Annotated in this window: 51 protein-coding genes and 6 tRNA genes (1 of these 57 only partly in view); 44 read left to right on the plus strand and 13 right to left on the minus strand. The window is 65.5% G+C overall.

The annotated features are described in order from the left end of the window. Positions 1 to 49: 49 nt before the first annotated feature. The 5 genes from MHX64_RS02550 to MHX64_RS02570 all read right to left on the minus strand — a co-directional run bounded on the left by MHX64_RS02550 (position 50) and on the right by MHX64_RS02570 (position 532). Positions 50 to 121: transfer RNA gene (locus MHX64_RS02550), tRNA-Val, on the minus strand. Positions 122 to 136: 15 nt separating this feature from the next. Continuing rightward, a tRNA-Cys gene (locus tag MHX64_RS02555) sits at positions 137 to 210 on the minus strand. A gap of 44 nt (positions 211 to 254) precedes the next feature. Next, a tRNA-Gly gene (locus MHX64_RS02560) sits at positions 255 to 330 on the minus strand. Positions 331 to 365: 35 nt separating this feature from the next. Next, positions 366 to 437 (minus strand) — tRNA-Val (locus MHX64_RS02565). Positions 438 to 456: 19 nt separating this feature from the next. Continuing rightward, positions 457 to 532 (minus strand) — tRNA-Gly (locus tag MHX64_RS02570). 235 nt (positions 533 to 767) lie between these two features. On the opposite strand from MHX64_RS02570, the gene MHX64_RS02575 reads away from it, so the two are divergent. The 21 genes from MHX64_RS02575 to MHX64_RS02675 all read left to right on the plus strand — a co-directional run bounded on the left by MHX64_RS02575 (position 768) and on the right by MHX64_RS02675 (position 24,658). Continuing rightward, positions 768 to 839, plus strand: a tRNA-Val gene (locus MHX64_RS02575). Between the two features lie 258 nt (positions 840 to 1,097). Continuing rightward, entirely contained in the window at positions 1,098 to 1,670 is a 573-nt protein-coding gene (locus MHX64_RS02580) for a copper resistance CopC family protein (protein WP_239357637.1), read from the plus strand. 9 nt (positions 1,671 to 1,679) lie between these two features. Next, on the plus strand, positions 1,680 to 2,237 hold the full coding sequence (locus tag MHX64_RS02585; protein ID WP_239357638.1) for a copper chaperone PCu(A)C: 558 nt from the start codon (positions 1,680 to 1,682) through the stop codon (positions 2,235 to 2,237). Positions 2,238 to 2,250: 13 nt separating this feature from the next. Beyond that, a complete protein-coding gene (locus MHX64_RS02590) occupies positions 2,251 to 3,468 on the plus strand; it encodes a Dyp-type peroxidase (protein ID WP_239406317.1) in 1,218 nt (405 codons plus the stop codon). Between the two features lie 109 nt (positions 3,469 to 3,577). Next, complete coding sequence (gene thrS, locus MHX64_RS02595; RefSeq protein ID WP_239355848.1) at positions 3,578 to 5,632, plus strand: threonine--tRNA ligase; 2,055 nt, start codon at positions 3,578 to 3,580, stop codon at positions 5,630 to 5,632. Beyond that, the gene (locus MHX64_RS02600) at positions 5,616 to 6,224 is read left to right on the plus strand and encodes an HIT domain-containing protein (protein ID WP_239355847.1); all 609 of its coding nucleotides are present in this window, start codon (positions 5,616 to 5,618) and stop codon (positions 6,222 to 6,224) included. Before thrS ends, MHX64_RS02600 begins: the two co-directional genes overlap by 17 nt. Further along, positions 6,217 to 6,852 carry a phosphatidylinositol phosphate synthase gene (gene pgsA / locus MHX64_RS02605; RefSeq protein WP_239306385.1) on the plus strand — a complete coding sequence of 212 codons (636 nt, stop codon included), beginning with the start codon at positions 6,217 to 6,219 and terminating at the stop codon, positions 6,850 to 6,852. Before MHX64_RS02600 ends, pgsA begins: the two co-directional genes overlap by 8 nt. Further along, on the plus strand, positions 6,853 to 7,797 hold the full coding sequence (locus MHX64_RS02610) for a phosphatidylinositol mannoside acyltransferase (RefSeq protein ID WP_239355846.1): 945 nt from the start codon (positions 6,853 to 6,855) through the stop codon (positions 7,795 to 7,797). Between the two features lie 5 nt (positions 7,798 to 7,802). Next, positions 7,803 to 8,891, plus strand: a complete 1,089-nt coding sequence (locus tag MHX64_RS02615) for a glycosyltransferase family 4 protein (protein WP_239355845.1) — start codon at positions 7,803 to 7,805, stop codon at positions 8,889 to 8,891. Further along, positions 8,888 to 9,343 (plus strand): hypothetical protein, encoded by a 456-nt coding sequence (locus MHX64_RS02620; protein ID WP_239306387.1) that lies wholly within the window; start codon positions 8,888 to 8,890, stop codon positions 9,341 to 9,343. Before MHX64_RS02615 ends, MHX64_RS02620 begins: the two co-directional genes overlap by 4 nt. Before the next feature lie 66 nt (positions 9,344 to 9,409). Then, positions 9,410 to 10,162 carry a YebC/PmpR family DNA-binding transcriptional regulator gene (locus MHX64_RS02625; RefSeq protein WP_181888537.1) on the plus strand — a complete coding sequence of 251 codons (753 nt, stop codon included), beginning with the start codon at positions 9,410 to 9,412 and terminating at the stop codon, positions 10,160 to 10,162. 101 nt (positions 10,163 to 10,263) lie between these two features. Further along, positions 10,264 to 10,797 carry a crossover junction endodeoxyribonuclease RuvC gene (gene ruvC / locus MHX64_RS02630; RefSeq protein WP_181888536.1) on the plus strand — a complete coding sequence of 178 codons (534 nt, stop codon included), beginning with the start codon at positions 10,264 to 10,266 and terminating at the stop codon, positions 10,795 to 10,797. Continuing rightward, on the plus strand, positions 10,794 to 11,408 hold the full coding sequence (gene ruvA, locus MHX64_RS02635) for a Holliday junction branch migration protein RuvA (RefSeq protein WP_181888535.1): 615 nt from the start codon (positions 10,794 to 10,796) through the stop codon (positions 11,406 to 11,408). The genes ruvC and ruvA overlap by 4 nt, the downstream gene beginning before the upstream one ends. 10 nt (positions 11,409 to 11,418) lie before the next feature. After that, positions 11,419 to 12,495: a Holliday junction branch migration DNA helicase RuvB gene (ruvB, locus tag MHX64_RS02640; protein ID WP_181888534.1), complete on the plus strand. Its 1,077-nt coding sequence runs from the start codon at positions 11,419 to 11,421 to the stop codon at positions 12,493 to 12,495. Positions 12,496 to 12,651: 156 nt separating this feature from the next. Then, complete coding sequence (gene secD, locus MHX64_RS02645) at positions 12,652 to 14,577, plus strand: protein translocase subunit SecD (protein ID WP_239355844.1); 1,926 nt, start codon at positions 12,652 to 12,654, stop codon at positions 14,575 to 14,577. A gap of 2 nt (positions 14,578 to 14,579) precedes the next feature. Beyond that, positions 14,580 to 15,770, plus strand: a complete 1,191-nt coding sequence (gene secF / locus MHX64_RS02650; protein ID WP_239355843.1) for a protein translocase subunit SecF — start codon at positions 14,580 to 14,582, stop codon at positions 15,768 to 15,770. A gap of 14 nt (positions 15,771 to 15,784) precedes the next feature. Then, positions 15,785 to 17,407, plus strand: a complete 1,623-nt coding sequence (locus MHX64_RS02655; protein WP_239355842.1) for an ABC transporter substrate-binding protein — start codon at positions 15,785 to 15,787, stop codon at positions 17,405 to 17,407. A gap of 17 nt (positions 17,408 to 17,424) precedes the next feature. Then, positions 17,425 to 18,000 carry an adenine phosphoribosyltransferase gene (locus MHX64_RS02660; protein ID WP_239355841.1) on the plus strand — a complete coding sequence of 192 codons (576 nt, stop codon included), beginning with the start codon at positions 17,425 to 17,427 and terminating at the stop codon, positions 17,998 to 18,000. Between the two features lie 47 nt (positions 18,001 to 18,047). Further along, complete coding sequence (locus MHX64_RS02665; RefSeq protein ID WP_239355840.1) at positions 18,048 to 20,324, plus strand: bifunctional (p)ppGpp synthetase/guanosine-3',5'-bis(diphosphate) 3'-pyrophosphohydrolase; 2,277 nt, start codon at positions 18,048 to 18,050, stop codon at positions 20,322 to 20,324. A 185-nt stretch (positions 20,325 to 20,509) separates the two neighbouring features. After that, the gene (locus MHX64_RS02670; protein WP_239306394.1) at positions 20,510 to 22,708 is read left to right on the plus strand and encodes a bifunctional UDP-sugar hydrolase/5'-nucleotidase; all 2,199 of its coding nucleotides are present in this window, start codon (positions 20,510 to 20,512) and stop codon (positions 22,706 to 22,708) included. A gap of 192 nt (positions 22,709 to 22,900) precedes the next feature. After that, a complete protein-coding gene (locus tag MHX64_RS02675; RefSeq protein WP_239406318.1) occupies positions 22,901 to 24,658 on the plus strand; it encodes an IS3 family transposase in 1,758 nt (585 codons plus the stop codon). Between the two features lie 131 nt (positions 24,659 to 24,789). Here MHX64_RS02675 and MHX64_RS02680 read toward each other — a convergent pair whose 3' ends face one another. Continuing rightward, the gene (locus MHX64_RS02680) at positions 24,790 to 25,089 is read right to left on the minus strand and encodes a hypothetical protein (RefSeq protein ID WP_070843972.1); all 300 of its coding nucleotides are present in this window, start codon (positions 25,087 to 25,089) and stop codon (positions 24,790 to 24,792) included. A gap of 141 nt (positions 25,090 to 25,230) precedes the next feature. Then, positions 25,231 to 26,190: a peptidylprolyl isomerase gene (locus MHX64_RS02685; protein WP_239355837.1), complete on the minus strand. Its 960-nt coding sequence runs from the start codon at positions 26,188 to 26,190 to the stop codon at positions 25,231 to 25,233. A 105-nt stretch (positions 26,191 to 26,295) separates the two neighbouring features. Here MHX64_RS02685 and MHX64_RS02690 point away from each other — a divergent pair, with 105 nt between their 5' ends. Beyond that, the gene (locus MHX64_RS02690; RefSeq protein ID WP_239355836.1) at positions 26,296 to 26,931 is read left to right on the plus strand and encodes an MBL fold metallo-hydrolase; all 636 of its coding nucleotides are present in this window, start codon (positions 26,296 to 26,298) and stop codon (positions 26,929 to 26,931) included. A 48-nt stretch (positions 26,932 to 26,979) separates the two neighbouring features. Beyond that, positions 26,980 to 28,266, plus strand: coding sequence for a histidine--tRNA ligase (hisS, locus tag MHX64_RS02695; RefSeq protein ID WP_239355835.1), 1,287 nt, complete (start codon positions 26,980 to 26,982; stop codon positions 28,264 to 28,266). A 3-nt stretch (positions 28,267 to 28,269) separates the two neighbouring features. Here the strand turns inward: hisS and MHX64_RS02700 are convergent, their stop codons facing one another. From MHX64_RS02700 to MHX64_RS02710, 3 genes are read right to left on the minus strand one after another with little or no spacing between them, the layout of a single operon-like run. After that, a complete protein-coding gene (locus MHX64_RS02700) occupies positions 28,270 to 29,664 on the minus strand; it encodes an L-serine ammonia-lyase (RefSeq protein WP_239355834.1) in 1,395 nt (464 codons plus the stop codon). Between the two features lie 54 nt (positions 29,665 to 29,718). Then, complete coding sequence (locus tag MHX64_RS02705; protein WP_239355833.1) at positions 29,719 to 30,441, minus strand: CBS domain-containing protein; 723 nt, start codon at positions 30,439 to 30,441, stop codon at positions 29,719 to 29,721. Positions 30,442 to 30,494: 53 nt separating this feature from the next. Then, on the minus strand, positions 30,495 to 31,418 hold the full coding sequence (locus tag MHX64_RS02710; RefSeq protein WP_239355832.1) for a neutral zinc metallopeptidase: 924 nt from the start codon (positions 31,416 to 31,418) through the stop codon (positions 30,495 to 30,497). Between the two features lie 157 nt (positions 31,419 to 31,575). Here MHX64_RS02710 and aspS point away from each other — a divergent pair, with 157 nt between their 5' ends. The 16 genes from aspS to MHX64_RS02790 all read left to right on the plus strand — a co-directional run bounded on the left by aspS (position 31,576) and on the right by MHX64_RS02790 (position 48,559). Continuing rightward, positions 31,576 to 33,396, plus strand: coding sequence for an aspartate--tRNA ligase (gene aspS, locus MHX64_RS02715; RefSeq protein ID WP_239355831.1), 1,821 nt, complete (start codon positions 31,576 to 31,578; stop codon positions 33,394 to 33,396). A 7-nt stretch (positions 33,397 to 33,403) separates the two neighbouring features. After that, positions 33,404 to 34,666 carry a phosphotransferase gene (locus MHX64_RS02720; RefSeq protein WP_181888520.1) on the plus strand — a complete coding sequence of 421 codons (1,263 nt, stop codon included), beginning with the start codon at positions 33,404 to 33,406 and terminating at the stop codon, positions 34,664 to 34,666. An 11-nt stretch (positions 34,667 to 34,677) separates the two neighbouring features. Next, the gene (locus MHX64_RS02725; RefSeq protein ID WP_239355830.1) at positions 34,678 to 36,039 is read left to right on the plus strand and encodes a replication-associated recombination protein A; all 1,362 of its coding nucleotides are present in this window, start codon (positions 34,678 to 34,680) and stop codon (positions 36,037 to 36,039) included. A 73-nt stretch (positions 36,040 to 36,112) separates the two neighbouring features. Then, on the plus strand, positions 36,113 to 38,776 hold the full coding sequence (alaS, locus tag MHX64_RS02730; protein WP_239355829.1) for an alanine--tRNA ligase: 2,664 nt from the start codon (positions 36,113 to 36,115) through the stop codon (positions 38,774 to 38,776). A gap of 146 nt (positions 38,777 to 38,922) precedes the next feature. Then, positions 38,923 to 39,411, plus strand: a complete 489-nt coding sequence (gene ruvX, locus MHX64_RS02735) for a Holliday junction resolvase RuvX (protein ID WP_239355828.1) — start codon at positions 38,923 to 38,925, stop codon at positions 39,409 to 39,411. A 23-nt stretch (positions 39,412 to 39,434) separates the two neighbouring features. Next, positions 39,435 to 40,562 carry an endolytic transglycosylase MltG gene (gene mltG / locus MHX64_RS02740; protein WP_239355862.1) on the plus strand — a complete coding sequence of 376 codons (1,128 nt, stop codon included), beginning with the start codon at positions 39,435 to 39,437 and terminating at the stop codon, positions 40,560 to 40,562. 3 nt (positions 40,563 to 40,565) lie between these two features. Then, a complete protein-coding gene (locus tag MHX64_RS02745; protein ID WP_239355827.1) occupies positions 40,566 to 41,384 on the plus strand; it encodes a shikimate dehydrogenase in 819 nt (272 codons plus the stop codon). Positions 41,385 to 41,394: 10 nt separating this feature from the next. After that, entirely contained in the window at positions 41,395 to 41,820 is a 426-nt protein-coding gene (locus tag MHX64_RS02750; protein WP_239355826.1) for a prepilin peptidase, read from the plus strand. Positions 41,821 to 41,857: 37 nt separating this feature from the next. Further along, on the plus strand, positions 41,858 to 43,081 hold the full coding sequence (gene aroC, locus MHX64_RS02755) for a chorismate synthase (protein ID WP_239355825.1): 1,224 nt from the start codon (positions 41,858 to 41,860) through the stop codon (positions 43,079 to 43,081). Positions 43,082 to 43,272: 191 nt separating this feature from the next. Then, positions 43,273 to 43,752: a shikimate kinase gene (locus MHX64_RS02760; RefSeq protein WP_239355861.1), complete on the plus strand. Its 480-nt coding sequence runs from the start codon at positions 43,273 to 43,275 to the stop codon at positions 43,750 to 43,752. Between the two features lie 24 nt (positions 43,753 to 43,776). Then, a complete protein-coding gene (gene aroB, locus MHX64_RS02765) occupies positions 43,777 to 44,829 on the plus strand; it encodes a 3-dehydroquinate synthase (protein WP_239355824.1) in 1,053 nt (350 codons plus the stop codon). A gap of 2 nt (positions 44,830 to 44,831) precedes the next feature. Beyond that, positions 44,832 to 45,266: a type II 3-dehydroquinate dehydratase gene (gene aroQ, locus MHX64_RS02770; protein WP_239355823.1), complete on the plus strand. Its 435-nt coding sequence runs from the start codon at positions 44,832 to 44,834 to the stop codon at positions 45,264 to 45,266. Beyond that, positions 45,266 to 46,357: an aminopeptidase P family protein gene (locus MHX64_RS02775; protein ID WP_239355822.1), complete on the plus strand. Its 1,092-nt coding sequence runs from the start codon at positions 45,266 to 45,268 to the stop codon at positions 46,355 to 46,357. Before aroQ ends, MHX64_RS02775 begins: the two co-directional genes overlap by 1 nt. A 51-nt stretch (positions 46,358 to 46,408) precedes the next feature. After that, on the plus strand, positions 46,409 to 46,972 hold the full coding sequence (gene efp, locus MHX64_RS02780; protein WP_181888509.1) for an elongation factor P: 564 nt from the start codon (positions 46,409 to 46,411) through the stop codon (positions 46,970 to 46,972). Further along, a complete protein-coding gene (nusB, locus tag MHX64_RS02785; RefSeq protein WP_239306410.1) occupies positions 46,972 to 47,604 on the plus strand; it encodes a transcription antitermination factor NusB in 633 nt (210 codons plus the stop codon). Before efp ends, nusB begins: the two co-directional genes overlap by 1 nt. A gap of 112 nt (positions 47,605 to 47,716) precedes the next feature. Continuing rightward, a complete protein-coding gene (locus MHX64_RS02790) occupies positions 47,717 to 48,559 on the plus strand; it encodes a PPK2 family polyphosphate kinase (RefSeq protein ID WP_239355821.1) in 843 nt (280 codons plus the stop codon). Here the strand turns inward: MHX64_RS02790 and MHX64_RS02795 are convergent. The 3 genes from MHX64_RS02795 to MHX64_RS02805 are packed head-to-tail and all read right to left on the minus strand — an operon-like array spanning position 48,556 to position 50,869. Beyond that, on the minus strand, positions 48,556 to 49,059 hold the full coding sequence (locus tag MHX64_RS02795) for a YbjN domain-containing protein (protein ID WP_239355820.1): 504 nt from the start codon (positions 49,057 to 49,059) through the stop codon (positions 48,556 to 48,558). The two genes, MHX64_RS02790 and MHX64_RS02795, sit on opposite strands and share 4 nt — an antisense overlap. Beyond that, complete coding sequence (locus MHX64_RS02800; protein ID WP_239355819.1) at positions 49,059 to 49,541, minus strand: YbjN domain-containing protein; 483 nt, start codon at positions 49,539 to 49,541, stop codon at positions 49,059 to 49,061. Before MHX64_RS02800 ends, MHX64_RS02795 begins: the two co-directional genes overlap by 1 nt. Further along, on the minus strand, positions 49,538 to 50,869 hold the full coding sequence (locus MHX64_RS02805; RefSeq protein ID WP_239355818.1) for a TIGR01777 family oxidoreductase: 1,332 nt from the start codon (positions 50,867 to 50,869) through the stop codon (positions 49,538 to 49,540). The genes MHX64_RS02800 and MHX64_RS02805 overlap by 4 nt, the downstream gene beginning before the upstream one ends. 130 nt (positions 50,870 to 50,999) lie before the next feature. Here MHX64_RS02805 and pyrR point away from each other — a divergent pair, with 130 nt between their 5' ends. The 5 genes in view from pyrR to carB are tightly spaced (at most 23 nt apart) and all read left to right on the plus strand, a layout consistent with a single transcriptional unit that may run on beyond the window. Beyond that, positions 51,000 to 51,560 carry a bifunctional pyr operon transcriptional regulator/uracil phosphoribosyltransferase PyrR gene (gene pyrR / locus MHX64_RS02810; RefSeq protein ID WP_181888503.1) on the plus strand — a complete coding sequence of 187 codons (561 nt, stop codon included), beginning with the start codon at positions 51,000 to 51,002 and terminating at the stop codon, positions 51,558 to 51,560. After that, positions 51,561 to 52,511, plus strand: a complete 951-nt coding sequence (locus MHX64_RS02815) for an aspartate carbamoyltransferase catalytic subunit (protein WP_181888502.1) — start codon at positions 51,561 to 51,563, stop codon at positions 52,509 to 52,511. It abuts the gene before it with no gap. Beyond that, entirely contained in the window at positions 52,508 to 53,791 is a 1,284-nt protein-coding gene (locus tag MHX64_RS02820; RefSeq protein WP_239355817.1) for a dihydroorotase, read from the plus strand. Before MHX64_RS02815 ends, MHX64_RS02820 begins: the two co-directional genes overlap by 4 nt. 3 nt (positions 53,792 to 53,794) lie before the next feature. Next, the gene (locus MHX64_RS02825; RefSeq protein ID WP_181888500.1) at positions 53,795 to 54,265 is read left to right on the plus strand and encodes a carbamoyl-phosphate synthase domain-containing protein; all 471 of its coding nucleotides are present in this window, start codon (positions 53,795 to 53,797) and stop codon (positions 54,263 to 54,265) included. A gap of 23 nt (positions 54,266 to 54,288) precedes the next feature. Then, positions 54,289 to 57,339 carry the 5' portion of a carbamoyl-phosphate synthase large subunit gene (gene carB, locus MHX64_RS02830; RefSeq protein WP_239355816.1) on the plus strand. It continues 306 nt past the right edge of the window, so 3,051 of the gene's 3,357 nt are visible here — the first part of the coding sequence; its start codon is at positions 54,289 to 54,291; the stop codon falls past the right edge of the window.

Consider the following 57,339-nt stretch of genomic DNA (forward strand, 5'->3'; position numbering starts at 1 on the left):
TGCGCTACATCCGCATTGCTATTCAGTTGACGAGGGCGTAAACCCTCTGTGCGCGATACTGGGATCGAACCAGTGACCCCTACCGTGTCGAGGTAGTGCTCTACCGCTGAGCTAATCGCGCAAGGCTATTGCAGCTTGGAGGTGGATACGGGAATCGAACCCGTGTACACGGTTTTGCAGACCGTTGCCTAACCACTCGACCAATCCACCGTGGAGTTACCTCCGAAGTATTCGGCTTTAAACCCCGAAGTACTTGGAGCGGATGACGAGACTCGAACTCGCGACCCTCACCTTGGCAAGGTGATGCGCTACCAACTGCGCTACATCCGCATTGCTATTCAGTTGACGAGGGCGTAAACCCTCTGTGCGCGATACTGGGATCGAACCAGTGACCCCTACCGTGTCGAGGTAGTGCTCTACCGCTGAGCTAATCGCGCCCATGTTCCTCTGGGGAACTGGAGCGGATGACGAGACTCGAACTCGCGACCCTCACCTTGGCAAGGTGATGCGCTACCAACTGCGCTACATCCGCATGCGTTCCGCGCTGTCCGCGTTGAACGCGAGAACAAACCTTATCCGCATATTGCCCGCCGTTACAAATCGCCATGTCACAGCCATTTTGAGGGGGTCATGCGCGAATTACGTTGGTGCAATTCGGCCCGCGGTGCAATCACTTGTCGACGCCCCGCTGTCGGCAATCCCTGTTACCGCCAATGACCAGCCGATTCGGTACTTTCGGGTGCGGCGTGTAATCTCATTCCTCGTTCGGTCCTATGGCTCAGTGGAAGAGCGTTCCGTTCACACCGGAAAGGTCGCTGGTTCGATCCCAGCTAGGACCACAGAGAAAGCCCCAGGTTGGAAACAGCCTGGGGCGCTTTGCGTTTGCCCACTAAACGACGATATCGGCATTTGCGGGTCCGGCCCGTGGAAAAGCCCAGGTCGCGTCTCGGCCTCGACGGTAATCGCCGATATCGTCGTTTGGGTTGGGTTGCCCGGTTCATAGTTTTGGGGCGGGTGTGACGGGAACTAACGTGGATCTGGATACGACTAGTGCTCTTAGCGCCAGTCGGCGCGTTGGTTCTATTTGAGGAGGCACCATGCTCATCCCGGCAGCATTCACACGAGGTGGCGCGGTCGCTGCCGCAGCGGCCACTGCGACGTTGGTTGCGGCAGCTCCGGCTTTCGCACACGATTCCGTGATTGGCTCGGACCCTGAGGACAAAAGTGTGGTCAGCGAGTTCCCCGATGCTGTGACGCTCGAGTTTTCCGGGGAGATCCAGGACGGCTTCAACACTGTGGCGCTTTCCCGCGAGGTCAACGGGCAGTCCGAGGTTGTCTACTCGGGCGAGCCAGAGATCGACGGCCGTTTTGTCACCCTCGACTTTCCGGCAGACCTGGATGCGCAGGCGGGCGACTACAAGGTTGGCTACCAGATCGTGTCCTCCGACGGTCACTCGACGAAGGGGATGACCTCGTTCAGCTTCAACCCGTCTGGCGAGGCGACAGCGGACGCGAGCAAGGATCCGGTCGTTGACGCGGCAGACGGCATGAGCACCACCATGAAGGTGCTGCTCGCGCTGGCGGGCGTACTGGTCGTCGCGGGTGCCGGCTTCGGTGCGCTGGCCAAGAGCCGCCGAATCTCCGAAGCCGACCGGGATGCGCAGAAGTAGGCGATGCCCGTGAACAAGCGAATTGCCTCCCTCATCGCGGCGGCCGCACTGGTGCTTGCCGGCTGCAGCGACGAAGCTGCTTCGGAGGATCCCACCGGCAAATCTGCGGGCACTGCCCCGGCCGCGGACCTTGCGGGTGACGCGGTCACGTTGGAAAGCGGAGCTGTCCGGGCTAAAGCCGCGAAGGATGCCGCAGATGGCAGCGACATGACCTCCATCTTCGGCACCCTGCACAACAACACTGACAAAGACATCACTGTGGTGGGATTCACCACCTCGCTCGGCGAGGCGGACTACCAGATCCACGAGGTTGTCGACGGGATGATGCGTCAAAAGGACGGCGGCTTCGACATCCCCGCGGGCGGTACCCACGAGCTGGCACCGGGCGGCGACCACTTCATGGTGATGAGCTACGCTCCGGCCATCGAGGCAGGCGACACCATCAACCTGACATTGCTGCTCGAGGGCGGCGACACCCTCACTGTTCCGGATATCGCCGTGCGCACCATGCTGCCGGGAGGCGAAAGCTACGGCGACTTGGGCGATCACGCCGAGCACCAGCACTAAAGGAGGAAGGGCGATGCCGGGTGTGAGCCGGCGGGGGTTTCTGGCGGGGTCGGCGGGGGTGGCCGGGGTGGCGTCGACAGGCATGCTGCTTGCAGCTTGCGACGACGAGCCGAGCAACTCCGATCCGAACACCGAACCGCTGACGGAGGCATCCGTCGCCTTCGACGGCGCGCGCCAGGCCGGCATTCAGACGCCGACGCAGGCGTCGCTCAACCTGGCCGGGTTTAACCTCAGGGATGGGGTGGGCGCTGGGGGCGTCGTCAGGCTGATGCGCCTGTGGACGGAAGACGCCCGCGAGCTGACCGCCGGCCGCAACCCGCTGTCCAGCCTGGAGCCGGAGATGGTGCAGTGGCCCGCCAACCTCACCGTCACCTGCGGGTTCGGCGAGCGCATCTTTGATATTGCGGCGCCGGGCAGCAAGCCGAGGTGGCTGCACGATATCCCCGCGATGCCGCGCGAGGAGCTGCAGCCGGAGTGGGGGCAGACGGATCTGGTGCTGCAGATCTGCTCCGACGACCCGGTGATGAGTGCGTGGGCGCTGCGCCACATGACGCGCGCCGGCATGGATTACGTGAAGACCGCCTGGCTGCAGCAAGGGTTCGTGCACGCGTTCGGCTCCATCCCCAAAGGCCAGACGCCGCGCAACCTCTTCGGCCAGGTAGACGGCACGGTCAACCCGCGCACGGACGAGGAGTTCGCCGAGCAGGTCTTCGCGGACGACGGCTCGTCGTCGCTGGTGGTGCGCCGCATCGCAATGGACCTCGACGATTGGGAGCGGCTGGACCGCACCTCACGCGAGGTGGTGGTGGGGCGAAAGCTTTCCGACGGCGCCCCGCTGACCGGCGAGGACGAGTTTGATGCGCCGGACATGGAGGCGCTGGACGAGTACGGGCTGCCCGTGATCGACAAGAACTCCCACATGGCGCGCGCCATGCCGCCCGCGGACCACCCGGAGCAGAAGTTTTTGCGCAGGCCGTACAACTACTCGCTGCCGCCGGCGCCCGGCGAGCTGTCTGACGCGGGCCTGGTCTTCTTGGCCTACCAAAAGGACCCGGATGTCCAGTTCACTCCTGTGCTGCAACGGCTTTTGGAGGTGGACCGCCTCAACGAATGGACCACGCACATCGGGTCAGCGGTGTACTGGATCCCGCCGGGCACACGTAAGCCCGGTGGTGAGGCAAGTGGCGACGCGTACTGGGGCGAAACAGTACTTTCTGGCGCCCGGGGGTAGAATCCCTGGCGTCCGGCGCGCCATCTGCGCCGTCGGGAGAGAACGTAGAAGATGGGCGGCGTCCAGGTATGACGCAGCCCAGTGACGCGCAAAGGAGCGCACGACAGATATGTCTACCGAAGCAGCAGTCGAGTTCGCACCGTTCGAGGTTCCCGCCGGCACCGCCGTCGGTGCGGCCATGCGGGAGCTGAACCTGCCGAACAAAGGGGAGGACGCCGTCGTGTGCGTCCAGGACGAAGCGGGCGAGCTGAAAGACCTCTCGCACGTCCCCGAGGCCACCGCGACGTTCACACCGGTGCCGGCAAACACTGAGCTCGGCCGCTCCGTGATCCGCCACTCCTGCGCCCACGTGCTCGCCCAGGCCGTGCAGGCCGAGTTTCCCGGCACCAAGCTGGGCATCGGTCCGGCCATCAACGACGGCTTCTACTACGACTTCGACGTTGCTGAGCCGTTTACCCCTGAGGATCTGAAGACGCTGGAAAAGCGCATGAAGAAGATCATCAAACAGGGCCAGAAGTTCGTCCGTGGCGTCTACGCCTCGCAGGAAGAGGCGGCCGAAGATCTGAAGGACGAGCCGTACAAGCTCGAGCTGATCAACGACAAGGGCAACGTCGACCCGGACTCCGATGAGGCCACCGAGGTCGGCGCCGGCGAGCTGACGCACTACGACAACGTCAACCCGCGCACGAACGAGGTGGAGTGGCACGACCTGTGCCGCGGCCCGCACGTGCCCACCACCAAGTACATCCCGGCGTTCGCGCTGACCCGCTCGTCCGCCGCCTACTGGCGCGGCGACCAGAACAACGCCGGCCTGCAGCGCGTCTACGGCACCGCCTGGGAGTCCAAGGAAAAGCTCGAAGAGTACATGACCATGCTCGAGGAGGCGGAAAAGCGCGACCACCGCCGCCTGGGCAACGAGTTGGACCTGTTCTCTTTCCCGGACGAGGTCGGCTCCGGCCTGCCGGTGTTCCACCCGGACGGCGGCATCGTGCGCATGACCATGGAGCAGCACTCGCGCGAGCGCCACGTCGCCGCCGGCTACTCCTTTGTCAACACCCCCCACGTGACCAAGGGCGACCTGTTTAAGAAGTCGGGCCACCTGGACTGGTACGCCGACGGCATGTTCCCGCCGATGAAGCTCGACGGCGAGGTCGACGAAGACGGCAACGTGACCAAGCAGCCGGTGGACTACTACACCAAGCCGATGAACTGCCCGATGCACAACCTCATCTTCGACTCGCGCGGGCGTTCTTACCGCGAGCTGCCGCTGCGCCTGTTCGAGTTCGGCACCGTCTACCGCTACGAGAAGTCCGGTGTGGTCCACGGCCTGACCCGCGCCCGCGGCTTCACGCAGGACGACGCCCACATTTACTGCACCGAGGAGCAGCTCGAAGAAGAGCTGACCAGCGTGCTGGAGTTCATCATCTCCCTGCTGCAGGACTACGGACTGGACGACTTCTACCTGGAGCTTTCCACCAAGGACCCGAACAAGTACATCGGCGACGACGAGATCTGGGAGCGCTCCACCAGCATCCTGGAATCCGTGGCGAAGAAGTCCGGCCTGGAGCTCGTTCCGGACCCGGCGGGCGCCGCGTTCTACGGCCCGAAGATTTCCGTGCAGGCGCGCGACGCCATCGGCCGCACCTGGCAGATGTCCACGGTGCAGCTGGACTTCAACCTGCCCGAGCGCTTCGACCTGACGTACACCGCCTCGGACGGCTCGAAGAAGCGCCCGGTGATGATCCACCGCGCACTCTTCGGCTCCATCGAGCGATTCTTCGGCGTGCTGCTCGAGCACTACGCCGGCGCTTTCCCGGCCTGGCTGGCGCCGCACCAGGTGGTGGGCATTCCGGTGGCCGACGCGTTTGCGGACCACCTCGACGGTGTCATCGGTGCTCTGCGCGAGCGCGGCATCCGCGCCGAGGTGGACCACTCGGACGACCGCATGCAGAAGAAGATCCGCACCCACACCACCTCCAAGGTGCCGTTCATGCTCCTCGCCGGCGAGCGCGACGTGGAGGCGAACGCGGTGAGCTTCCGCTTCCTCGACGGCAGCCAGATCAACGGCGTGCCGGTCGATCGCGCGGTCGAGCTGATCACGGACTGGATCACCGCCAAGCGCAACGACCAACCGAGCGAGGACACCGTTGCAGCCGGCAACTAACGGGGAGACCTACGTCGATACCGGCGTGGGCGACCCGGACCGTCTTGCCCGTCTGTGGGCGCCGTACCGCTCCAGCTACATCACCCAGATGCCGGCGGGGGAGGAGACGGGGGAGGCCGAAGGATCGTCGAGAAGCACAGGCGATCCCTTCCTCGACATCCCGGAGATGAGCGACGAGGACGGATTGATCGTCGCGCGCGGGGAGACGGTGTACGCGGTGTGCAACCTGTACCCGTACAACGCCGGCCACCTGATGGTGGTGCCGTACCGCAAGGTCGCCGAGCTTGAAGCGCTCACCGACGCGGAGACAGCCGAGCTGATGGCGTTTGCGAAGCATGCGGTGAAAACACTCAAGCGAGTGTCTAAGCCGGAGGCGATCAACGTCGGGCTCAACCTGGGCAAGGCCTCGGGCGGGTCGGTGGGCGACCACCTGCACCTGCACGTGGTGCCGCGCTGGGCGGGCGACGCGAACTTCATGACCGTCATCGGCGGCACCAAGGTGCTGCCGCAACTGCTGCGGGAAACACGGGCGCTGCTTGCCGAAGGCTGGCGCGAAGTCCACGAGATGGAAGCAGGTGAACGCGATGCTTAGCGTGCATGGACGCAAACCCGCCGCTGTGGTGGTTGAGCCGGTGGCGAAGGGGCTGCTGAAGATCGGACTGACGCCGAACGCAACAACTGTTGCGGGCACCGTGCTGACCATGCTGACAGCGATGGTGCTCATCCCCACCGGCCACCTGGTGTGGGCGGCGGTGCTTAGCCTGCTCTTCGCCGCCTTCGACATGGTCGACGGCACGATGGCCAGACTGCGCGGCGGGGGCACCGCATTCGGCGCGACGCTAGACGCGAGCTGCGACAGGCTTACCGACGGCGCGCTGTTCGGCGCGATCGCGATGTGGCTGATCTACGTCGCGGACGCCGCGCCCGTCAACGTGGCGGTGTGCCTGGCGGTCATCGTGCTCTCGCAGACGATCAGCTACATCAAGGCGCGCGGCGAGGCCGGCGGGTTGAAGATCGTCGGCGGCCTGATCGAACGCCCTGAACGGTTGATCCTGGGCCTCGGCGGCATCGCGCTAGAAGGCTTCGGCGTGCCAAACGCCGTGGTGGTTTCGCTGTGGATCCTGCTGATCGGGTCCGTGATCACTGTGGTCCAGCGCCTGATGTTCGCCGGGCGCGACAGGGGAGCGGACGCGAAGATTGCGCCGCCGGCGGGAGCGTAAATGGCTTCCGTGCGGGAGCGAATTGTCGCCGCGGGCTACATCGCCGGCTGGATAATCGTCGGCGCGCTTCCGCAGCGACTGACCGCGCGGGCCGCGCAGTGGGCCGCTGACCGGGCCTCTGGCGACGGCGCGGGCATGGAGATGTTGCGGCGCAACCTCACCCGCGTGGTGGGGCCGGAGAATGTCACCCGGGAGTTGGTGCGCGACGCCATGCGCTCGTACGCGCGCTACTGGCTGGAGGCCTTCCGGCTGCCGCAAATGGCGGGGGAGCCTGAGTTGAACGCGACGCTTTCTGCCGGGGTGTCCGGCCGCGAGCACCTCGACGCCGCCGTGGCGCGAGGCAAAGGCGTTGTGCTCACGCTGCCGCACACCGGCAACTGGGACATGGCGGGAACGTGGCTGGCTGCAAACTATGGAGGGTTCACCACCGTCGCCGAACGGCTCGAGCCCGAAGCGCTGTTTGACGCCTTCGTTAAGTTCCGGGAGTCGCTCGGCTTCGAGGTGGTGCCGCTGACAGGGGGCGAGCAGCCCCCGTTCGAGCGGCTGAAGGAAGTGCTGTTAGACGGCGGGATCGTGTGCCTGCTTGGGGAGCGGGACTTCTCGCGCCACGGGGTGCCGGTGACGTTCTTCGGCGAGGAAACGACTTTTCCGGCGGGCCCGGCCAAGCTGGCGCGGGACACCGGCGCGACACTGCTTGTGGCCCACTCCTGGTTCACGGGCACGTGGCGCAATCCCGGCTGGGGCTTCAGCATCTCCGCCCCGGTGGAGGCAGCAACGCTCGAGGACACGGCGCAGCGGGTGGCAGACCAGTTTGCAGAAAACATCGCCGCCCATCCGACGGACTGGCATATGCTGCAGCCGTTGTGGCCCGCAGACAGGCCGAAGCCGAGCCGTCGCAAGGAACTGGAGCGGCGGTTGCGCGAGCATCGCAAACGGAGGAGGTAGCCGAGGTGCGGATTGGTCTGGTGTGCCCGTATTCCTTCAACGTGCCGGGCGGCGTTCAAGCCCACGTGCTTGACCTTGCCGCCCAGCTGCGCACAATGGGCCACCACACCGAGGTACTCGGACCGGCCTCCGACAGCGTCGACCTTCCGGAGTGGGTGACCCGCGGCGGCATCGCCGTGCCGGTGCGCTACAACGGCTCGGTCGCGCGGCTGTCCTTCGGCCCGCAGGTGCGCCGCACCACGCGCCAGTTCGTCGAGCGCGGAAACTTCGACATCCTGCACGTGCATGAGCCTAACTCGCCGAGCTACTCCATGGCCGCGCTGCGCATGGCCACCGGCCCGATCGTGGCCACGTACCACGCCTCGGCGGATTCCTCGTACGCACTCAAACTTGCGTTGCCCGCGCTGCGCGGCAGTCTGGAAAAGATCCGAGCCGGTATTGCGGTCAGCGAGGAGGCGTGGCGCTGGCAGTCGCAGCAGGTGGGCACCGACCCCGTGATCATCCCCAACGGCGTGGACACCGCCCGGTTTAAAAAGGTGCGGCGCGCTTCGGGAAACCAGGCGAGGCCAGAAGTGGTCTTCCTGGGGCGATTGGACGAGCCCCGCAAGGGCCTGGAGGTGTTTTTGCAGGCTGTGGACCAGCTTCCGCAAAAGCCCCGGGTCACGGTTATTGGAGCTGGCGCGCCCCGCGAGGTCGAGGGCGTCGAATTTACGGGCCTGGTCTCCGAGGCGGAGAAGGCTAAGATCCTCGGTCGCGCCGACATCTTCGTCGCGCCGAACCTCGGCGGTGAATCCTTCGGGATCGTGCTCGTGGAGGCGATGGCCGCCGGCTGCGCCGTCGTGGCCAGCGACATTCCGGCGTTCGCCGCGGTCTGCGGCGAGGGTTCGGGGGTGTTGTTTCCTCCCAGCGATGTGTCGGCGCTCGCGCAGCAGTTGCAGTTGCTTATCGACGACGCCCCGCTCCGCGCCGACCTCGCCACCCGCGGCGTGAGGCGGGCCGAAGACTTCGACTGGTCCGTTGTGGCACGTCAGGTGCTGGCGGTGTACGAGGCTGTGTCGATCGGGGAGAAGGTCGGGGTGGAAGGATGGCTATGACTTTGGTGTGGATCGCCGTGGCGGTGGTGGTGACGCTGCTGGCTGCGTGGGCCTACAACACGGCGCAGCGGCTCAACCGGCTGCACATCCGGCTCGACCGTTCGCGCGACGCCTTGCAGGCGGCGCTGGACCGGCGCTGCGCTGTCATCGCTGCCATTTACCCCGAGCTTCGTTCCGCCGTGGAAGATGCGGAGCACGTCAGGATGACACCGCAGGACATACACACACGTCTTACGCAGGAGGAGCAACTCTCGGCCCAGGTGGCCGAGCGGATCGCAGGCAAGGAGGCGCCGGGCGCGCTCAGTGACGCGGACATCCGGGTTGAGCTGGCGACGCGGTTCTACGACGACGCTGTGGCGGATACGCGTGCGCTGCGCCTTCGGCCGTCGGTAAGCATCTTGCGTCTCGGAGGCACGGCGGCATTGCCACAGTTTGCGCGAGGTGACCGGTAAGAGCTTGATTGAGGCGGTGCGTATAATGCCGTCTGTTACACGTCAACCGAGGAAAAGGGGTGCGTTATGTCGGGCCACTCAAAGTGGGCAACCACGAAGCACAAGAAGGCCGCAAACGACGCGAAGCGGTCGAAGTTGTGGGCGAAGATGATTAAGGACATCGAGGTCGCAGCACGAACCGGCGGCGGCGACCCGGCTGCGAACCCCACCTTGGACGACATGATCCGCAAGGCCAAGAAGGCCTCGGTGCCGGGCGACAACATCGAGCGCGCCCGCAAGCGCGGCTCCGGTGAGGAAGCCGGCGGCGCGAACTGGGAGACCGTGATGTACGAGGGGTACGGCGTCAACGGCGTCGCCGTGCTCATCGAGTGCCTAACGGACAACCGCAACCGAGCGGCCACCGAGGTGCGCACCGCTATGACCAAGAACGGCGGCAACCTGGGCGAGTCCGGTTCTGTCGGCTACATGTTCGAGCGCACTGGTGTGGTGACCATCCAGAAGGGTGAGCTCAGCGAGGACGACGTGCTCATGGCGGTGCTCGACGCCGGAGCTGAGGAAGTCAACGACCTCGGCGATGAATTCGAGATCACCTGCAAGCCGACCGACCTGCCGGCGGTGCGCGAGGCGCTCGGCGGCGAGGGCATTGAGATCGAAGACGCCGGGCAGGAGTTCCGTGCCGACGTTGAGGTCGAGGTTGACGCTGAGAGCGCGAAGAAGATGATGCGCATCATCGACGCCCTCGAAGACTCCGACGATGTGCAAAATGTCTACACCAACATGAGCATCTCCGACGAAGTGGCCGCGCAGCTCGAGGACTAGATCCGATTCGCGTAAACGCCCGTGCCGCTGACTGTGGCGCGGGCGTTTGCTGTGTCTACTGTGGTAGAACATATGTGTCACATGTGCGGAAAGGAGAGGCAATGTCGCTGGAGGGTCTGCGGGTCATGGGCATCGACCCTGGCTTGACGCGGTGCGGTCTTTCCGTGGTGCAAGCAGGACGTGGCCGCCAAATCATCCCCGTCGCCGTTGGCGTCGTGCGCACCCCGTCCACAGCGGAACTCGCGGAGCGTCTTTTGCGCCTGTCCCGCGCCGTAGGCGAGTGGATCGACGACTACCAGCCAGACGTCATCGCCATGGAGCGCATTTTCGAGCGCGGGAACGTCTCCACGGTCATGCACACCGCCCACGCTGTGGGCGTGATGGTGCTCGCCGCCGCGGAGCGCGGGATCCCGGTGCACATGTACACCCCGTCCGAGGTGAAGAAAGCCATCTCCGGCAACGGCAGGGCGGACAAGAAACAGATGACTGCGATGATCACCCGCATTCTCGGACTGTCCGAGGCACCGAAACCCGCGGATGCGGCAGACGCACTGGCCATCGCGGTGTGCCACTGCTGGCGCGCCCCCTTGATCGCACGAACCAACCAGTTGACCATGAAAGCGGCGAACCAATGATTGATTCTCTCAACGGCGAAGTGCTCACCATCGGGCTCGACCACGCAGTGATCGAATGCTCCGGCGTGGGCTACCGCTTCTTGGCCGCGCCCCAGACGCTCGGACGTCTCACCCGGGGCGAGACATGCCGGGTGATGACGTCCATGGTGGTCAAGGACGACGGCGTGACCCTCTACGGCTTCGGTGACACGGACACCCGCGAGATGTTCCACAAGCTGCAGACCGTCTCCGGGCTGGGCCCCAAGCTCGCACTTGCCGCCCTTTCTGTCTTTGAACCGGGGGAGTTGTCCTCCCATATCGCGTCCGGGGACGTGAAGGCGATTCAATCCATCCCCGGTGTGGGCAAGAAGATGGCGGAGCGCATTGCCCTAGAGCTCAAGGACAAGGTGGAGGCTTTCGTGCCGGCGGGCGACGCTGCAGCTGCCGGCGGACCCGCCACTGCCGCAAAGGGCACTTCGCTGGTCTCCGAGCAGGTGGTCGAGGCTCTCGTCGGGCTGGGCTTCCAGGAGCGATCGGCAAGGCCGGTGGTGGATGCGCTGGTGCAGGAGAACCCGGACGAAGACGCGTCCGCGTTGCTGCGCCAGGCGCTGAGCCAGCTGGGCAAGAAGTAGGGAGGCAGCCGTGTCCGACGTGGAAAAGACAGAGTTTGAACTGCCGGACGGGTTCGCGGCGAAGCCACCGTCGCCAGTAGATGCGCATGCGCAAGCAGACGAGCACGACATTGAGCGTTCGCTGCGCCCAAAGTCGATCAACGAATTTATCGGCCAGCCGAAGGTGCGCGAGCAGCTCAACCTCGTGCTCGCGGGCGCGCGAAGCCGCGGTGTGACCCCGGACCACATCCTGCTGTCCGGCCCGCCCGGGCTGGGCAAGACCACCATGGCCATGATCGTCGCGCAAGAGCTGGGCACCTCCCTGCGGATGACATCTGGCCCGGCCCTCGAGCGGGCGGGTGACCTCGCGGCGATGCTGTCCAATCTGATGGAAGGCGACGTGCTTTTCATCGACGAAATCCACCGCATCGCCCGCCCGGCTGAGGAAATGCTCTACATGGCGATGGAGGATTTCCGCATCGACGTCATCGTGGGCAAAGGCCCCGGTGCGACGTCGATCCCGCTGGAGATCCCGCCGTTTACCCTCGTCGGCGCCACCACTCGCGCCGGCATGCTCACCGGTCCGTTGCGTGACCGCTTCGGCTTTACCGCGCAAATGGAGTTCTACGACGTGGAGGACCTGACCAAGGTGGTCAGCCGCGCCGCGCAAATCTTGGGGGTCGGCATAGACACCGATGCCGCGGTGGAGATTGCCTCGCGCTCCCGCGGCACCCCGCGCATCGCTAACCGTCTGCTGCGGCGCGTGCGCGATTTCGCGGATGTGCACGGCGACGGCCATGTCGACCTTGGTGCCGCGCGCTCGGCGCTGAGCGTGTTCGACGTGGACGAGCTCGGCCTTGACCGGCTGGATAGGGCGGTGCTGGACGCGCTGATCCGCGGTCACGGCGGGGGACCGGTGGGAGTGGGCACGCTCGCCATCGCGGTCGGTGAGGAGCCGGGCACTATTGAAGAGGTGTGCGAGCCCTACCTCGTGCGCGCCGGCCTGATGTCGCGCACCGGTCGTGGGCGGGTGGCCACGGCGGCGGCGTGGGAGCACCTGGGGCTGCAGGCGCCGCCGGACGCACCGGGCCAAATGTCGCTCTATTAAGGCTGACACGGACCGGACTGCTGGTTTTGCGGGGCTATGCCGTAGCATGTTCCGTTGTGTCTTCACCGGCACGCTGTTCACTCATACCGCTTCATGGGTGTTTTGGGGCAGGTGGAGGAGAAAAATTGGAGCTCGGAAAGCAGAGGAGTCAGCTCAGTGTCCAACAGCACTCGGCGGTCCCGCGAAGTGAAGGGGAAGAAGCGCTGGCCTGCCCGGCTACTCGCGCTTTTCGCCCTCATTGTCATCGGCGTCTACGCCCTAGTCTTTTTCACCGGAAGCAAATCCGCTGAGCCGAAGCTCGGCATCGACCTGCAGGGCGGCACGCGCGTGACCCTTGTCCCGCAGGGCGAGGAACCGACCAACGAGCAGTTGCAGGACGCCCGCAAGATCCTTGAAAACCGTGTCAACGGCATGGGTGTCTCCGGCGCGTCCGTGGTCGTGGACGGCAACACGATTGTCATCGAGGCAGCCGGCGACGACACCGCTGAGATCCGCAACATCGGCCAGACTTCCCAGCTGTTCTTCCGTCCGGTGCTCGACCCGCCGGCGGCGGACAGCACAAAGGTCGACGATGTCATCCTGGACATGACCAACGAGTGGGTCGAGTACGGCATTTTCACCCCGCAAGAGGGCCAGGCAGTGCTCACCCAGATCGCGGCCCGCAAGGAGGCGGCGGAGAAGGAGAACGAAAAGGCTGCCGAAAATCCGCAGGATCCAAACGGCGAGGGCAAGGACGCCGCGCCGAAGGAAGAGGAAGAGCCTGCCGCGCCGAAGGACGTCCCGCAGCTGAGCGCCGAGCCGCTGCCGGAGCCGGACGGCCCGGTGGAGGCGGCGGAGCGCCGCCAGGAAACGACGGACATGCTGCGCCGCACCCGCCAGTCCACTGATCCGACGGAGCAGTTCGCGGCCCTGACGCTCATGTCCGCGCGCTGCATGGGCCAGATCACCGACCCGCTCGCCGGTTCCGACAAGGCGGACCTTCCGCTCGTTTCCTGTGACCCGACTTCGGGCCAGGCGCTGCTTCTCGACGAGGTTCCCTTGCTCGACGGTGTCACCGATCCGGACGGACCTCGCCTGACCGGCGAGCAGATCGACACCAACCGCGCGATCACCGGCGGCTTCAACCCGCAGTCCAGCCAAATGGAAATCAGCTTCGCCTTCAGCCAGGCGGGCGAGCCCAACGGCTCCGAGACGTGGGCGCACCTGACCAGCGAGATGCTGCAGAAGCAGATCGCCATCACCTTGGACTCCCAGGTGATCTCCGCTCCGGTGATCCAGGGCCCCACCCCGGTGGGCTCCGCTACCTCTATCACGGGCAACTTTACTCAGGAGGAAGCTGAGGGCTTGGCAAACAACCTGCGCTACGGTGCGCTGCCGCTGTCCTTTGCCGGCGAGAACGGAGAGCCCGGCGGCACCGCGCTTTCCGTGCCGCCGTCACTGGGCCAGGCGTCCCTGAAGGCCGGCCTCTACGCCGGCCTGGTGGGCCTGATCCTGGTCGCACTGTTTGTCTTCGCCTACTACCGCCTCTACGGCCTGATTTCGCTGGCCTCGCTGGTTGCCTCAGGCGCGCTCGTCTACGGCACGCTGGTGCTGCTGGGCCGCTGGATCGGCTACTCGCTGGACCTGTCCGGCATCGCCGGCCTTGTCATCGGCATCGGCGCAACCGCCGACTCGTTCATCGTCATCTACGAGCGCATTAAGGATGAGGTGCGCAAGGGCAAGACGTTCCGCTCCGCCTCCGCATCCGGTTGGCAGCGCGCGAAGGACACGGTCGTCACCGGCAACATGGTCACATTGATCGCCGCGGTCATCATCTACTTCCTGGCTGTCGGCGACGTGAAGGGCTTCGCCTTCACCATGGGTCTGACCACCGTCTTCGACCTGGTCGTGACCTTCCTTGTCACCGCGCCGCTGCTGATCATCGCGTCGCGCAGCAAGTTCTGGTCCAAGCCGCCCGTCAACGGCATGGGCAAGGCGTTCAAGACTGCAGAAGCACGGCGTGCGGAAACCCGTGGCGTCGGGGAGCAGGATGGCGTCGAAAAGCATGACCTCGAACCGGCCGCAACGAATGAGGAGATCTAGACATGTCGAGCACCAAGGCAACATCGACACACACCTCCACTGACGCGGCGGGCACCGCCGCCCCCGTGAAGGCGAAGCGCTCCGCGGAGACGCTCTACGACGGCTCCGGCGCCATCGACTTCGTGGGACGCCGCAAGCTCTGGTACGGCATCACGTTCGTGCTCGTGGTGATTTCGCTGCTGGCAATGCTGCTGCGCGGATTCAACATGGGCATCGACTTCGAAGGCGGCACCAAGATGACCATGCCGGCCGGCGACCTCGTCGCCGAGCAAGTGGAGGAGACCTTCGTCGACGCCACTGGCGTAACTCCGGAACTGACCCAGATCGTGGGCGCCGGCGACACACGCACCCTGGAGATCAACTCCGAGCACCTCAGCCAGGAACAGATCGACGCCGCACGCCAGGCAATCTTCGACGAGTACCAGGTTGAAGACCACACCGGCGAGCCCAGCGCCGACGCCATCGGCGACTCCACGGTGTCGGAGTCTTGGGGTTCGACCATCACGAACCGCATGCTGTTGGCGATGGCGGTGTTCATGGTCGCCGCTGCCGTGTACGTGGCTGTCCGCCTGCAGCGTGAAATGGCAGCCGCCGCCATGGCCGCGCTCGTCGTGGACGGTGTCCTGATCGCCGGCTTCTACGCTCTGTTCGGCCTTGAAGTCACGCCGGCCATGATCATCGGCCTGCTCACGGTGCTGACCTTCTCCCTGTACGACACCGTCATCGTGTTTGACAAGGTGCGCGAGAACACCTCGGGTGTGCTTGATTCGCGGCGCTCCACCTACGCCGAAGAGGCAAACCTGGCCGTGAACCAGACGGTGATGCGTTCCATCTCCACCTCCGTGATCTCGGCGCTGCCGATCGTGGCGCTGATGGTCGTGGCGGTGTGGATGCTTGGCGTGGGCACGCTGAAGGACCTGGCGCTGATCCAGCTCATCGGCGTGATCGAGGGCATCTTCTCCTCGCTGTTCCTGGCTACGCCGCTGCTGGTGAGCCTGGTGAACCGGAAGAAGAAGTACAAGGAGCACAACGCCGCAGTGGAGCGCTACCGCGCCCGCGGAACCAGCGAGTTGGAGGAAGCGACGACCGAGGAGGTCGCCCACGAGAAGCGCCAGGTGGCCACGCCAGTGCGGCGCACCGAGGCCGCAACTGACGGTGCCGCCGGATCCGCAACCTGGCGTCCCGGGCGGTAGACGGCGGCACGCACATGGCAGGACGTTTCATACGGGGACTAGCCGCGGTTGCCGCCGCGGCGATCGGTTGTGCCTCGCTCGCAGCGTGCGGCTCGGCAGACAACGACGACAACCAGTCGAAAAAGCTGTTCGGCTACCAGGTACTCGGTGAACTGCGCACCACCAACGCCGGCACGCTCGAGGGCGCCACCGACATGGCTGAGGTGCTATCTGGTCGTTTGTACCCGGGTGTGTACGTGCCGGGCCCGAGCGGGCAGATGATCCCGAACACGGATTTGGTCACCACCCAGGTGCTGCCGAGTGATCAGCGCAAGGTGATCTACACCTTGTCCGACGCCGCGGTTTTTTCCGACGGCACGCCGGTGACTTGCTCCGACTACTTGCTCACGTTCACAGCCGGGCATTACCCGGGCATGTTCGGATCGCACATGCCGCTTTTCGACGACACGGAAGCGCTGTCGTGCACCCCAGGCGCCAAAGAATTCACTTTGACGTTCAAGGAGAAGCGGGGCGCACGCTGGCGCGGATTGTTCGACGCCGGCACGGTGCTGCCAGCCCACGCCGTGGCCGCGAAGCTGGACAAGAGCGTTGAGGAGCTCGACCACGACTTGCAGTCTGGCGATTTCTCCCTGCTCAAACCAATTGCCAATGTGTGGCGCCACGGCTTCAGCCTCTCCGAGTTCGACCCCGATCTGCAGGTGTCCTTCGGCCCCTTCAAGATCGCTGAGGTAGGAGAGCGCGGTGAGGTGACGCTAGTCGCTAACGAGCACTATTACGGCGACGCGCCGCAGACTTCAGAAATGGTTGTCTGGCCCGGGTCCGCTGACTCCGGAGAACTGGCGGCGGACGAGGCGCTGCGCATCGGCGATCTGCGCGAGACCTCCCCGGCATGGCACAACGTCAACGCCGAAGGCAACCGGCTCAGCGTTGACACCCAGATCGGCGAGCTGACTGAGGCGTTGACGTTCCCGGAGATCGGCATGTGGGCGATCCCCGAGAACCGCCAGGCGTTTGCCAAGTGCGTGGACCCGCGTGCCGTCGCTAAGGCATCCAGCGGTGTCGCCGGCCTCGACGTGCCCGTCGCACCGCTGCACGTGCTGCAGCACGCTGACCCACTGGCGGCGCGCCTCAACGACGTCGCAGCCCCCAATCTCGACGTGGACATCGAAGCCGCGTCTGCGCTTTCGGGCACAGAGATTCGCATCGGCTACCCCTACCCGGATGCGCGGTTCGCCGCGATGGTGGAGTCCATCCGCCGCACCTGCGAGCCCGCCGGTATCACGGTCACTGACGTGACCGAGGGCGGTAAAACGCTTGCGGACTTGCCTCGGGCGGAGTACGACGAATGGGGCACCGAGACCTGGATCGACGGCGCCGCCGATGTGATCCTGCACGCCACGGACCCGATGCGGGAGTTCCCGTCCGCGAACAACCGCGCCCAGGAACTCGGCGCCCTGCGCGCGCAGGAAGGTCACCTGTGGAAGCAGCTGCCGTCCATTCCGCTGGCCGCACAGCCCCGCACCTTCGCGGTGGACGGTGCAGTGCGTAACGTGGTGCCGTACACGGGTCTTGCCGGCATCGGCTGGAACATGGACCGGTGGCAGCTGAACACAGAGACAACCCCGGCCGAGAAGTAACAGGAGAATCCAAACCAATGGCCCCCACACCCATCGACGGCAACCGCTACGCCACCGCCGCTGACGCCCTGAAGGACAAGATCCGCCAGGTGCAGGACTTTCCGGAAGAGGGAGTCCTGTTCGAAGACCTCACACCGGTGCTCGCGGACCCGGCGGCGCTGAACATCGTCATCGCGGAAATGGCCACCGCCAGCCGCAAGCTTGGCGCGGATCTCGTCGGCGGTTTGGACGCGCGCGGGTTCCTGCTCGGCTCTGCTGTGGCGTATGAGCTCGGCACCGGCATCTTGGCCATCCGCAAGAAGGGCAAGCTGCCGCCGCCGGTGATCACGCAGGAGTACACCACCGAATACAGCTCGGCCGCACTGGAGATTCCGGCGGACGGCGTGGACATCAGCGGCAAGAGCATCGTGCTTGTGGACGACGTGCTGGCCACCGGCGGCACCCTCGTCGCCGCCCGCGACCTGATAGAGCGCGCCGGCGGCACCGTCGCAGGCTATGTGGTCGTTCTTGAGGTGGCGGGCCTCGGCGGGCGCAGCAAGCTTGGCGACGCTCCGCTGGTGGTCCTCGGCGAAGAGCACCCCGAGAAGGCGTAGGATTACCTTTTTAGTCGCTGGAGTAGTTCTGGAATCGGAGGCTGGGAATGACTGACAAGCCGGTGAAGAGGACAGGCCCCTCCGTGCGCAGCATGTCTGCCCGGCTAGCGCGCTCGTTGACGGGCAACAGCCGCTCCAAGACAAACCCAGTGCTAGACCCGCTGCTGTCGCTTCACCGCAAGTTCCACCCGAAGGCGGACGCGGAGCTGCTCGACCGCGCCTACTCCACCGCGGAGCGCCTGCACGAGGGCGTGTTCCGCAAGTCGGGCGATCCGTACATCACGCACCCGCTGGCGGTTGCGACCATCTGTGCCGAAATTGGCATGGACACCACCACGCTGGTGGCGGCGCTTTTACACGACACGGTGGAGGACACCGATTACTCGTTGGACGACCTCACCCGCGACTTCGGGCCCGAGGTAGCCAAGCTGGTCAACGGCGTAACCAAGCTGGACAAGGTCGCCCTCGGTGCGGCGGCCGAGGCGGAGACGATCCGCAAGATGATCGTCGCCATGGCGGAAGATCCGCGCGTGCTGGTGATCAAGGTGGCGGACCGCCTGCACAACATGCGCACGATGCGCTTTTTGCCGCCGGAGAAACAGGCGAAAAAGGCGCAGGAAACACTTGACGTCATCGCCCCGCTGGCGCACCGCTTGGGCATGGCCAGCGTGAAGTGGGAACTGGAAGACTTGGCCTTTGCCATCCTGCAGCCGAAGAAGTACGAGGAGATCGTTCGCATGGTTGCGGACCATGCGCCGTCGCGCGACAGGGCGCTGCGGGAGATCACCGAGGTGCTGCAGCGCGAGCTCGCATCCAACGGCATCACAGCCGAGGTGATGGGCCGGCCGAAGCACTACTGGTCCATCTACCAGAAGATGTCCGTTCGGGGCCACGACTTCAACGAGATCTTCGACCTCGTGGGCATGCGCGTGCTGGTGGACACCGTCAACGACTGCTACGCGGCCATCGGCGTGGTCCACTCCCTGTATTCCGTGATGCCGGGCCGGTTTAAGGACTACATCTCCAACCCGCGCTTCGGTGTGTACCAGTCGCTGCACACGACTGTGATGACGCAGACGGGCCGCCCGCTCGAGGTGCAGGTGCGCACCCACGAAATGCACTACAACGCTGAGTTCGGTGTTGCGGCGCACTGGCGCTACAAGGAGACGAAGGGCTCGCATAAGGGCGACCAGTCCGAGGTGGACCAGATGGCGTGGATGCGCCAGCTGCTGGACTGGCAGAAGGAGGCTGCGGACCCGAACGAGTTTCTGGATTCTCTGCGCTACGACCTGACCAGCCAGCAGATCTTCGCCTTCACCCCGAAGGGCGACGTGGTGGACCTGCCTGCCGGGTCCACGCCGGTGGACTTCGCGTATGCGGTGCACACCGAGGTCGGCCACCGCTGCATCGGCGCCAAAGTCAACGGCAAGCTGGTCACGCTGGAAACCGAGCTCAAGTCCGGCGACCGGGTGGAGATTTTCACCTCCAAGGACCAGAACGCGGGCCCGTCGCGCGACTGGCAGGACTTCGTTGTCTCCCCGCGCGCAAAAGCGAAGATCCGCCAGTGGTTTGCCAAGGAGCGCCGCGAAGAGCAGCTTGAGGCCGGCCGCGACGCGCTCGCCGCAGAAGTGCAGCGCGGCGGGCTGCCCATGCACCGCCTGTTCACCAACGAGTCGATGCGGCAGGTGGCCACGCGACTGCACTACCAGGACGTGGACGCGCTGTACACCGCTATCGGTGCCGGCAACGTTTCCTCCCAGCACGTCGCGCACCTGCTCATGGACATGTTCGGCGGCGACGACGATGCCGTCGATGCGCTCACCGCGCGCACCCCGATGTCGGCTTTGGTGCGCCCGCAGGCCAGCGGCGACGGCCCCGCGATCCTGGTGGAGGGCAGCCCGGATGTGATGGCGAAGCTGGCCAAGTGCTGCCAGCCTGTGCCAGGCGACGCCATCTTCGGTTTTGTCACCCGCGGCGGGGGAGTGTCGGTGCACCGCACGGATTGCACGAACGCCAACAAGCTCAAGGGCGAGCCGGAGCGCCTGGTGGACGTCGAGTGGGCGAACCAGCGCTCGCACAAGAGCGCGTCGCGAGCCACGATCCAGCTGGAGGCGCTGGACCGCAACGGCCTGCTCACGGAGACCACCGGGGTGCTCTCGGAGGCGAAGCTGCCAATTTTAGCAATGTCGTCCCAGGCGGGCGAAGACCGCATCGCCACGATCCGTTTGACCATCGAGGTCTCCGACATCAAGCAGCTGGGGTCCATCATGAATCAGATCCGCAACATCGAGGGAGTCTTTGACGTCTATCGCGTCACTGCTTAACGACGACCAAAGGTCCCCCTCACCCTCCACCAAGCCGACGTTAAGGTGTCCAACAGATGAAATGTTGGTGCACGCGGGGTTATCTTCCCAGCGCAGACAGTCGTGTGGCGGGAAGTTGCGCTGCGGAGTGGAGGAGTAAGGGATACAAGGGAGGGACACCATCCCCCGACACCGAGGAGTCTCCCGTGTTTGATTTCCGTCGCGCTGGCGCCCTGATCGCCGCAACCACCACGACCGCAGTTGTGCTCACCGCAGCACCGTTCGCTGCAGCAGCTGAGGCTGACCAGGTCACCATCAACGTCGCCAACATCACCGACTTCCACGGTCGCCTGAAGTACAACCCGTCCACGACCACGGTGAAGGACGCCGCAGGCAACCCGGTCCTCGACGAGAATGGCAAGGAAGTCAAGGAAATCACCCCGAAGGCCGGCGACGAGATGGGTGCCGCCAATGTCGCGGGCATCATGAACTACCTGCGTGAGCAGAACCCGAACACCATCGTCACCACCTCCGGTGACAACCAGGGTGGCTCGGCGTTCGTTTCCTTCATCTCCGACGACAAGTACACGATGGACTTCATCAAAGCCATCGGCACCGACGGCTCCGCTGTGGGCAACCACGAGTTCGATAAGGGCTACCAGGACCTGATCGACCGCATCGTTCCGGGCACCAATGACAAGCAGCTCGGCGCGAACATCTTCGTTGATGGCGAGCAACCGGTGAAGCCGTACACCATCGTGGAGAAGGAGGGCGTGAAGGTTGCCCTGGTGGGCACGACCTCCAACCTCACCCCGGAAAAGTCCAGCCCGGCCAACGTTGCGGGTGTGAAGTTCACGGATTCCGCCGAGCAGGTCAACGTCGAGGCCAAGAAGCTCAAGGAGTCCGGCAAGGCTGACCTCGTCATCGCTCTGATTCACGATCCGGCCCACACCAGCGCACCGAAGCTCGACGCGAAGTACGTCGATTTCGTATTCGGTGGCGATGACCACATCAAGCGCCTGGAGCTCGACCGCGACGGCAAGGTTCCGTACGCGCAGTCCCACGAGTACGGCAAGGTCGTCACCGATATTGCTTTCACCTACGATAAGGCCGAGAAGAAGCTCGTCGAGGTCGACGGTCGCCAGATCGAGGCGTCGCAGCTCGAGGAGCTCGGCATCACCCCTGATGCCGAGGTTGAGAAGATCGTTGCAGAGGCAGACAAGATTGCCAGCGAGCTCGGCCAGAAGGTCGTCGCCAACATCGCCGCCGACTTCAAGCGTGGCTCCAATCCGGAGGATAAGCCAGGCTCCAACCGCGGCACCGAGTCCACCGCGAACAACATGCTGGCGCAGTCCGCCGTCGCTGCGCTTTCCGCATTCCTCGACACCGAGATCGACTTCGGTGTGATGAACGCCGGCGGTGTTCGTGCGGACCTGACCAAGGGCGATGTGACCTACGAACAGGCCGCCACCGTCCAGCCGTTCGGCAACAACATCGCTGTTGCCAAGCTGTCCGGCGCCGCCATCAAGGAAGCGTTGGAGAATCAGTGGCAGACCCCGGAGGTTGCAGCAAAGTCGGGTCGCCCGCGTCTGGACATGGGCCTGTCCGACAACGTGTCCTACACGTACAACCCGAACGCTGAGCGTGGCAACCGCATCCTGGACATCCAGATCAACGGCGAGTCCGTGGATCCGGAGAAGGACTACACCGTTGCAGCGTCGACCTTCCTGCTCGACGGTGGCGACGCCCTGATCAACGCTGACGAAGTCCGCGACCGCAACGATGTGGGCTACAACGATCTGCAGGCATTTGTGGACTACCTGCAGACCGGCGACGCCCAGGTCCGTGAGGGCCAAAAGGACGTCGGCGTGGTGCTCCCGGAGGGCGGTCTGAAGGCTGGCCAGAAGAACACCATCGAGCTGACCTCCCTGAGCTACTCCTCCGAGGGCGAGGCGCAGGCTGAGACCGTCACCGCGAAGGTGGGCGAGGCAACGGCTACCGCCGACGTCGACAACGCGGTCACCGACGCCGACAAGGGCTTAGGCGAGCAGGGCCGCGCAAAGATTGAGCTGGAGATCCCGGCGGGCGTGTCCGGCGAGCAGACCCTGGAGATCACCACCGACAAAGGCACCAAGGTGTCCTTGCCGGTAACTGTTGCCGAGGCTGAAAAGCCGGCTCCGGAAGAGAAGCCGACCGAGGAGCAGAAGCCGGCTCCGGAAGAGAAGCCGACCGAGGAGCAGAAGCCGACCGAGGAGCAAAGCTCCGCTTCTTCCTCCTCCGACGCTCCGATTGGCGTCATTCTCGGCATCATCGCCGCTGTCCTGGCTCTCGTGCTGCCGCTGGCGCTGGCGTTCCCGATTGACTCCGTGCTTGGCCCGATCGCGCTGCTGAACAACAACAAGTAGGACGAGCACGATCCTGACCTGATAGAGGCTGCACGCGACAACGCCGCCGTTTCCCGCGAGGGGGAGCGGCGGCGTCGCCGTTGGCGCGGTCGTGGGGCTGGAACGAAAAGAACCGGCTACCTAGAGCCGGTTACCCTGCGAAAAGGGAGCGCGGACAAAAAGTTGGAGTGTTGGGGGCTGGAAGGTATTCCGATGCCCGCAGGTTTTCCATCTGATATCCGCGTTGGTGCGGTTGAGAGGTTTTTGGCTGGGTTGTCTGCCCGTGAGGTCTGCGACTGGGCTGAACACGCGTGTGGTCGCCGACCGTCGGTGGCGACGGTCGGCAACTGGGTTGCGGCCAAGCGTCGTGGCCAGAGCTTGGACGGTACGCGACGCGCCTACGACGCTGAGACCATCGCAAAAGTTGTCGCACGCAGATTGACCTCGCAGGCGACAGTGCGTGACATTGCCGTGGAGTTCGATGTCCACGACACCGCGGCACTGACCTGGACGAAGCGGTATTGGCCCGACGATGACGAACGCGATTCGGCAGCGTCGATGACATTCGACGAGGCCTATGCGGCGACAATGGAACGCGTGAGCAAACACCGCAAAGTCCAACGCAACCATCAGCAGCAGCGAGTCGATGAGGCAGCCGATGCGAAGAAACCACCCCGGCCAGTCAACGAGTGGCTGCCAGGGCCTGGGCCGATAGACGATATCGCTGATTTACCCAGTGACATGGACGAGCTGAAAAAGCTCGTTGTTGAGATGCGCGACCGGGAAACGGTCAAAGACGCCATTATCCAAGTGCTCATGAGCGACGGTGAGCCACGGGGAAAAGGCAACGTCCGCGACGGTGAGTCGCGGGGAAAAGACGACGTCCGTGACGGGGAGCTGTCCACCGCGGCGAAAGCCGCTGTGGTGGTTGCCCTCACGGACGCCCACGGGTTTTCCATCGCCAAAGCATGCGCGGTTGTCGGGATTGCGCAGTCGACGTTTTACTACCACCGACACACCCACACGCAGGTAGTGCAACAGCGCGAACAGCGCCACGCTGCACTTAAACCATTGATCTTGCAGGCGGCAGCCGAATCCGGGCAAAGCTACGGCTACCGGCGCATCCACGCCTGGCTGAAGATCATGGGGCATACGGTGTCGGAAAAGATCGTGCGCACCCTCATGCAAGAGCTTGGGTGCCGCCCGCTGGCGAAAGCGTCGGGCAAATACTCCTCCTACACCGGTGAAACCGACCACAAACCGGCAAACCTGCTGCTGATCACCCCAACCAGCAACAGCGACGATGACGGGGATGCGGATGTGGATGTGGCCCGGCCGGTTGTTGCACCGTCGCAGTACTTCATCGACCACGCCGACGCTCAGGGGCTGACCCACGATTTCCACGCGGATGCCCCGTGGGAGAAAATCGGCACCGACGTCACCGAAATCCACTGCCCAGACGGCAAACTATTCCTGTCGGCAGCGATCGATTTCTACGACGGGATGCCGATTGCGGTCACCATGTCGACGTCGCCGAATCACGACCTGGTCGCTGAAATGATCGCGCGAATCGACGAGGTCAAACCAGACGGTGCGCAACCGATTATCCATTCCGATCGTGGTGGGCTCTACCGCAGTGAACGCTGGGTCAGTCTGATTACCGACCACACCCACAACATCTTGGATTGCCCCGACTGCGAGGCCGATACATGGTGCGGCAACCGGTGGCGCTACATCCCGTCACTGTCACGCAAGGCCACCAGCGGCGACAACGCGCGCACCGAAGGCTTCTTCGGCACGATGAAACAAGAACTGCTCAAAGGCAGGCCTGTGGTGTCAACGATGACGGTGGCGCAGATGCGCGACTATATTGACACCTACATCGACTTCTACATCCACAGACGATTGAAGTCGACACTCGGCGACGGCTACACCACCATCGCCGAACACCGACAAGCACTGAGTGCATAACAACGAGACAAAGTCCCCCAAACGCACTCCAAAAATTTGTCCGTATCCCCATTTTCGCTGGTAGCCGGTAGTAGGTAGCCGGTTGTGTTTTGCGCAGCGGCGCGAGTGTGCCCCGTGCGAGAACGCGGCGCCTAACGCGCGAACTTAGACGCGATGGACAGCACCTGGGTGAGCATGCCGATGATCGCGGTGACCACGGCGATCCAGCTCTTCAGCTCCTCCGGGCTCATGTCCTCGATAGAGGAGCCCTCTTCACTCGAGGAGGACAGGCTGTCCTTGATGGTCCTCTTGTCGGAGTCCTTGCCGCCGGAGTCCTTGGACTTGCTCTCTGCGGTGTCGTTGACCGTCGGAGCTGCGTCGGCGACTGCGGCGCCAGAAACCATGACCGCGGTGGCGGTTGCTGCCGCTGCAAGGCTGGTGCGAAGCTTCATCGAATTTTCCTCACTCGTAAAAATGTGTGTGCTTCTCGGAATGCTAATGGGTGCGCTGGTGCCGCGCTACCTTGAACGGCAACTCTGAGGCGATTCCCAGAGCTACGCCACTCGAGCGGGCTGAAGCGTTACTCCACGCTGCTACTTCACGGTCGCCTTCTTGATACGGACCTCGTCTGCCGGGGCGCCGTCCTGTTCGCCGCCCTCGACGCCGGCCTCGGCAATCTTGTCCAAGGTGGAAAGGCCTTCGTCGTCGATGTGGCCGAAGTAGGTGTACAGCGGCGGCAGCACGGAGTCGCCGTAGTTGAGGAAGAACTGGGAGCCGTTGGTGTCCACGCCGGCGTTCGCCATAGCGATGGTGCCGCGGTCGTAACGCTGCGGCTGGCTGTTCTGCTGCAGCATCATCGTCTTGGCCTGCATCATCTCTTCCTCGGACGCGCCTTCGGGGATGCCCGCCTCAGACAGGTCGATGCCCTCGAGCGCCTGGTCGGTGGGCAGCTCGTTTGCGAACTGGAAGCCCGGGCCGCCGGCGCCGGTGCCGGCGCGGTCGCCGCACTGCAGCACCTTCAGGCCGTCGCCGGTGGTCAAGCGGTGGCAGACAGTGTCGTTGTAGAAGCCTTCCTCGGCGAGGTACTCGACGGCGTTGACGGTGCACGGGGAGGCCGCACGGTCCAGCTCCATGCCGATGGGGCCCTGGTTGGTGTCCAGCTCGACGGTGACGGTGCCCTCGGTGGACACACCCTCGGTCTTCGGGGTGCCGACACCGTCGCCGCCTTGCTCCTGGGCCTCGTTGTAGGTGCAGTTCACCGTCGCCGGCAGCGCCTGCTCGCGCTTGGTGGCGATCGGCTCGAACTTCGACGAGTCGAACGGCTCCTGCTCCTCGGTGGTGGCCTCGGACGCGGCGGTGGATTCGGAGGCGGCGAGGTCCTCGCCGCTGTCGTTGTTGGCCGCGAAGTAGATGCCGCCGCCGATCAGCGCGATGACGGCCGCGGAGATCGCCGCCACCGACCACGGGCGGGACTTCTCCTTGCGGTCGCGCGAATCCAGCTCGCTCTTCAGGTGGGACAGGGCTTCCTTGCCGCGCTTTTCGTTCGATGCCACTGGGGTTTACACCTCGCCAATTTGTCGGGATGGGCGGAGTAGACGTCGATAAGCATCCGCCCTTGAACGGCTAGAAAGCCTATCAGCACCGTTATAGTGGCCAGCATGAGAATCGCCGGTTTCGCAGCAGGACCTTTTCAAACCAACTGCTATGTCGTAGCCAACGGGGATCGCGCGTTTGTGATCGATCCGGGGCTGGGTGCGCATGAAGCGGTGAGCCAGATAGTGCAGGAGCAGGGGCTGACCGTGGAGGCGGTGGTGCTCACGCACGGCCACATCGACCACATCCGCGACGCCGCCGCGTTCGGGGTGGAGACGTTTGTCCACCCAGCGGACGCGTTCATGCTGCTGCGCGGCGAGGGGGTGAGCGAGCAGGCGCGCCAGCTTTACGACGCCTCCGCCATGCCCCCAATCGACAATCCGACGCCACTTGAGGACGGGCAGACTCTGCAGGTCGCGGGCGTGGAGATGCGCGTCGTGCACGCACCGGGCCACTCGCCGGGCTGTGTGATGCTTGTTGCCGACGACGTGGTCTTCTCTGGCGATGTGCTGTTCCGCGGGTCTATCGGCCGTACGGACCTGCCGGATTCGGACCCGGAGCAGATGCGCCAGTCCCTCCGCGGTCCGGTGTGGGACCTGGCCGACGAGCTGCAGGTGCTGCCCGGCCACGGCCCGGCTACGACGGTGGCGCAGGAGCGCGCAACCAACCCGTACCTGCGCCAGGCCAACGCGGACCGCTAAACGGGTACTCGCTCCGGGCGGGGGAGGGCTGGACTAGACTTGCCCGGTGTGAGCGAGAACAAGAACGACCAGTTTCAGAAGCTTTCCGCCCCGAAAGGTGTGCCGGATTACGCGCCGCCGCAATCGGCGGCGTTTATCCATGTGCGCGACGAGTTTGCCCGCCAGGCACGCATCGCCGGCTACCAACACATCGAGCTGCCGGTGTTCGAGGACACGACGCTCTTCGCCCGCGGTGTGGGCGAGTCCACCGACGTGGTGAGCAAGGAGATGTACACCTTCGAGGACCGCGGCGGCCGCTCCGTCACGCTACGGCCGGAGGGAACTGCCGGCGTGATGCGCGCGTTTATCGAGCACAACATGGACCGTGGCTACCTGCCGGTGAAGCTGAACTACTACGGCCCGTTCTTCCGCTACGAGCGCCCCCAGGCCGGCCGGTACCGCCAGCTGCAGCAGGTGGGCGTTGAGGCCATCGGCATGGACGATCCGTTGCTGGACGCTGAGGTCATCGCGCTGGCGGACCGCAGCTACCGCGCCATCGGCTTAAGCGGGTTCCGTCTGGAGCTGACCAGCCTCGGCGACAGGAACTGCCGCCCGGCGTACCGGGAGAAGCTGCAGGAGTTCCTCTTCGACCTGCCGTTGGATGAGGAGACCCGCAAACGCGCAGAGCTCAACCCGCTGCGCGTGCTGGACGATAAGCGCGAAGAGGTCCGGGAGATGACCGCGGATGCGCCGCTGATGCTGGACCACCTCTGCGACGAGTGCCGTGCCCACTTCGGGGCCGTCACCGCGGCGCTGGACAGCTTCGGCGTGCCGTACGTGATCAACCCCCGTATGGTGCGCGGGCTGGACTACTACACCAAGACCACCTTCGAGTTCGTCCACGACGGTCTGGGCGCGCAGTCCGGCATTGGCGGCGGCGGCCGCTACGACGGCCTGATGGCCCAGATCGGCGGCCCGGACCTGTCCGGCATCGGCTACGGCCTCGGCGTGGACCGCGCTGTGCTCGCGCTCGAGGCGGAAGGCGTGGAGTTGGACGAGGCGGCCCACCGCGTGGACGTCTTCGGCATCGCGATCGGCGACGAGGCTCGCGTGAAGATGAGCAAACTTATCGACGAGCTCCGCGCCGCCGGCGTGTCCGCCGACATGTCCTACGGGCAGCGCGGGCTCAAGGGCTCGATGAAGGGCGCCGACCGCGCCGGTGCGAGGTACGCGCTCGTGCTCGGCGAGCGTGAGCTAGAAGCCGGCGAGGTGGCGGTGAAGAACCTCGCGGAGCACTCCCAGGAGTCTGTGGAGCTCTCTGTCCAGGCGGTGACTCAGGCGGTCACGGGAGCCTAGTTACTAGCACTCGGTGATGTTCACCGGCAGGCCCAACTGCACCGCCAGGCCGCCCATGGACGTCTCCTTGTACTGCGTCATCATGTCGCGGCCGGTGGCGGCCATGGTCTCCACCACGTCATCGAGGGTGACGATGTTGGTGCCGTCGCCCAGCTTGGCCAGGCGCGCCGCGTTGATGGCCTTCACGCCGCCGATGGCGTTGCGCTCGATGCAGGGCACCTGCACGAGGCCGCCGACGGGGTCGCAGGTCAGCCCTAGGTTGTGCTCGAGGGCAATCTCGGCGGCGTTTTCCACCTGGGCAGGCGTGCCTCCGAGGGCGGCGCACATGCCTGCGGCAGCCATGGAAGACGCGGAGCCGACCTCGCCCTGGCAACCGACCTCAGCGCCGGAAATCGACGCGTTGGTCTTGATGATCGAGCCGACCGCGCCGGCAGTGAGCAAAAATTCGCGGGCGCGCTCGACGGTGAAATCGTCGGTGAAGTCGCGGCAGTAGTGCATCACCGCGGGGATGATGCCGGCCGCGCCGTTCGTTGGCGCGGTGACAACCTGGCCGTGCGCGGCGTTTTCCTCGTTGACAGCCAACGCGTAGAGGTTGACCCACTCCATTGCGTCCAGCCCGCGCGCAGTGGAAGCTTCGTATTCGGCGGTGAGCAGGCGGTGGAGGCGGTTCGCGCGCCGCTTGACGTTCAACCCGCCGGACAGCGTGCCATCCGTCTTCAAGCCATGTGCGACGCATTCCTGCATCACGTTCCACACCGCGTCCAGGTGAGCGTCGAGCTTCTCGCTGCCGTGGATGGACTCCTCGTTGGCGCGCATGATCTCTGCGATGGTCAGGCCGGTCTCCTCGCAACGCTGCATGAGCTCGGCCGCGGTGTCAAAGGGGTAAGGCACAGACGGGATGTCGCGCGCCGCGGCGACGCCGGATTCGTCGCGGTGCGCTTCCATCTCCCAGCGGTCCTGAATAAACCCGCCGCCGACGGAGTAGTAGTCCTCGCGCTCTGCGAGCACGTTGCCGTCTGCATCCCACGCGTCGAAAATGAGGCAGTTCGGATGTGCGGCGACAGGAGCAGGGTCAAACCTGAGCTCGTATTCAACGGTGCCGATGGGCCCGGAAACGGTGCCGGTGGAGGGAATCGGCTCACCCGGCTTCGGCGCAATATCGGCAGACGTGGTGGTGGGGGTGTAGCCGACTAGGCCCAAGAGGGCAGCGCGGTCGGTGCCGTGGCCGACGCCGGTGGCTGCCAGGGAGCCGCGCAATTCAACAAGCACCTTGGCTGGGTAGGTGTCGAGTTTGTCAATGAATGCTTGGGCCGCGCGCATCGGGCCCACAGTGTGGGACGACGAGGGGCCGATACCAATACTGAACAGGTCGACAACGCTCACAAAGTTTGCAGACATGCCGGGGATACTACAGCACGAAAAGGTGCGCGGCGCCACAGGAAAAGCGGTGTTTTACGCTTCCTGGGCGAGGGCCGGAATGTCGGTCGCACCGAGCACCGACAGCGGCTTCTGAGTGGGCTTTCCGTGCTCTGTGATGATGGCGAGGCGGGGGACCGCGCCGGAGGCAAGCGGTGTGCTCAGCGCCTCGACCGCAGCTGCGGCGGTGACGGTGCGCGGCAGAAAAATCGGCTGATCCAATTTTCCGCTGTGGTCGAGCACCTCGGCCACGGTGCCTGCCGCAATCGTGTCGTCGTCACGCAGCTCAGCCGCCAGCCACCGCGCAATCGCGTTGGTGGTGAGCAAACCGACGCACTCGCCACCGTCGTAGACCGGGAACTGGGCGAGCCCTTGCGAGGCGATGGTGTCCAACGGCTCGTGGATGTCGGTGTCGGGGGAGAAGGTGACCACCTGCTGGTGCTCAATGACGTCTAAGGCCAGCGTCGGGGCGAGCAGGGAATCCCGGATCCGCTCGATCTCAGCGACAGTTTCCGGCAGCGGCTCGGCGATCGGGCGCAGGTTGTCGTACTCGCCGTGGCTGATCGCGTTGCGCAGATCCGCGAACTCCTGCAGCGTCTCAGACTGCTCGAGCGTGATGACTCCCTTCTTCGCCGCCAGCCTGGCCATCCAGGAAAACGAATCGGACCGTTTGGCATCGAGTTCACTGCGCAAGAACTTCTCAATGGTGTTGAACGCAGCAAGAAACGGCACGGCGCGGTTGGGCTCAGCATTGCTCATGCCGGCCACTGTAGCGCCGTGCCGTTTCGAAAGCGGTGCGGAACAGAGGCGGTTTAGCTCTTGTACACGCCGCGGTTGAGCGTGTCGCAGGACGACATCTGGCCGGATTCGTAGCCGGACTTGAACGCCTGCATGCGCTGCTCGGAGGAGCCGTGGGTCCACGCGTCCGGATCGACCTCGCCGCCGGAGCGCTTCTGAATGTTGTCGTCGCCGATGGACTGCGCGGATTGCAGAGCCTGCTGCAGCTGCTCGTCGGTGATCGGCTCCAGAGCGGCGTTGTCACCCTTGGAGGCGTGGTGCGCCCACAGGCCCGCGTAGCAGTCGGCCTGCAGCTCGATTGCCACCGCGGCGGAATCCTGGCCCGGATTCTTGTAGTCGCTTAGGCCGAGGGTGCCCTCAAGGTTCTGGATGTGGTGGCCGTACTCGTGCGCGGTGGCGTACTCCTGCGCCAGCGGTCCGTTAGAGCCGCCGAGCTGCGACAGCTGGTCGAAGAAGCTCACGTCCAGATAGGCGGTTTTGTCTTGCGGGCAGTAGAACGGGCCGGTGTCCGAACTGGCGTAACCGCAACCAGAGTTCACGCTGCCCTTGAAGATGGTCATTTCCGGTTTGGTGAACTGGGTGCCGGACTGCGCCGGCAAAATATCTGCCCAGATGGTGTTCAGTGACCCCATCGTTGCGGCTGCCCGGCAGTCGTCGTACTCGTTGGAGGAACCTGCTTCCTGGCAGTGCTCCAGGGAGTATTCGCCCTGGGACTGCGACTGGGAGTCGCCCCCTCCGCCGAGAATGCCGTCAAACGCGCCGCTGAAGTACAGCAGCGCCAGCAGGACCAAAATGATGGTTCCGCCGCCGCCTCCGCGCAGCAGGAGCGGCAGCAACATCATCGCGCCGTTGCCTAAGCCGCCGCCTCCGCGGCCGCCGCCGGAGCTGGTATTGACGTTGCCGCCTTGGCCCTGTGCGTAATCGCCTCTGAAAGTCATGGCCAGAATTGTGCCAAATAACTAGGGCACGTGTGGGATCTGGGTCGGTTGGCGCCTGTGTCGCCCCATCAGCGAGAGGGGCCGGGCGCACTGCGACGAGACGGCGGGTAAACTTTTACAGGTTAGATTTGCCATCACGTGGAAGGACGTGGATACCTTGCTGCGCACTCACCTTGCGGGGAACCTGAATAAAGAACTGGACGGCCAAACTGTCACGCTCACCGGCTGGGTGGCCCGTCGTCGCGACCATGGCGGCGTGATCTTTATCGACCTGCGCGATCGCTCTGGCTTGGCCCAGGTGGTCTTCCGCGAGTCCGAGGTGGCCGAGGCTGCGCACGACCTGCGCAGCGAGTACGTCATCCAGGTCACCGGCACCGTCGAGCCGCGCCCGGAGGGGTCCGCCAACCCGAATTTGGCCTCCGGCGAGATTGAGGTCAACGTCACCGACTTGAAGGTGCTCAACAAGGCTGCGGCCCTGCCGTTCCAGATCGAGGACGCTTCCTCCAGCGAGGTCGGCGAGGAAGCCCGCCTGCGCTACCGCTACCTGGACTTGCGCCGCGAGCGCCAGGCGAAGGCGATTCGTCTTCGCGCGAAGGCGAACCAGGCTGCCCGCCGCGTGCTGGACAGCCACGACTTCACTGAGATTGAAACGCCGACGCTGACCCGTTCCACTCCGGAGGGTGCACGCGACTTCCTGGTGCCGGCTCGTTTGAAGCCGGGCTCCTGGTACGCCCTGCCGCAGTCGCCGCAGCTGTTCAAGCAGCTGCTCATGGTGGCTGGCATGGAGCGCTACTACCAGCTGGCGCGCTGCTACCGCGACGAGGATTTCCGCGCGGACCGCCAGCCGGAGTTCACCCAGCTGGACGTTGAGGCCAGCTTCGTGGACCAAGACGACATCATCAAGCTCGCCGAGGAGATCTTGGTCGAGTTGTGGAAGCTGATCGGCTACGACATCCAGACGCCCATCCCGCGCATGACCTACAAGGAAGCGATGGAGAAGTACGGCTCCGACAAGCCGGACCTGCGCTTCGACATCCCGCTGGTGGAGTGCACCGAGTTCTTCAAGGACACCACCTTCCGCGTGTTCAAGGCCGAGTACGTTGGCGCTGTGGTCATGGACGGTGGCGCTTCCCAGCCGCGTCGCCAGCTCGACGCGTGGCAGGAGTGGGCGAAGCAGCGCGGCGCGAAGGGCCTGGCGTACATCCTCGTGCAGGAGGACGGCGAGCTGACCGGTCCGGTGGCCAAGAACATCACCGACGAGGAGAAGGCCGGCATTGCCGCGCACGTGGGCGCAAAGCCGGGCGACTGCATCTTCTTCGCGGCAGGTGAGACGAAGGCGTCCCGCGCGCTGCTGGGCGCAGCCCGCGGCGAGATCGCCCGCAAGCTGGACCTGATCAAGGACGGCGACTGGGCGTTCACCTGGGTCGTCGACGCGCCGCTGTTCGAGCCGGCCGCGGATGCGACGGCCTCCGGCGATGTCGCTCTCGGCCACTCCAAGTGGACCGCCGTCCACCACGCTTTCACCTCCCCGAAGCCGGAGTACCTGGACAACTTCGAGGAGAACCCGGGCGAGGCGCTCGCGTACGCCTACGACATTGTCTGTAACGGCAACGAGATCGGCGGCGGCTCCATCCGTATCCACGAGCACGACGTGCAGAAGCGCGTGTTCGAGGTCATGGGCATCACCGACGAGGAAGCGGACGAGAAGTTCGGCTTTCTGCTGGACGCGTTCCAGTACGGCGCCCCGCCGCACGGCGGCATCGCCTTCGGCTGGGACCGCATCGTGTCCCTACTCGGCGGCTTCGAGTCCATCCGCGACGTCATCGCCTTCCCGAAGTCGGGCGGCGGCGTCGATCCGCTGACGGATGCTCCGGCGCCGATCCCGGCGGAGCAGCGCAAGGAGACCGGCGTGGACTTCAAGCCGAAGAAGGACGCCGAAGCACAGGGCGGCGAGGCCGGGGCCGGCGACGAAAAGTAGGCCAGCGATGGGCGATACGCAGGAGATCATCCGCGCAGCCGCCGACATACTGACCAAGCGCTACGGCGGCGAGCAGCAGCTTGTCGACGTCGAAAGGCTCGACGGCTCAGGGCTTGCGGACGTGTTCCGGGCACGTGTTGTGAACAACCCGTTTTTCCAGCACCGCTCGGTGGTGGTGAAGCACTCGCCGGCTACCGGCGACGAGCTGGCGGATGCGGCGTTTCTGCGCGAGACGGTGGCGTACCAGTTCGCCACGTCGTTAAGCGAGGAAGTGCGCCCGGGCCCGGTGCTGCTGGGCTACGACACCGCGCAGCGCATCCTGATCATTTCGGATCTGGGTGACGGCCGCACGCTCGCGGACCTGCTGCAGGACGCGGACCCGGAAACCCACGTGGATCTCCTGCGCCGCCTTGGCCGCGCGCTGGGCAAAATGCACGCCGGTACCGCGGACGATGAAGACGCGTTCAACGTGCTGTTTCAGCGCATGACGCGTTCGCGGAAGAACTCGGCGAACCTGCAGCTTTTGCGTGACCGCCTGCTGTCGCACCGCATCCGTATCGGCGTGGAGTTCCTGGAGCGGGCTGGAATCGACATTCCTGGCGAGGTCCGCTTCGCCGCCACGAACGTGCTTACCCGGCTACTGCGCGGCGGGATGCGTGCGTTCACCCCGTTCGACTTGACGCCGGACAACATCATCCAAACCGGCAACTCGTTCCATTTCCTGGACTACGAGTGGGCGGGTTACAGGGACGTCACGTTCGATGTGGCGTTTGTGGTTGCCCGCTTCCCGGTGTTTCTCGCGGCGCAGCCGTTCAACGCCGCCGCCACCGAGGCGTTCATCGACGCGTGGGTGAGCGAGGTGCGCGGCATCTGGCCGAGCGTGGAGCACCCGGATACGTTGCAGGCGCGGATTACTGCGGGGCTCATCGGCTGGGCGATGAGTAGCGTGGCCATGCTGGATCCGGTGAGCCCAGCCGAGTTGGTGGAACACGACGCCAAGCTCAAGGAGGACTTCGAGGCCGCTGGCCTTGACGTGTCCGACCTGGGTCCGTTGGAAGCGAGCGCCGAAACCGAAGAACACTCTGCGGACTACGCCGGAGATGTGCTGCGGCCGCACTCGCAGGGGCCGTTTACCGCCGATGAGGCGCTGGTGCGCCGGGACTTGCGCGAGACGTTCGAGTCCCTCGCCGCGTTCGCGGGCACCGGCAAGGACCCCGCGTACCGCACGATAAGCGAGTTCGCGCAAACGCTGGCTGAGCGCTTGCGCTAAGAGAGGTGCGCGTGGAACAAGAGGGACTATTCGCTGCCGCAGGCGGCAACAACAGCCGCGGCGATTCCGGCAACCGCGGCACCGCCTTTTTTGAGGCTGGGGCGTCCGCGCCGTTGGCCGCGCGCATGCGGCCGCGGACCCTCGACGAGATCGCGGGCCAGCGCCACCTGCTCAGCGAGGGCAAACCGTTGCGCAGGCTTATCGACGGCTCCGGGGCCGCCTCCGTGATCCTCTACGGCCCGCCGGGGACCGGCAAGACCACGATCGCCTCGCTGATCGCGTCTGCGATGGGGCAGAACTTCGTCGCGCTCTCGGCGCTGTCTTCCGGCGTGAAAGAGGTGCGTGCCGTCATCGACGAGGCCCGCCGCGACCTGATCCGCGGGGAGAAGACGGTGCTGTTCATCGACGAGGTGCACCGCTTTTCCAAGACGCAGCAGGATGCGCTGCTCGCCGCCGTGGAAAACCGCACCGTGCTGCTCGTCGCGGCGACCACGGAAAACCCGAGCTTCAGCGTGGTTGCGCCGCTTTTGTCACGCTCGCTGCTGCTGAAGCTGGAGTCCCTCGACGCGGACGACTTGGGCAGGGTGCTCGACCGGGCGATGGCGGACGAGCGCGGATTCAACGGCGCATTCAAGCTTGACGACGCCGCACGGGACCAACTTGTCCTCCTCGCCGGCGGCGACGCACGCCGCGCGCTGACCTACTTGGAGGCCGCGGCCGAAGCGGTGCAGCCCGGGGAGACCATCACCGTCGACACAGTCAAAGAAAACGTCAACCGCGCGGTGGTGCGCTACGACCGGGACGGCGACCAGCACTACGACATCGTCAGCGCGTTCATCAAATCCATCCGCGGCTCCGACGTCGACGCCGCGCTGCACTACCTGGCGCGGATGATCGAGGCGGGGGAGGACCCACGCTTCATCGCGCGGCGCCTGGTCATCCACGCCTCCGAGGACATCGGCATGGCGGACCCGACCGCGCTACAGACCGCCAACGCTGCGGCGAACGCGGTGCAGTTCATCGGCATGCCCGAGGGAAGGCTTGCGCTCGCACAGGCGACAATCCACTTGGCCACGGCGCCGAAGTCGCCGTCGGTGATTCAGTCCATCGACCGCGCATTGGCGGACGTGCGCGCGGGCCACGCCCCGCCGGTGCCGGCGCACCTGCGCGACGGGCACTACGAAGGCGCGAAGGCCATGGGCAATGCGGTGGGCTATGTCTATCCCCATGATGATCCGTTGGGCGTCGTCAAGCAGCAGTACATGCCCGAGGGCCTCGAAGAGGCCGTCTACTACGAACCCACCGACCACGGCGCGGAGCGGCGGATTAAAGACTTCATCGGGCGGCTGCGTGCCCTCGTCCGCGGGCGGTGACACCGGGCGGCGTCCGGGCGCGGGGTAGAGTAAGCGCGGATAAAAACCGGCGCTGCTGAAAGGACAATCACGCGTGCAGACCCATGAGATCCGAGAGCGGTTCACCAACCACTTCGTCGAGGCCGGCCACACCCCGGTGCCCAGCGCTCCGCTGATTCTGGACGATCCGACGCTGCTGTTCGTCAACGCCGGCATGGTGCCGTTCAAGCCGTACTTTTTGGGCGACCAGACTCCGGATTTCGCAAACGGCACCGCCACATCCATCCAGAAGTGCGTGCGCACCCTGGACATCGAGGAAGTGGGCATCACCACCCGCCACAACACGTTTTTCCAGATGGCCGGCAACTTCTCCTTCGGCCAGTACTTCAAGGAAGGCGCGATCACGCACGCCTGGACCCTGCTCACCGGCGCTGTCGAGGACGGCGGGCTGGGCCTGGACCCGGAGCGCCTGTGGGTGACCGTCTACTTGGACGACGACGAGGCCGCCTCGATCTGGCGCGACAAGATCGGCATTCCGGAAGAGCGCATCCAGCGCATGGGCATGGAAGACAACTTCTGGTCCATGGGTATCCCCGGCCCCTGCGGCCCGTGCTCGGAGATCTACTACGACCGCGGCCCGGAATACGGCGTCGAGGGCGGCCCGGTCGCCGACGACAACCGCTACATGGAGATCTGGAACCTCGTGTTCATGGAGTCCATCCGCGGCGAGGGCGACAAGAAGGGCAACTTCGATATCGTCGGTGAGCTGCCGCAGAAGAACATCGATACCGGCATGGGCATCGAGCGCGTCGCCTGCCTGCTCCAGGGCGTGGACAACGTCTACGAGACCGACCTTCTGCGCCCCGTCATCGACGCCGCCGTCGAGCTGACGGGCGCGAAGTACGACGCCGGCAACAAGGACGACGACGTGCGCTTCCGCGTCGTCGCCGACCACGCGCGCACCGGCATGATGATCATCCTCGACGGCGTGACCCCGTCCAACGAGGGCCGCGGCTACATCCTGCGCCGCCTGCTGCGCCGCATCATCCGCTCCGCGCGCCTGCTGGGAGCGACCGGCCCGGTCATGGAGACGCTGATGAACACCATCATGGACACGATGACCCCGTCGTTCCCGGAGATCGACGACAACCGCGAGCGCATCTTGCGCGTGGCGGTAGCCGAGGAGAAGGCGTTCTCCAAGACACTTGAGGCGGGCACCTCGCGTTTCGACGAAGCCGCTTCCGCTGTTTCCGCGTCCGGTGCCAAGGTCCTGCCGGGCGCGCAGGCCTTTGAGCTGCACGACACCTACGGTTTCCCCATCGACCTGACCGTGGAGATGGCCCGCGAGGCCGGCCTGGATGTGGACATGGACGCCTTCAACGCCGCGATGAAGGAGCAGCGCGACCGCGCCAAGGCCGACAACAAGGCGAAGAAGCACCGCAACGTGGACGAGTCGCTCTACCGCGAGTGGGTGGACGCCAACCCGACCGAGTTCGTGGGCTACGACCAGCTCACCCACGACGCGAAGGTGATCGGCCTAGTGCGCGGCGGCGAGAAGGTCGGGGAGGTCTCCCAGGGCGACGAGGTCGAGGTCATCCTGGACGTGACCCCGATGTACGCCGAGTCCGGCGGACAAATGGCCGACCGCGGCCGCCTGCTCATGGGCGACACCATTCTCAACGTCAACGACGTGCAGCGAGTGGGCAAGAAGCTGTGGCTGCACAAGGCCACGGTGCAAAACGGCGGGCTCGATTTGGGCTCCACCGTCACCGCCGAGGTGGACGAGGCGTGGCGCCACGGCGCGCGCCAGGCGCACTCCGCGACCCACCTGATCCACGCCGCGATCCGCCAGGTGCTCGGCCCCACCGCAGTCCAGGCTGGTTCCTTGAACAAGCCGGGTTACCTGCGCTTCGACTTCAACTACACCGACCAGCTCACGGACGCGCAGCTCGAGGAAATCGCCACCATCACCAACCAGGCGGTGGACGCGGACTTCGCAGTCAACACGATTGAAACCTCTCTCGACCATGCGAAAGAAATGGGCGCGATGGCGCTGTTCGGCGAGAGCTACGGCGACACCGTGCGCGTGGTGGAGATCGGCGGGCCGTTCTCCATCGAGCTGTGCGGTGGCACTCACGTCGAGCACGCCTCGCAGATCGGCCCGGTGGCCGTCCTCGGCGAATCCTCCGTCGGCTCCGGCGCCCGCCGCATCGAAGCGTATTCCGGCATGGACTCCTTCAAGTTCCTGTCCAAGGAGGCCGCGCTTGCGTCCGGCCTTGCTGCGGAGCTGAAGGCCCCGACCGAGGAGCTGCCGGACCGCATCGCGCAGCTCACCGAGCGCCTGCGCGCGGCCGAGAAGGAGATTGAGAACCTGCACCGTCAGCAGCTTCTGGCGTCCACCGCAAACCTGGCGGATGAGGCGCAGACGGTCGGCGTGCACCGAGTCGTCGCAAAGCAGCTGCCCGAAGGCATCACCACCGGCGACCTGCGCACGATCGCCAACGACCTGCGCGGCAAGCTGCAGGCGGAAGACGCCGTGATCGTGCTGCTGTCCCAGGTGGACGGCAAGGTGTCGCTGGCCGCCGCGGCGACGCCGCAGGCCGTTCAGTCCGGCGTGAAGGCCGGCGACCTGGTCAAGCTGATCGGCCAGTACGTCGACGGCAAGGGCGGCGGAAAGCCGGACCTGGCGCAGGGCACCGGCGCAAACCCGGTCGGAATCGAGGACGCGCTGCGCGCAGTGCGTGAGTCGCTCGCCTGACAACCAGCGCTGTAATGCGTGACACGCCGAAGAAGCGCCCCGCCGGTTCCACAGGAAACGGTTAGGTTTAACTAAGGCCAGTTAACCGCCCCGCCGGTAACCGGTCTGTTGTTTACGTAGCCGTCGAAGGTGGAAAGGACACACGGATGAAGGTGCAGCCAGACACCCCGGGGGTTGACGACCCGGGGCAGGGCCGCCGCATCGGCATCGATGTGGGCACCGTCCGAATCGGCGTGGCCTCCTCCGACAAGGACGCGACGCTGGCCACCCCGGTGGAAACGGTCCGCCGGGTCACCGGGTTCAAGGACCGCGACGGCGAAGACATCGAGCGTTTGCTTGAGCTTATCGACGAGCTCGACGCCGTGGAGGTCGTTGTCGGACTGCCGTCGAACCTCAACGGCGACGGCTCCAAGAGCGTCAAGCACGCCAAAGAAATCGCGTTCCGCATCAAGCGGCGCAGCGACGTGCCGGTGAAAATGGCGGACGAGCGACTGACCACGGTCGCCGCCACGCACGCGCTGCGAGCTTCAGGCGTGCGCGAAAAGGAAGCGCGCGCCGTGATCGACCAGGCGGCGGCGGTGGAGATTCTGCAATCATGGCTGGACGGCCGCAAGAACTACCTCAAGGAGATTTAACCGTGACCCCACGACAGGCCGCCATGCGGCGCACACGCAGCACCGCAGTGCTGGTTGCTTCGCTCCTGCTGATCATCGGCTTGATCGCCTGGATCGCCATCGCCCGCGGCAACAACGTGTCGGATTACGAGGGCACGGGCAACGGCGAGGAGCAGGTAGTACAGATCAAGGAGGGCGCAAGCCTGTCCGCGCTCGGCCCGGAGCTGGAAGAGCGCGGCATCGTCGCCTCCGACAACGCATTCCAGACTGCTGCGGCGAACAACCAAAACGCCGACAACATCCAGCCCGGTTTCTACCGCCTGCAGGGGGAGATGAGCGCCGAGTCCGCCGTGGAGGCGCTGCTCGACCCGCAGCAACGCGTCACGCCGCTGCAGGTCTACGGCGGCGCGACCTTGATGGACATCAACATCCTCGGCGGGCAGAAGCGCCTGGGCATCCTCACCATGATTCAGCAAGCCGCGTGCGGCGAGAAGCCAGCACCTGATTGCGTGAATCTGGAGGATCTGAACAAGGTTGCGGCGGATGCAGATCCGGAAGCCCTCGGTGTGCCCGAGTGGGCGCGAGAAACGGTGGCCGGACGCGCAGGCGACGCGAAGCGTCTTGAGGGCCTGATCGCTCCGGGCGAGTACGTCATTGATCCGCACGCGAGCGCGGAGGAGATCCTGACTGACCTGATCACCCGGTCCGCCAAGCAGTACGAATCCACCGACATTGTCGGCCGCGCAAAGGCTGTCGGCCTGACCCCGTACGAATTGCTCACGGCGGCGTCGCTGGTTGAGCGCGAGGCTCCGGCCGGCGAGTTCGACAAGGTCGCGCGAGTGATCCTCAACCGTCTGGATGAGCCGATGCGCCTGGAGTTCGACTCCACGGTCAACTACGGCCTGCCGTCCGTCGAGGTCGCCACGACCGACGAGGACCGTGGTCGGGTGACCCCGTGGAACACCTACGCCATGGACGGTCTGCCGCAGACCCCGATCGCCTCTCCGTCGATCGAGGCCATCGAGGCGATGGAGCACCCGGCCGAGGGCAACTGGCTGTTCTTCGTCACCGTGGACAAAGACGGCACGACCATCTTCAACGACACCTTCGAGCAGCACCTCAACGACACCCAGCGTGCGGTGGACTCCGGCGTGCTGGACTCGCAGCGCTAGCTCATGGAGATCACCCACCGCGCAGCGGTCCTCGGCTCGCCCATCGCGCACTCGCTGTCTCCGGTGCTGCATGGCGCCGGGTACGAGGCGGCGGGCCTTGAGGGCTGGGAGTATACCAGGATTCTCTGCCAGGCAGAGGAGCTTTCCCGGGTCGTGCGGGAATCCGGCGAGACCTACCGCGGCTTCTCGGTGACCATGCCGTGCAAGTTTGCGGCGCTGGATTTTGCGGACGAGGTGACTGAGCGCGCGCAACAGATCGGTTCCGCGAACACACTCACGCGTGTCGACGGCCACTGGCGCGCCGACAACACCGATTGCGAGGGCGCCCTAGTGGCGTTGAGGGAGCTGTTGGGGCACACCCTTCCGAAGCGCGCCGTGCTTGTCGGCGCCGGCGGCACCGCACGGGCGGTGATGTGGGCGCTGCGCGAGCTCGGCTGCGAACAGGTCACGGTGGTCAACCGTTCGGACCGTGCTGCTGAGTATGTGGAGCTGGCGCAGGGGATGGACGTGTCCTTCTGCACCTACGACGCTGACTTGGAGAGCGTGGCGCTGCAAGCCGATGTCGTCGCCTCCACTGTGCCCGCGGATGTGCTAAAGCAGCACGCTGAACAGCTCGGGCACGCTCCGGTGTTCGACGTGATCTACAACCCGTGGCCGACCCCGCTAGCGATTCGTGCCGCTTCGAACGGCTACCCGGTGGTGGGCGGGTTGTCCATGCTCGCCGGGCAGTCCTACGCCCAATTCGAGCAGTTCACCGGCGTGGAGGCTCCGCGCGAGGCGATGCGTGAGGCGCTATTGCGCCACTGGGAGCAGTCCCACTAACCTCGCGGGCATGGGGATCGGGGGATACGCCGCGTTTGCGGCAGGGGTGGTTTTTCTCGGGTGGTCGGCGCTGCTGGGGGCCTACGACATCCGCGAGCGCAGGTTGCCGGACCCGTTGACTGTCCCGCCTGCGGTGGCGGCTGCCATCGCGTGCGTGTGGCACCCGTCGTTGGCGTGGGGTCTGGTGTGGCCGGCGCTGTACCTTCTCGTGGGCCGCGGAATTGGCGGGGGAGACGTCAAGCTCGCGGTACCGCTCGGGGTGGCTTGCGCGGCCGTGGGAGGGCCCTTCGGCGTCGTCGCGGCGATTGGGCTATCGGGCCTGCTCAGTGTTGCTGTCGCTGTTGTTGCGGGGATGCGCGCGGTGCCGCACGGGCCGTCGATGCTTGGTGCCGGATGGGCGCTGTTTCCTATTTTGTGTATGTATTCGGGGGTTTGAGGGCCGAATTTGGCGGGGCTTGTGCAAGAATGTCGCCATGCTTCGTTGGACAACGGCCGGGGAGTCGCACGGCCAAGCCCTCATTGCGTTAGTGGAAAACGCGCCGGCTGGATTGCCGGTGCGCAAGGAAGACATCGCCCACCAGCTGGCGCGCCGCCGGCTCGGATACGGGCGTGGAGCACGCATGAAGTTCGAGGCCGATGAGCTTACGCTTCTCACCGGCGTGGTCCACGGGACCTCCATCGGCAGCCCCATTACCATTCAGATCGGCAACACCGAGTGGCCGAAGTGGACCACGATCATGTCCGCGGAACCCGTGGACATGGAGGACCCGGAGGTGGCGAAGGCCATGTCGTCCGGGCGCGGAGCGTCGCTGACCCGCCCGCGCCCGGGCCACGCAGACTTCGCGGGCATGATCAAGTACGGCTTCGACTCCGCCCGTCCGGTGCTCGAGCGCTCGTCCGCGCGCGAGACCGCGGCGCGCGTGGCGGCTGCGACTGTGGCCCGTAGCTTCCTGCGCGAAGCCCTCGGTGTGGAGGTGTTCTCGCACGTGATCTCCATCGGCGAGTCCGCCCCGTACGCAGGGCCGCACCCGAGCTTCGAGGACATTGAGGCTATCGACGCCTCCCCGGTCCGCGCCTACGACAAAGAAGCGGAGGCGGACATGGTCGCCCGCATCGAGGCTGCGAAGAAGGACGGGGACACCCTCGGCGGCGTTGTCGAGGTCATCGTGGACGGTTTGCCGGTCGGCCTGGGCTCGCACGTCTCCGGCGAACGCCGCCTTGACGCGCGCCTGGCTGGCGCGCTGATGGGCATCCAGTCTGTGAAGGGTGTCGAGGTCGGCGACGGTTTCGAGGAGGCCCGCCGCCGGGGTTCGCAGGCGCACGACGAGATGGTGCGCGGGCAGGGCGGCGTGACACGTTCAACGAACCGTGCCGGCGGCCTCGAGGGCGGCATGACCAACGGCGAGCAGTTGCGCGTGCGTGCGGCCATGAAGCCGATTTCGACTGTCCCGCGCGCGCTGAAGACCGTGGACATGTCCACCGGGGAAGCCGCCACCGGCATTCACCAGCGTTCGGACGTGTGCGCGGTGCCCGCTGGTGGAGTCGTCGCTGAGGCGATGGTGGCGCTGGTGCTCGCGCAAGCAGTGTCGGAGAAGTTCGGCGGCGATACTGTGGATGAGGTTCGACGCAACGTGGAGGCGTACCGCGCGTACGCGGCGGACCGGCTCGCGTTCGCCCGAGAGGAGGATTTGGCATGACCACTCCGGCCGGGGCATCCCCGGCAGATATTGTCAACGATTTGGTGCACGGTCTCGCTCCGGAAGCCGCGCGCGCTGATGGCGCGGACAGCGCAACACCGTTCGACGAGAACGATGCGCCGAGTGCGACCGAACTCGTCACTGCGGCGCCTGCGTTGGTGCACTCCGCGCCGCGTGTTGTGCTGGTGGGCATGCCGGGAGCGGGCAAGTCGACGATCGGCCGGCGGATCGCCAGCGCACTGAACCTGCCCATCGTGGACTCCGATCTCCTCATGGAGCAGGGCGAGGGCAAGGCCTGCGGCGAGTTGTACTCGGAGCTCGGCGAAAACGCCTTCCGCGAGCTCGAGGTGGGCTACGTGGCCCGCGCGCTCGCCACCGGCGGGGTGGTCAGCCTCGGCGGCGGCGCGATTGTCACCGAAGAGGTGCGCACGCTCCTGCAGCGCCACACCGTGGTGTGGATCGACGTCACCGCCGAGGAAGGAATTCGCCGCACGGCGGAGGATGCGTCGCGTCCGGTGCTCGACGGCGAGGACCGCGAACAGCGCTACCGGGACCTTTTGGAGCAGCGAGAGTCCTTCTACCGGGAGGTCTCCAGCTTCCGCGTGCGCACGGACGAGCGCCCACCGCAGCGTGTGGTGGCGGAAGTCCTCGGGTTCATTGACGTGGATTAGCCCTGCGGGAGAAAGGCGAGGCGCATGGCTGTAGTTGAGGTGACGGGGCAAAGCCCGTACGCGGTCAATATCGGGCGCGGCAACCTGGGCCAGGCGGCTCAGCGCGTCGCACAGGTCGGCGCGCGCCGCGCACTCGTCGTGCACCAGGCGCCGCTGGTTGATGCCGCGCGCGAGCTTGCGCAGCAGCTTGAGTCCGCCGGTGTGGAGCCGGTGGCGGTGTGCGTGCCGGATGCGGAAGCAGGCAAGGACCTGGCTGTGCTTTCCAGTCTGTGGGACACCCTCGGCGCGCACAGCTTTTCCCGCCAGGACGCCGTTGTCGGCCTCGGCGGCGGCGCAGTGACGGATCTCGCTGGCTTCGCCGCGGCGACGTGGATGCGCGGCATCAAGGTCGTGCAGGTGCCTACCACGCTTCTGGCCATGGTGGATGCGGCCGTCGGCGGCAAGACCGGCATCAACACGGCGGCCGGCAAGAACCTCGTCGGGGCGTTCCACGAGCCGGACAGCGTGTTTATCGACCTCGCCCGCATTGACACCCTCCCGGAGGCGGAGGTTGTCTCCGGCTCCGCGGAGTTGATCAAAACCGGCTTTATTGCGGATCCGCGCATTTTGGAGCTCTACCAGGACGGCGCCGAGCACCACTGGCCGGAGCTGGTGCGCCGTTCCGTGGCGGTGAAGGCGAATGTTGTCGGGCAGGACCTCAAGGAGTCCGGCCTGCGCGAGATTCTCAACTACGGCCACACCCTCGGCCACGCCATTGAACGCCGCGAGAACTACACCTGGCGCCACGGCAACGCGGTTGCGGTGGGCATGATGTTCGTCGCCCACCTGTCATTGGGCAGGAAGCTTAACGACGCATCCTTGGTCGCCCTCCACGAAGAAATCCTGACAAAGGCGGGCCTTCCCACCCGTTACGAGGCGGGCGCGTTCGACGAGCTGCACGACGCAATGCTGCTGGACAAGAAGAACCGCGACGGGCGTATCCGCTTCGTCGTCCTCGACGGGTTGGGCTCAGCCACCCGGCTCGAGGATGCGACGGTGGAGGAGATGCGCGCGGCCTTTGATGCGATTTCGGAGTAGCGATGAAGATTCTGGTGCTCAACGGGCCGAACTTGAACAGGCTGGGAAAGCGTCAGCCGGAGATCTACGGGTCGGTGACGCTGGCGGACGTCGAGAAGCAATTGTGTGAGCGAGGCAGCGAGCTCGGCGTGGAGGTGGAGTGCCGCCAGTCCAACCACGAGGGCGAATTGATCGACTGGGTGCACGAGGCGGCGGACAACGGGTGGGCCGTGGTGATCAATCCCGGCGGATTTACCCATACCTCAGTCGCGCTGCGCGACGCGCTGGTAGAACTGAAAGATCACCACGGCTTTATCGAGGTGCACATTTCCAACGTGCACGCACGCGAGCCGTTTAGGGCGCACTCCTACCTTTCGCCGATCGCCGAAGGCGTCATTGCGGGGTTGGGGGTGGACGGCTACCGGCTCGCGCTCGACTACTACGCAAGGAGGTTCTAATGGCATTGGCAGACACCCGTTTTGAGGACCGCCGCCGCAAGTTGTCCACGAAGCTGGCGGAGCGCCGCATCGACGACATGCTGGTCACCCACCTGACCCACGTGCGCTACCTGTCCGGCTTCTCCGGGTCGAACAGCGCGATGCTGGTGTCGAAGGACCGCACCGCCGCAATTGCCACCGACGGGCGCTACACCACCCAGATCGGCGAGGAAGTGCCGGACATTGCGGCCACCATCGAGCGCAACGTCGGCGTGGCCATGCTGTCCAAGGCCGCCGAGGGGCACCGCGTGGGCTTTGAAGCAGACTACGTTTCGGTTGCCCAGCTGGAGAAGCTGCGCGAGGCGTGCCCCGAGGGGGTCACGCTCGTGCCGGTGAGCGGGGTGATCGAGGAGATCCGTCTGATCAAGGACAACCTGGAACTCACGCGCTTGACGGAGGCTGCGGAGCTGACGGTGCAGGCGATCGACGCAGTGTTGGACGCCGGCGAGCTGCGCGCCGGCCGCACCGAGCGGGAAGTCGCTGCGGACCTGGAATACCGCATGCGCGTGCTCGGCGCGGAGCGCGTCAGCTTCGACACCATCGTCGCATCCGGGCCGAACTCGGCGAAGCCGCACCATAGCGCCGGCGACCGGGTGATCGCGGAGGGCGATCTGGTCACCATCGACTTCGGCATGCACCGCCTCGGCTTCAACTCGGATATGACCCGCACGTTCGCGATCGGGGAGATCGGCACCCTTGAGCGCGAGATCTACGAGGTCACCTTCGCCTCCCAGCTCGCGGGAGTGAAAGCGGCGGTGCCGGGGACGAAGCTTGTGGACGTGGACAAGGCCTGCCGCGACGTGATCGAGGAGGCCGGATACGGCGAGTACTTCGTGCACTCCACGGGCCACGGCGTGGGGCTGGACGTGCACGAGGCTCCCAGCGCGGCAAAGACCGGTTCCGGCGTGCTCGAGGAGGGTATGACCTTGACCATCGAGCCCGGCATCTACATCCCGGGCAAGGCCGGCGTGCGTATTGAGGACACGCTCATCATCACCTCGGCGGCACCGAAGGTGATCACGGAGTACACCAAGGAACTGACAGTGCTGTAACATTGTTGTGTTTGCACACGCCCCGATACTCCCAGGAGGAAGGTACTTACCATGGCAACTACCGCCGATTTCAAGAACGGCCTGGTGCTGAAGAACGAAGGCAAGCTGCAGCAGATCATCGAGTTCCAGCACGTCAAGCCCGGCAAGGGCCCGGCGTTCGTGCGCACCAAGCTCAAGGACGTTGTCACCGGCAAGACCGTGGACAAGACCTGGAACGCTGGTGTGAAGGTGGAGACCGCAACCGTTGACCGCCGCGACATGACCTACCTGTACAACGACGGCACCAACTACGTTGTCATGGACGACAAGACGTTCGAGCAGTACGAGCTGCCGGCAGACAAGTTCGGCGATGCCGCTCGCTTCCTGCTGGAGAACATGCGCGTGCAGGTTTCCTTCCACGAGGGCGAGGCGCTGTTCGCCGAGCTGCCGATCTCTGTGGATCTGAAGATCGAGCAGACCGAGCCGGGCCTGCAGGGCGACCGCTCCACCGGCGGCACCAAGCCGGCAACCCTGGAGACCGGTGCTGAGATCCAGGTGCCGCTGTTCCTGGAGACCGGCAACGTGGTCAAGGTGGACACCCGCACCGGCGAGTACCTGTCTCGCGTGAACAACTAATGCCCGATTACAAACGACACGGCGCGCGCTACCGTGCGCGTCGCCGGGCAGTAGACATCCTTTTCGAGGCGGAGACCCGCGACATCGATCCTGTGGCGATCGTGGAGGACCGCGCGCAGCTGTCCCAGGACCCGCTCAACGCAGTCGCGCCGGTGGCGGACTACACCCGCACCATCGTCGCGGGCGCGGCGGAGAAGCTGGACGACCTCGACGACGCTATTGAGCGCCACCTCTCCGAGGACTGGGAGCTGTTCCGCCTGCCCGCCGTGGACCGTCAGATCCTGCGCGTTGCGGCGTGGGAGATTCTGTTCAACGACGAGGTGGACGCGCCGATCTCCATCGCCGAGGGGGTGGAGATGGCCGCGGAGTACTCCGGGGCCCAGGCAGCGCCGTACATTAACGTCGTGCTCGACGGCATCGCCCAGCGCGCAGCGTCCAACTCGCCGTTTGCCGGCGAGGGCGCGGAAGACGCCTACCCGGTAGAGGACGAGAGTGCCCCCACCGATGAGCACTCAGAGGACTCCGGGCTGGAGCAGGCGGAGGACACCGACGCAGCCACGGCCCACGAGATCGCCGAGTCCACCGAAGACTTGGAGGCCGGGGAACCGGCGACGGACGGGACCCGCGGCTAGTACCGGGCCCGGCAGAAAGTCGAGTAGAGGAGGTCGAGTACACGCCCATTGAGCGGCGTACTCGACCTCCTTTACTCGACTTCCAGACCGCACACCACCGAAAGGAAGCGACATGTCGAAGCTCACCGTTGAAGAAGCCAAGCAGTTTTTCGTGGGCCCCGATTTCCAGCTCGTGGACGTGGACCCAGCTGCGACACCGGGCGTCTCGGACGTGGACGACGCGTTCAAGGACTACGACGACGACCTTGACGAGCTGCAGGAGATGCTCTTCGCCAACGGACGCGCCGGCAACGAGGACGCCGGTTCGATCCTGCTGGTGCTGCAGGGCATGGACACCTCCGGCAAGGGCGGCATCGTCCGCAACGTCATCGGGGCGACCATGGACCTGCAGGGCGTGCGCGTCCAGGGATTCGGGCGCCCGACGGAGGAGGAAGCCGCCCACGATTTCTTGTGGCGCTTCACCCCGCACCTGCCCAAGCCGGGGCAGATCGCGGTGTTCGACCGCTCGCACTACGAGGACGTGCTGGTGCAGCGCGTGAAGCAGATGGCGCCGCCGGAGGAGATCGAGCGCCGCTACGGCGCGATCGTGGAGTTCGAAAACGAGCTCGCAGCAAACGGCACGAAGATCATCAAGGTGATGCCGCACATTTCGCGCGAGTTCCAGGCTGAGAACCTGAAAAAGCGCATCGAGCGCGCGGATAAGCACTGGAAGTACAACCCTTCCGACATCGACGACCGCAAGCTGTGGAGCCAGTTCATGGACGCCTACCAGATCGCCATGACGCGCACGTCCACAGAGGTCGCGCCGTGGTACTGCATCCCGTCCGACAACAAGAAGTACTGCCGCACGGTGGTCAAGGCATTGCTTTTCGATGCGCTCAAGTCGCTCAACCTCGAGTGGCCTGCCGCCGAATTCGATCCCGAGGTTGAGCTTGAGCGTCTGGCGAACTCCTAGTCGGCGGAGTCGGTGGGGTCGGGCTCGGCCGGGGAGTCGGTCTCGCCGTCAGCCGGCGCGACGCCGGCGGCCTCGGCCTGCTTCTGAACCTCGCCGACCAGCGCCCGCATCGCGTCCTGGGTGGCCAGCACGCCGTCGACGGCGGCCTTGAGCGAGTTGGAGAGCTGGTCGTCCGCGAGCCCCGCGCCAACCTGGATCTCGGACTCGGTGCGCACGACGAGGTTCTCGGTGCGGTTGACCACCAGTGCGCGCGCGTCCAGGTAGGAGCTGTTGACCTGGTTCGCCGCCAGGTACAACGTGGCGTCAGGCGTGTCGGCTGGGGTGTCGGTGACGGAGTCCGCGCGAACGATGAGCACGGAATCCAGCAGCACGAACAGCAGATTGTAGCCGTTGACGTTGGCGTGGCCCGCGCGGCCCGAGGGGTCGTCGGAGACCTCCACGTCGTGGCCGGCCATGGCCTTGATCACGCGGTCGATGGTCACGAGCGTTGCGTTGCTCATTACTGCGGCTCCTCCCAGGTGACAACGGTGGGGAAAGTGTTCTTCAAAAAGTCGAAGGCCTGCAACGTGGTGTCGATGGAGCTGGCGATGAACGCGCCGAGCTGGTTGAACGACGCACCCTCGGCGATGCGCATCGCGCGGATGGCGCTGATGGCCAGCTGGTCCTCGCCGCGTTCGAAGAAACGCAGGGTGGGCGCGAAGTGCGTCTGGTTGTGCTCGTTGCACGCGTAGAGCACCTTCGGCGCCATCTCGCGGGGGAACTCGCCGCGCCACAGCGCCTCGAACACGAGGTGATCGCCATCGATGACGACCGCAATGGCGGCGTTAATGAAGCCGGAACGCACCAGCTGGTCTTCGATGCGGTACTCGAGGTTTTCCTCCTCGAAGATCGCTGCGACGGCCTCAGGTGTGACCTTCTCGGTCACGTTGCGTTCGGGGTGCTCGCTCGGCTGGACGGGCTCTTCGGTTTGATCTGTAGTCACGCCTGCGAGACTAGCAGCTGCTCGCGGCCCAACTCGTGGCGCAGGGCTGCGTCGAGGTTGGGGTAGCGCAGCCGCCAGCCGTGCTTCGCCGCCACGGTGGGCAGGACGCGTTGGTCCGCCAGCGCGAGCTCGTGCGCGCCCTCTTTGCCCAGCAGCAGTTTCGGGCCGAACGTCGGGATGGAAAACAGGTCCGGCCGGCGCAGCAGGCGGGCGAGGGTGGCAGACATCTCGGCGTTGGTCACCGGCTCTGGCGCCGTGGCGTTGACGGGCCCGGACACCGTGCCGTCCAGCAGAGCGCGGACGTAGAAGTCGGTCAGGTCGTCCAGCGCCACCCAGCTCATCCAGAAATCGCCGCGGCCGAACTGCGCGGTGAGCCCCGCGTTAACGCTGGCTTTGAGCACAGGCAACAGCCCGCCCGCGCTGGACAGCGCCAGCCCGGTGCGGATGTGCACGCTGCGTACCCCGTCGACATTGGCGGCGTGCTCCCAGGCGTCGCAGACCTCGGCCAAGAACCCCTCGCCGGGCCCGTCAGCCTCGGTGCGTGGAACGCTGCCAGCATCTGTCCCGTAGTACCCCACCGCCGAGGCGCCGACGAAGACCTCCACTCCCGAGTCCGCGGCGAGGCGGGCGAGTCGGCGGGTGGGCTCCACGCGCGAGTCGCGGATGCTGCGCTTCTTCTCCTCGGTGAACCGGCCCATGATGGTCTCGCCCGCGAGGTGGATCACCCCGTCCACGCCGGCTAGCAGGTCGGGCGCCGGGTTGTCCATGTCCCAGTGCCGCTCGCCGGGACCCGCCTTTCCGCGCACCAGCGGGATCACGGTGTGCCCGGCGGTGGTCAGCTGCGCGCGCAGGTGGGTGCCGACGAGGCCACTGGAGCCGGTCATGGCCACCGTTTTCGGGGCGGCCTGAGGCAGGGAGGCGATGAACCGCAGGTCCTGAACCAGCTGGCGCTGGCGGTAGGCCCAAGCGGGGCGGAGCGCGGCTTCCGGGATGCGGGCGCTGACGTCGTCGATAAGCAATGTGCCCTCGCCCGCGTCCTCGAAACGGTGCACGTGGCGCCAACCAGTAGTCGCGCGCACCGGCTGGTTCGCGGCGACGTCGGTGAACTGCCGGCCCGCGACGTAGCCGTCGGCGAGGTGGCGCGCGACCCACTTCTGGCCCGAGGGGAGGCGAAACACCGTGGTGCCGCTGCGTATCGACGCCGCTTCGCTTGCCACCCGCATCGGCAGGAAACCGGGGGTAAGGCGGGTGACCGCGCCTGGGCGGGTGTGCCAGCGCCAGACGGTGTCGCGGTCGAAGGGGAGGGTGTACTCAGCGTGGATGCCCATGGAATCCTTCCCGGTTTATACGTGCAGGTGCTAAGGTGAAACGCGGTCCCAAGACTACACACGGCCCCGGTAGGCGGGGCCGGTTCGAAATCCTTTAAATTCCGCACTGTGAGGCGGGGAAGGAGGTTCGATGAGTGAGAACGAACGGTCGACCGTTGAGTTGCTGAACGCTCAAGATGTCGGCCGCACTGTTGCACGCATCGCGCACCAGATCATCGAAAAAACGGCGTTGGACGATGAGACCAGTCCGCAGGTTGTGCTGCTGGGAATTCCGTCCGGGGGAGTGCCGTTGGCGCAGCGCATCGCAGAGGCCGTTGAAGAATTTTCCGGGGTGGCAATCCCCGTGGGCAGCCTGGACGTGACGCTCTACCGCGACGACCTGCGCAACCGCCCCCACCGCGCACTGCGCCCCACCAACATCCCGGTGGACATTGACGGGGCAGTGGTCATCCTGGTCGACGACGTTTTGTACTCCGGCCGCACCATCCGCGCGGCGCTGGATTCCCTGCGCGACATCGGCCGTCCCGCGGCCATCCAGCTGGCGGTGCTAGTGGACCGCGGCCACAGAGAACTGCCCATCCGCGCGGACTACGTGGGAAAAAACATCCCCACCTCGAAGGACGAGGACGTCACCGTTTCGCTGACGCCGCTCGACGCCGAGGACCGGGTCACGCTGGCTAGGGAGGCGTAAATGAAGCACCTGATCGACATCGCGGACCTTACCCGCGAGGAAATTGTCGGCCTGATGGACGAAGCGGACCGTTTCCGCGAAGCCCTGGACGGCCGCGAGATAAAGAAGCTGCCCACCCTGCGCGGCCGCACAGTGATGACGCTGTTCTACGAAAACTCCACCCGCACCCGCTCGTCGTTTGAGACCGCGGGCAAGTGGATGAGCGCGGACGTGATCAACCTGTCCGCGTCCTCGTCGTCGGTGAAGAAGGGCGAGTCGCTCAAAGACACCGCGGCGACCCTCGAGGCCATCGGCGCGGACGCGATCATCATGCGCCACCCGGCCTCGGGCGCATCCCAGCTTCTGCGCACGTGGCTGCCGGAGACCAGCATCATCAACGCAGGCGACGGCCAGCACCAGCACCCCACCCAGGCGCTTTTGGACGCGGTGACTATGCGCCAGCACATCGGCGACGTGGCCGGCAAGACCGTGCTCATCGTCGGCGACATCCTGCACTCGCGCGTGGCGCGCTCCAACGTGGACCTGCTGCACACCCTCGGCGCAGAGGTTGTGCTGGTGGCCCCGCCGACGCTTCTGCCCACCGGCGTGCAGTACTGGCCGGCGCGCGTGTCGCACGACTTCGACGCGGAGGTCGAGCAGGCGGACGTGGTGATGATGCTGCGCGTGCAGGCTGAGCGCATGCACGGCGGCTTCTTCCCGTCGCACCGCGAGTACGCCACCCTCTACGGGCTGAGCAAGGACCGCGCGAACCGCATGAAGGACTCGGCGCTGATCATGCACCCGGGTCCAATGCTGCGCGGCATGGAAATCAACTTCGACGTCGCGGACCGCGACAACGCCGTGGTGCTGGGCCAGGTCTCCAACGGTGTCTACACCCGCATGGCCGTGCTGTTTACGCTGCTCGCCAGCTCAGGAGAGCAGGGCGGCAATGAGGAAGGAGCCAGCAAGTGACCACGCTCGCTTTGAACAACGTCCGCCCGTACGGCGAGGACGTGACCAACATTCTCATCGACGTCGCCGACGGCGTGATCGACGCGGTCGGGGAGAACCCCTTTGACGACGCGGACGAGGTCATGGACTGCGGGGGCAACGTGCTGCTGCCGGGCCTGGTGGACATGCACGTGCACCTGCGCGAGCCCGGCCGCGAGGACACCGAGACCATCGCCACCGGCTCCGACGCCGCGGCCAAGGGCGGTTTTACCGCCGTGTTCACCATGGCGAACACCTCTCCGGTGATTGACCAGCCGTTTCTCGCCGAGGCGGTGTGGACGAAGGGCCAGGAGTACGGCAAGTGCGACGTCTACCCGGTCGGCTCCATCTCCCAGGGCTTGAAGGGTGAGCAGCTCACCGAGATCGGTTTGATGGCGCGCAGCGGCGTGCGCATGTTCTCTGACGACGGCAAGTGCGTCAACGACCCGCAGCTGATGCGCCGCGCCATCGAGTACGCCAAGGCGCACGATGTGGTGCTCGCGCAGCACGCCGAGGACCACCGCATGACCGAAGGTTCCGTCGCCCACGAGGGCGAGCAGGCCGCGCGCCTGGGCCTGCGCGGCTGGCCGCGCGTGGCGGAGGAGTCCATTGTGGCGCGCGACGCGATCATGACCCGCGACTACGGCGGCCGCTACCACCTGTGCCACGCCTCCACCGAGGGCACCGTGGAGCTTTTGCGCTTTGCCAAGAACCAGGGCATCGACGTCACCGCCGAGGTCACCCCGCACCACCTCATGCTCACCGACGAGAAGCTCGCCACCTACGACGGCCTGTTCCGTGTGAACCCGCCGCTGCGCGAGGCCCGCGACGCCGAAGCGCTCAAGCAGGCGCTTCTCGACGGCACCGTCGACGTGGTCGCCACCGACCACGCCCCGCACGGCTCTGAAGACAAGTGCGTGGAGTTCGAGCACGCCAAGCCCGGCATGCTCGGCCTGGAGACCTCTTTGGCCGTGGTCCACCGCATCTTCGTGGAGCCGGGCGACGCTGATTGGCGCTTCGTGGCCAAGGTCATGAGCGAGCGCCCGGCAGAGATCCTGCGCCTGAAAGACCAGGGCCGCCCGATCGCTGTTGGCGAGCCGGCCAACCTGGTGCTGGTGGACCCGGAATCGCCGTGGACCGCCCACGGCGATGAGATGGCGTCCAAGGCCTCGAACACCCCGTACGAAGGCATCGAATTTTCCGCCCGCGTGGTTGGCACCTGGCTGCGCGGCACCCAAACCTACGACTCGAAGAAGGCGTAAACCATGTCTGAAAACACCACCACACAACCCCAGCGCACGCGCGCAACGCTCGTGCTTGACGACGGCTCCGCCTTCCCCGGCTTCATCTTCGGCGCGATGCCTGCAGAGAACGAAGTCGCCGGCGAGGTCGCTTTCACCACCGACATGTTCGGCTACGAGCGCGAGCTGTGCGAAGCCGAGCGCGCCGGCCAGATCCTCGTCTTCGCCACCCCGCAGGTGGGCAACGTCGGCTGGACCGGCGAGGGCGCATCCGGCAGCACCGACATCACCGCCGCAGCAGTCATCGTGCGCGACCTCGCGCGCATCGCTTCCAACCACAACGCCCAGCGCACCCTCGCCGAAGAGCTCGAGGCGCAGGGGATTACCGGGCTGTGGGGCGTGGACACCCGCAAGCTCGTCCGACACCTGGCCGCCGCTGCCCGCGAGGGAAAGATGGTGCGGGGCCAGGTCACCGTCGAAAGCCAAGAAGCCTAAGAGAAAGACCAGGAGATACAGACATGAAGCGTAACGATTTGAACCACGTCCTGGTCATCGGCTCCGGCCCGATCGTGATTGGCCAGGCCTGCGAGTTCGACTACTCCGGCACCCAGGCGTGCCGCGTGCTCAAGGACGAGGGCCTGCGGGTGACGCTGGTCAACTCGAACCCGGCGACGATCATGACCGACCCCGAGTTTGCCGACCACACCTACGTGGAACCGATTGAGCCCGGCTACATCGACCGCATCCTCGCCCGCGAAGCCGAGCAGGGCCACCCGGTCGACGCTATTTTGCCCACCCTCGGCGGCCAGACTGCGCTGAACACGGCGATCAAGCTGGACCGCCTCGGCATTCTGGAAAAGCACGGCGTGGAGCTCATCGGCGCGGACATCGACGCCATCGAGCGCGGCGAGGACCGCCAGAAGTTCAAGGACATCGTGGACAAGATCGGCGGCGAATCCGCCCGCTCCCGCGTCTGCTTCACCATGGAAGAGGTGGAGGAGACGGTCGCGGAGCTGGGGTTCCCGTGTGTGGTGCGCCCCTCGTTCACGATGGGCGGGCTCGGCTCCGGCCTGGCGTACGACATGGATGATTTGCACCGCATCGCCGGCGACGGCCTGGTGGCTTCGCCGGAGGCGAACGTGCTGATCGAGGAATCCATCCTGGGCTGGAAGGAAATCGAGCTGGAGCTCATCCGCGACTCCGCGGATAACTGCATCGCCATCGCCACCATTGAGAACGTGGATGCGATGGGTGTGCACACCGGCGACTCGGTCACCGTGGCGCCGGTGCTGACGATGACCGAGCCCGAGGTCACCGCCATGATCGAGCAGGGCAAGGCCATCATCCGCGAGGTCGGCGTGAAAACGGGCGGCTGCAACATCCAGTTCGCCATCAACCCCAAAGACGGCCGCATGATCACCATCGAGATGAACCCGCGCGTGTCGCGGTCCTCGGCGCTGGCGTCCAAGGCCACCGGCTACCCGATTGCCAAGGTGGCCACCCTGCTGGCCATCGGCTACACGCTCGACGAAATCCCGAACGACATGACCGGCGGCGAAACCACCGCGCTTGCGGAGCCGACGCTCGACTACGTCATCGTGAAGATGCCGCGTTTCGCCTTTGAGAAGTTCCCTGGCTCCGACGAGACCCTGGGCACGTCCATGAAGGCTGTGGGCGAGGCGATGGGCATCGGCCGCAACTACATCCAGGGCCTGAACAAGGTTATGCGTTCGATGGAGGACAAGCCGAACGGTTTCTGGACCAAGCCGGACGAGTACTTCGCCGACGAGCGCGCAACCGACGCCGCCGCGGTGCTCGAGGACCTGAAGGTGCCCACCGACAAGCGTCTCTACGACGTAGAGCTTGCGCTGCGCCTGGGCGCGAGCGTCGAGGAGGTCTACGAGGCCTCCGGCATCGACCCGTGGTTCCTGGAGGAGCTCGTCGCGCTCATTGACTTCAGGCAGCAGCTTGTCGACGCCCCGGTGCTCGATGCCGAGCTTTTGCGTGAGGCGAAGGCGTTCGGCCTGTCCGACGCCCAGATCGCCGCGCTTCGCCCGGAGCTGGCGGGGGAGTGCGGGGTGCGCCAGCTGCGCTGGTCGCTGGGGATTGCCCCGACTTTTAAGACCGTGGATACCTGCGCGGGCCAATTCGACGCCAAGGTGCCGTACCTGTACTCCGCCTACGAGCTCGACCCGGACGCGGAAAATGAGGTTGTTTCTTCCTCGAGCGACAGCGGGAAGGAGAAGGTGATCATCCTCGGCTCGGGCCCGAACCGCATCGGCCAGGGCATCGAGTTCGACTACTCCTGCGTGCACGCGGCACTTGAGCTGTCGCGTGTGGGATACGAGACGGTGATGGTCAACTGCAACCCGGAGACTGTCTCCACCGACTACGATACGGCGGACCGCCTCTACTTTGAGCCGCTGACGTTCGAGGACGTCATGGAGATCTACCGCGCCGAAGCCGCCACCGGAACCGTCGCCGGCGTGATCGTGCAGCTCGGCGGCCAGACGCCGCTGGGTCTGGCGCAGCAGCTTGAAGACGCCGGAGTGCCCGTGGTTGGCACCTCCCCCAAGGCCATCGACATGGCGGAGGACCGCGGCGAGTTCGGCAAGGTGCTCGACGCGGCGAACCTGCCGGCCCCGGCTTACGGCACCGCAACCACCTTCGAGGGTGCGCGCGAGGTGGCGGACCGCATTGGCTACCCGGTGCTGGTGCGCCCCTCCTACGTGCTGGGCGGGCGCGGCATGGAGATCGTCTACGACGAGGACAACCTCCGCGATTACATCGAGCGCGCCACCGAACTGTCCCCGGACCACCCGGTGCTGGTGGACCGCTTCCTGGACAACGCCATCGAGATCGACGTCGACGTGCTCTGCGACGGCACGGACGTCTACCTCGGCGGCGTGATGGAGCACATCGAGGAAGCTGGCATCCACTCCGGCGACTCCGCGTGTGCGCTGCCGCCGATGACGCTGGGCCCGGATGACATCGCCAACGTCCGCCGTTCCGCGGCGGCGCTCGCGCACGGTATCGGCGTGAAGGGCCTGATGAACGTGCAGTTCGCGCTCAAGGACGACATCCTCTACGTCATCGAGGCCAACCCGCGCGCATCGCGCACCGTGCCGTTTGTGTCCAAGGCCACCGGCGTGCACCTGGCCAAGGCAGCCGCGCGCATCATGATGGGCACGACGATTGCACAGCTTCGTTCCGAGGGCCTGATCCCGTCCGATTACGACGGCGGCTCGCTGCCGCTGGAGCACCCGATTGCGGTGAAGGAAGCGGTGCTGCCGTTCACCCGTTTCCGCCGCCCGGACGGCGCGCTGCTGGACACCATCCTCGGCCCGGAGATGAAGTCCACCGGCGAGGTCATGGGCCTGGCGCCGTCGTTTGGCGTGGCGTACGCGAAGGCGGAGGCCGCCGCGTTCGGCGAGCTGCCCACCGAAGGCACCGTGTTTGTCTCGCTGGCCAACCGCGACAAGCGCACCCTCATCTTCCCGATCCAGCGGCTGTCCACCATGGGCTTTAAGGTGCTGGCCACGGAGGGTACCGCCCAGATGCTGCGCCGC

Source organism: Corynebacterium sp. ACRPZ, assembly GCF_022346205.1.
GTDB classification, from domain to species: Bacteria; Actinomycetota; Actinomycetes; order Mycobacteriales; family Mycobacteriaceae; genus Corynebacterium; species Corynebacterium lehmanniae.

What these genes read in the sequence shown, in the direction of transcription:
- MHX64_RS02620 (WP_239306387.1), top strand. Translation starts at nt 8,888, where the DNA reads ATGACTTTGGTGTGGATCGCCGTGGCGGTGGTGGTGACGCTGCTGGCT.
- MHX64_RS02580 (WP_239357637.1), top strand. Translation starts at nt 1,098, where the DNA reads ATGCTCATCCCGGCAGCATTCACACGAGGTGGCGCGGTCGCTGCCGCA.
- MHX64_RS02775 (WP_239355822.1), top strand. Translation starts at nt 45,266, where the DNA reads ATGGCATTGGCAGACACCCGTTTTGAGGACCGCCGCCGCAAGTTGTCC.
- secF (WP_239355843.1), top strand. Translation starts at nt 14,580, where the DNA reads ATGTCGAGCACCAAGGCAACATCGACACACACCTCCACTGACGCGGCG.
- ruvX (WP_239355828.1), top strand. Translation starts at nt 38,923, where the DNA reads ATGAAGGTGCAGCCAGACACCCCGGGGGTTGACGACCCGGGGCAGGGC.
- MHX64_RS02665 (WP_239355840.1), top strand. Translation starts at nt 18,048, where the DNA reads ATGACTGACAAGCCGGTGAAGAGGACAGGCCCCTCCGTGCGCAGCATG.
- MHX64_RS02710 (WP_239355832.1), bottom strand. Translation starts at nt 31,418, where the DNA reads ATGACTTTCAGAGGCGATTACGCACAGGGCCAAGGCGGCAACGTCAAT.
- aroQ (WP_239355823.1), top strand. Translation starts at nt 44,832, where the DNA reads ATGAAGATTCTGGTGCTCAACGGGCCGAACTTGAACAGGCTGGGAAAG.
- MHX64_RS02790 (WP_239355821.1), top strand. Translation starts at nt 47,717, where the DNA reads ATGTCGAAGCTCACCGTTGAAGAAGCCAAGCAGTTTTTCGTGGGCCCC.
- MHX64_RS02805 (WP_239355818.1), bottom strand. Translation starts at nt 50,869, where the DNA reads ATGGGCATCCACGCTGAGTACACCCTCCCCTTCGACCGCGACACCGTC.
- MHX64_RS02680 (WP_070843972.1), bottom strand. Translation starts at nt 25,089, where the DNA reads ATGAAGCTTCGCACCAGCCTTGCAGCGGCAGCAACCGCCACCGCGGTC.
- ruvA (WP_181888535.1), top strand. Translation starts at nt 10,794, where the DNA reads ATGATTGATTCTCTCAACGGCGAAGTGCTCACCATCGGGCTCGACCAC.
- MHX64_RS02705 (WP_239355833.1), bottom strand. Translation starts at nt 30,441, where the DNA reads ATGAGCAATGCTGAGCCCAACCGCGCCGTGCCGTTTCTTGCTGCGTTC.
- MHX64_RS02660 (WP_239355841.1), top strand. Translation starts at nt 17,425, where the DNA reads ATGGCCCCCACACCCATCGACGGCAACCGCTACGCCACCGCCGCTGAC.
- MHX64_RS02655 (WP_239355842.1), top strand. Translation starts at nt 15,785, where the DNA reads ATGGCAGGACGTTTCATACGGGGACTAGCCGCGGTTGCCGCCGCGGCG.
- thrS (WP_239355848.1), top strand. Translation starts at nt 3,578, where the DNA reads ATGTCTACCGAAGCAGCAGTCGAGTTCGCACCGTTCGAGGTTCCCGCC.
- MHX64_RS02590 (WP_239406317.1), top strand. Translation starts at nt 2,251, where the DNA reads ATGCCGGGTGTGAGCCGGCGGGGGTTTCTGGCGGGGTCGGCGGGGGTG.
- MHX64_RS02815 (WP_181888502.1), top strand. Translation starts at nt 51,561, where the DNA reads ATGAAGCACCTGATCGACATCGCGGACCTTACCCGCGAGGAAATTGTC.
- MHX64_RS02700 (WP_239355834.1), bottom strand. Translation starts at nt 29,664, where the DNA reads ATGTCTGCAAACTTTGTGAGCGTTGTCGACCTGTTCAGTATTGGTATC.
- nusB (WP_239306410.1), top strand. Translation starts at nt 46,972, where the DNA reads ATGCCCGATTACAAACGACACGGCGCGCGCTACCGTGCGCGTCGCCGG.
- aroC (WP_239355825.1), top strand. Translation starts at nt 41,858, where the DNA reads ATGCTTCGTTGGACAACGGCCGGGGAGTCGCACGGCCAAGCCCTCATT.
- MHX64_RS02760 (WP_239355861.1), top strand. Translation starts at nt 43,273, where the DNA reads ATGCCGGGAGCGGGCAAGTCGACGATCGGCCGGCGGATCGCCAGCGCA.
- MHX64_RS02625 (WP_181888537.1), top strand. Translation starts at nt 9,410, where the DNA reads ATGTCGGGCCACTCAAAGTGGGCAACCACGAAGCACAAGAAGGCCGCA.
- mltG (WP_239355862.1), top strand. Translation starts at nt 39,435, where the DNA reads ATGCGGCGCACACGCAGCACCGCAGTGCTGGTTGCTTCGCTCCTGCTG.
- MHX64_RS02610 (WP_239355846.1), top strand. Translation starts at nt 6,853, where the DNA reads ATGGCTTCCGTGCGGGAGCGAATTGTCGCCGCGGGCTACATCGCCGGC.
- pgsA (WP_239306385.1), top strand. Translation starts at nt 6,217, where the DNA reads ATGCTTAGCGTGCATGGACGCAAACCCGCCGCTGTGGTGGTTGAGCCG.
- MHX64_RS02745 (WP_239355827.1), top strand. Translation starts at nt 40,566, where the DNA reads ATGGAGATCACCCACCGCGCAGCGGTCCTCGGCTCGCCCATCGCGCAC.
- MHX64_RS02690 (WP_239355836.1), top strand. Translation starts at nt 26,296, where the DNA reads ATGAGAATCGCCGGTTTCGCAGCAGGACCTTTTCAAACCAACTGCTAT.
- efp (WP_181888509.1), top strand. Translation starts at nt 46,409, where the DNA reads ATGGCAACTACCGCCGATTTCAAGAACGGCCTGGTGCTGAAGAACGAA.
- aroB (WP_239355824.1), top strand. Translation starts at nt 43,777, where the DNA reads ATGGCTGTAGTTGAGGTGACGGGGCAAAGCCCGTACGCGGTCAATATC.
- pyrR (WP_181888503.1), top strand. Translation starts at nt 51,000, where the DNA reads ATGAGTGAGAACGAACGGTCGACCGTTGAGTTGCTGAACGCTCAAGAT.
- MHX64_RS02795 (WP_239355820.1), bottom strand. Translation starts at nt 49,059, where the DNA reads ATGAGCAACGCAACGCTCGTGACCATCGACCGCGTGATCAAGGCCATG.
- MHX64_RS02825 (WP_181888500.1), top strand. Translation starts at nt 53,795, where the DNA reads ATGTCTGAAAACACCACCACACAACCCCAGCGCACGCGCGCAACGCTC.
- MHX64_RS02675 (WP_239406318.1), top strand. Translation starts at nt 22,901, where the DNA reads ATGCCCGCAGGTTTTCCATCTGATATCCGCGTTGGTGCGGTTGAGAGG.
- MHX64_RS02750 (WP_239355826.1), top strand. Translation starts at nt 41,395, where the DNA reads ATGGGGATCGGGGGATACGCCGCGTTTGCGGCAGGGGTGGTTTTTCTC.
- MHX64_RS02720 (WP_181888520.1), top strand. Translation starts at nt 33,404, where the DNA reads ATGGGCGATACGCAGGAGATCATCCGCGCAGCCGCCGACATACTGACC.
- ruvC (WP_181888536.1), top strand. Translation starts at nt 10,264, where the DNA reads ATGTCGCTGGAGGGTCTGCGGGTCATGGGCATCGACCCTGGCTTGACG.